Below are 50,273 nucleotides of genomic sequence, written 5' to 3' on the forward strand. Positions count from 1 at the left end.
CGCAAGCTGCTGGTCATCCTCAACGCCAAGATGCGAGATCAACTGGCGGCTGACGCCGTCGGTTGATCAAGACAGTTGCTCTCCCGTCGGGAGAGGGGTTGGGGTGAGGGTACGGAGCGAAGCGCTCGCGCAGTCAAACTACGCCAGGCTTCGCACGGACCCTCATGCGCCCCTTCGGGGCACCTTCTCCCGGCGTGAGAAGAAATTGCAACGACGCAGAGAACTCAAGGATCCAATACTTACCCGAGCAGCGTCCGCACCTTCTTCAGGGCAGCAACAAACCGCTCGATCTCGTCGTGGGTGTTGTAGAACGCCAGCGATGCGCGGCAGGTGGCGGCCACGTCGTAGTACTGCAGCAGCGGATGCGCACAGTGCTGGCCGGAGCGGATGGCCACGCCTTCCAGGTCGAGCAGGGTGGCCAGGTCGTGCGCGTGGGCGCCTTCGACCAGGAACGACACCACCGCCGCCTTGTCCGGCGTGGTGCCGAAGATGCGCAGGCCGTCGATGCGCTGCAGCTCCTCGGTGAAGTGCGCCAGCAGTTCCGCCTCGCGCGCTTCCACATGCGCAAGACCCAGGGTATCCAGATAGTCCACTGCCGCACCCAGGCCCACGAAGCCGGCGATATTCGGCGTGCCGGCTTCGAACTTGTGCGGGGCCTCGTTGAACACGGTGCCCTCGAAGCTGACTTCCTTGATCATCTCGCCGCCGCCTAAAAATGGCGGCATCGCCTGCAGGTGCTCCCGGCGTGCCCACAGTGCACCGGTGCCGGTGGGGCCGCACATCTTGTGGCCGGTGATGGCGTAGAAGTCGCAGCCGATCGCGGCCACGTCGATGCGCCGGTGCGGCGCCGCCTGCGAGCCGTCCACCACGGTGACGATGCCGCGCTTGCGCGCGTCCCGGCAGATCTCGCGCACCGGATTCACCGTGCCCAATACGTTGGACACATGGGTGACGGCCAGCAGCTTGACCTCGGGCGTCATTGCCTTGCGCAGTGCGTCCAGATCCAGCGCGCCATCGGGGGTGATCTCGGCCACGCGGATGCTGGCGCCGGTGCGCTGGGCCACCAACTGCCACGGCACGATGTTGGCGTGGTGTTCCATGCGCGAGACCAGGATCACATCGCCCGGGCCCAGCCGCGGCAGCGCCCACGAATAGGCCACCAGGTTGATCGCGAACGTGGTGCCGCTGCACAGCACCAGCTCTTCGGCGCGCACGTTGAGAAAGCGCGCCAGCTTGCTGCGTGCGCCTTCGAACGCATCGGTTGCCTCGGTTCCCAGCGCATGCACTGCACGGCTGACGTTGGCGTTCTGCCGACGATAGAACTCGTCGGTAGCCGCAATCACCTGGAGCGGCTTTTGCCCGGTGTTGGCATTGTCGAAATAGATCAGCGGCTTGCCGTGCACCTGCCGCATCAGCAACGGGAAATCGGAGCGCACGCGGTCCCAATCGGGCGCCGCGTGCTGCGGAACGGCCGGCATGTTCATGCCACGCGCGCCGAATTCAAGGCGCGGTCCAGCTGCAGCGCCAGCACCGCGGTCAGCGCGTCCGGCAGTACGCGCAACGGCTCGTGGCAGAACGCGGCGCTCAGCAAACGCTGCGCCTGCGCCTGCGGCAAGCCGCGCGAGCGCAGGTAGAACAAGGCGTTGTCGTCGAGCTGGCCGACGGTGGCGCCATGCGCGGCCTGCACTTCATCGGCGTCGATCACCAGCACCGGCTGGGTATCGATTTCTGCGTTGGACGAGAGCAGCAGGTTCTTGTTGGACAACCGCGCATCGGTGCCGTCGGCGCCGGGGCGGATGCGGATGCCGCCATGGAAGACCACGCGGCTGCGATCGGCGCCCACGCCGCGCCATAGCAGCTCACAGACGGTATCGCGGGCGATGTGTTCGATGCCCAGGCGCGTGTCGACATGACGACGGCCATTACCCAGCAGCACGCCATTGGCGGTGAGCCGGGCGTTGCTGCCTTCCAGGCGCACGTTGAGTTCGTGCCGCGACAGGCCGGCGCTCAGTTCCAGATCCACGCGCTGGTAGCGCGCATCGCGCGCGAGCACCGCATCGGTGCGCAGCAGCGAGGTGGCCTGCGCGCTGTCGGCCTGCACGCGTGCGTGCGACAACACCGCATTCTGCGCCAGGTGCACGTGCATCAGGCTGTTGGCCAGGTGCGCCGCATCGCCGACATGCAGGTGATGCTCGACCACGTTCAACGACGCGCCGGCACGCAACTCGATCAGATGACGGTGATGCCAGGCCAGATCGTGTTCGCCGGCCACGCTGACGAACACCAGGTGCAGCGGCAGCGCGACCTGCGCGCCATCCTGCACCTGTACCAGCACGCCTTCGTCGGCCAGTGCGGCATTGAGGCGGGCGAAGATCTCGTCGCTGCCGTCGAAGCGCCGGCCAAGCAGTTGCTGCGCCTGGCCGTTCTCGGCCAGGGACGCGGACAAGGTGTCCAGTTGCACACCGTCGGGCAAGCTAGACAGATCGCTCAGCGCCTGCGATGGCCGCCCGTTGACGAATACCAGGCGCGGCGACGGAATCTCGTCCAGCGCGGCGGCGTCGACCAGCGTCGGCACCAGCGGCGCGGGCTGGAAGCTGCGCCGCTCCAGCTGCCGCAGCGAGGTGTATTTCCAGGCTTCGGCACGCGGGCCGGGTAGGCCGCTGTGCAGGGCCGCATCGAGTTCGGCGCGGCGGCTGTCGTCGCCGCAGAAGCCGCGCGCCAGGGAATCGAGCAAGGCGCTCATCAGGCGGCAACCTCGGGCACCACACGATCCTTCAGGAAGTGGTAGCCGTGCTTTTCCAGCTCCAGCGCCAGCTCCGGGCCGCCGCTCTGCACGATGCGGCCTTCGGCCAGCACGTGCACCACGTCCGGCTTGATGTAATCGAGCAGGCGCTGGTAGTGGGTGATTACCAGGAACGAGCGCTCCGGCGAGCGCAAGGCGTTGACGCCATCGGCCACGCTCTTGAGCGCATCGATGTCCAGGCCCGAATCGGTCTCGTCCAGGATGGCGAGCTTGGGTTCGAGCACGGCCAGCTGGAAGATCTCGTTGCGCTTCTTTTCGCCGCCGGAGAAACCTTCGTTGACGCCACGGTGCAGCAGTTCGTCCTTCAGATGCAGCACGGCCAGCTTCTGCCGCACCAGCTTGAGGAACTGCATCGAATCCAGCTCGTCTTCGCCACGCGCCTTGCGCTGTGCATTGAGCGCGGCGCGCAGGAAATAGGTGTTGTTGACGCCGGGAATTTCTACCGGGTACTGGAAGGCCAGGAACAGGCCGGCGGCGGCGCGTTCTTCCGGCGGCAGGTCGAGCAGATCCTTGCCGTCGAACTGCACGCTGCCTTCGCCGACCTCATAACCATCGCGCCCGGCCAGCACATTGCCCAGCGTGGACTTGCCGGCACCGTTGGGGCCCATGATGGCGTGCACCTGGCCGGGCTGGATATCCAGCGACAGGCCCTTGAGGATGTCTTTGCCGGCGATGCTGGCGTGGAGGTTGGTAATCGTAAGCATGGGATTGGGGATTCGAAATTTGGGATTGGTAAAAGCGGGTCAGCCGGTCGGCATCGGTGCGGGGTTCTGCGAATCCCCAATCCCTAATGCCGACTCTCGAAGGCAGCGTCAGCCGACGCTGCCTTCCAGCGAGACTTCCAGCAGCTTCTTGGCTTCCACGGCGAACTCCATCGGCAGTTCGCGGAAGACCTGCTTGCAGAAGCCGTCGACGATCAGCGACACCGCATCTTCCTGGCTGATGCCGCGCGCGCGGCAGTAGAACAACTGGTCGTCGCTGATCTTGGAGGTGGTGGCCTCGTGCTCGACGGTGGCGCCCGGGTTCTTCACCTCGATATAGGGGAAGGTATGCGCGCCGCATTGCTTGCCGATCAACAGCGAATCGCACTGGGTGTAGTTGCGCGCGCCATCGGCATTACGGTCCACCTTGACCAGGCCGCGGTAGGTGTTCTGGCCGCGCCCGGCGCTGATGCCCTTGCTGACGATCTTGCTTTTGGTGCGCTTGCCGATGTGGATCATCTTGGTGCCGGTATCGGCCTGCTGGCGGTGGTGGGTGAGTGCCACCGAATGGAATTCGCCCACCGAATCGTCGCCGAGCAGCACGCACGAGGGATACTTCCAGGTGATCGCCGAGCCGGTTTCGACCTGGGTCCAGGTCACCTTGCTGCGCGCGCCACGGCATTCGGCGCGCTTGGTGACGAAGTTGTAGATGCCGCCGCGGCCTTCCTCGTCGCCCGGGTACCAGTTCTGCACCGTGGAGTACTTGATCTCGGCATCTTCCAGCGTCACCAGCTCCACCACCGCGGCATGCAGCTGGTTTTCATCGCGCATCGGCGCGGTGCAGCCTTCCAGGTACGACACATAGGCCTTGTCCTCGCACACGATCAAGGTGCGCTCGAACTGCCCGGTATGGCCGGCATTGATGCGGAAGTAGGTGCTCAGTTCCATCGGGCAGCGCACGCCCTTGGGGATGAACACGAAGCTGCCATCGGAGAACACCGCCGAGTTGAGCGCGGCGAAGTAGTTGTCGCCGACCGGCACCACGCTGCCCAGGTACTGCCGGACGATCTCCGGATGCTCCTTGATGGCCTCGGACATCGAGCAGAAGATCACGCCCTTTTCGGCCAGTTCCTTGCGGAAGGTGGTGCCGACCGAGACCGAATCGAACACCGCATCCACCGCCACCCCGGCCAGCTTGGCGCGCTCGTGCAGCGGCACGCCGAGCTTGTCGTAGGTGTCGAGCAGTTCCTTGGGCACCTCGTCGAGCGAAGCGTACTTCGGGCCCTTGGGCGCGGAGTAATAGCTCAGCGCCTGGAAATCGATCGGTGCGATCTGCAGCTTCGCCCACTCCGGCATCGGCATCTTCAGCCAGTGGCGGTACGCCTCCAGGCGCCAGTCGGTCATCCACTGCGGCTCGTCTTTCTTGGCCGACAGCGCACGGATGACATCTTCGTCCAGGCCGGGCGGGAGCGAATCGGATTCGATCTCGGTGACGAAGCCGGCGTCGTAACGCCGGCCCAGCCGTTCGAGGATCTGCGCATTCTGCGGAGGAGCAAGTTCGGTGGCCATCGGGCTGCCTACAGGTCAGGTGGTCGCGACACGCGCGGCGATGGAACGCCGGCGGCTGTCGCCAGGGAGGGAGAGGGGCTGCAGCATCTGCGCCAGCGTCACGCGGCGCAGGGCATCGCCCACCACGTCGTTGATCAGGCGCCAGTTGGAGCGCACGCCGCAGGTGTGGGCGATGCCGCACTGGCTGTGGTCCTGGCTGCATTCGGTGATCGCCAGCGGGCCTTCCATCGCCTCGACGATCTCCACCAGGGTGATGTCGCTGGCTGCGCGCGCGAGCCGGTAGCCGCCGTGCACGCCACGCAGGCCTTCGACCAGCCCGGCCTGCGACAGCGGCTTGAGGATCTTGCTCACGGTCGGCGCTTCCAGGCCGGCCTGCTCGGCCAGCTCGGTGGCACTGAGCACCTGTTCGCTGCGCGCGGCCAGCACGGTCAGCACCACGGTGGCGTAATCGGTGAGTTTGGTGACGCGCAACATGGGCGGGCGGGCAAATCCGAAAGCGGACCGAAATTGTACTCTTTTGGGCGCGACAGGGCCAATCGCCCGGTTCAGCCGCCGGCAAGCGCAATCCGTTGCGGACATCGGCGCGCTTGTGCTTGGCGCTTGGGCGCGCTGCAGTCACAATGAGCGGCCCCCTCACCGGACCCTTACATGTCGCGCAAAGTTGCCGCCCGCAAGTCACGTATCCACGGCAATGGCATGTTCGCCCTCGCCCCGCTCCGCAAGGGCGAGCGCATCATCCAGTACAAGGGGCGCCTGCGCACGCATGCCGAGGTGGACGCCGACGACACCGGCGATGTGGAAAGCGGGCATACCTTTCTGTTTACGCTCAGCGACGATTACGTGCTGGATGCGAACTACGAAGGCAATGTCGCGCGCTGGATCAACCACAGCTGCAATCCCAATTGCGAAGCGGTGATCGAGGAGGCCGAGGGCGATGACCGCAGCAAGGACAAGATCTTCATCGAGGCCAAGCGTGCCATCAAGCCCGGCGAAGAACTCACCTACAACTACGGCATCACCCTGAGCGAACGGCATACGCCGCGTCTGAAGAAGATCTGGGAATGCCGTTGCGGCTCGAAGAACTGCACCGGCACGATGCTGCAGCCCAAGCGCTGAGCATGTGCAGGCGCGTTGCGCGCTGACGCGACGCAGACATCGGTTCACGGATGCGCAACGCCGCGCTGCCTACGGTGCGGGCTTCTTTCAGTAAGGAGCCCCGCATGTCGTATTCGCTCTCTGGCAAGACCGTCGCCGTGCTGGCCACCGACGGCTTCGAACAATCCGAACTGCAGGAACCCAAGCGCCTGCTGGAATCCTGGGGCGCCAAGGTCGAGGTGATCGCGCCTGGCGATGCGGCCAAGATCCGCGCCTGGAATCACACCGATTGGGGTGATTCGGTGGCGGTGGACCGTCGACTGGACAAGGCGACGGCGCAGGACTACGACGCCCTGGTGCTGCCCGGCGGCGTGCTCAATCCCGATACCTTGCGCACCGACCAGCAGGCGATTGGCTTCATTCGTGCATTCGCCGCGGCAAACAAGCCGGTTGCCGCGATCTGCCACGGGCCGTGGCTGTTGCTCGAAAGCGACCTGGTTCGCGACCGCAACGTCACGTCGTGGCCGTCGGTCAAGACCGATCTGAGCAACGCCGGCGCACGTTGGCAGGACGCGGAAGTGGTGGTGGACGGCCAGCTGATCACCAGTCGCAAGCCTGACGATATTCCTGCCTTCAGTGCTGCGGTCGCAAAGGCGCTGGCAGCCTAACTGCGCATCCGATGAAAGAAGGCCCGGCGCTGTCGCGTCGGGCCTTCGTGCAGGCACTCATTGCCTCGCACCTGGGGGTCCTGCCTGATGCACCTGTGATGCGAGCGGGCTATTTTCCCGATAGCGCCGCTGCCGGCACCAGTTGCTCGATGTTCTGGTTGAAGTTGACGGCCACGCGTCCGTTCTGGATTCCTACCGACTCCACCTGCACCGCGCCCATGGCAGCAGCGATCGCCGGGTCGATGCGGTAGATCGGCTCCTTGCGCGCGTAGTCGGCCAGCCAGGTATTGAGCAACTGCCGGGTGCTGTGGTCGAGCTTTGCGCCGGCATTGGCCGGGCGGAAATCGTCGATGCTGGGTTGGTCCAGATAAAAGCCTTGCTTGGCAGTGTCGTAACGCAGCGCGCTGGTCAAGGTGACATTGCCCACTGGCGCCGGCGCAGCACCGGCGGTGGCAACCGCCAGGTCGAAGGCCATCTTCATCCGGTCGCCCGGCGGCAGCGACAGCGCCGGGTTGCTGACGGTCATTTCGATCAGGCCGCCTAGCGCGTCATGCGTCTGCGGGAAGCGGCCACCCAGGTACTGCTGCAGATCGCTGGCCTGCACGCTGATCTGGTGTCCCTGGATCTGAGGCGCCGCCCAGGCGCCGCTGGCAGGCAATGCCAAGGCGAGGGCGAGCGCGGATCCGGCAAGCGAACGCAGTTTCATCGAGTGACTCCGGCTACAGGTGACACAACCTTAGCCAGCGTCGGTGAACCACGGGTTAGCGCAATACCGGCTGCAGCGTGGCCGAGTAGATCTCCCAGGTGTCGCTGCCTGCGCGCGGCTGCAGGCGATAGGCGCCAACCAGCTGCTGCGTGCCCGATGCGCCGCGCACGATGATGCGTACCGGCACTTCGATCCGCCGCTGCGGATTGTCCGGGTCCAGCAGGACCGGTGGGTCGTTGTTGATGCGCATCGACTGGATGCCGGTCATCGCGCGCAGCACGGCGTCGTCAGGTACCGGTGGCGGACGCCCACCTGTCCACAGTGCGTCGGCATCGGCACGTGCGGCGCCGGGCAGGGCGCCCAGATAGCGTTGCACGGTGGCGCTTGCTTCGGCTAGGTCGATACGCGCTTGCGCAGCAGCGGGCGAATCGGCCGTGGCAGGCGAAGATGCGTCGCGATCGGCTGCACCAGTCGATGGTGGCGGTGCGGTGGCGGTGGACGCGGGTGTTGTCGCGTCGATCGCGCGATCTGCGGTGCGTTGACAGCTGCAACCGACCAATGCGGCCAGCGATATGGCAATGGCGATCCAGCGCATGGCACCTCTCCGTCCGCGAAGCGCGCAGTGTAACGGCGCCAGTAGCCAGCTGTGCGCTCAGGGCGCGGGATGCACGCGCTGCAGTCGCTCGAGCAGCAACTGCAGCCTGGGCCGCAAGGCGTCCAGCGCATCGCTGGGCCGTGCGCGTGGGCGTGCGGCCAGGTCTTCCAGTAATTGCGAGCCGACCGTCAGTGCGGCGCACTCGTCGCTGCTGAGGTCGCGACGCAGGTGCAGTTCTTCGAGCAGGCGCATCCAGTCGGCGCGCGAGCGCTGTTCGAACTCGATGGTGCAACGGTCGTCGCAGGGGCGGCCGTCGTTCTCGATGGGCGTGACCGTAATGCGATAGCGTTTTCGGGACATGGTGGTCGCGTCACTTCAGGATAGGGCCACCATAGGCGCAGCCTGCGACGCGCTCGATAGGGCGGGCCATGACGCAGTGTTCCAGCGTGCTCAGTCGACCGGCGAAGCCGCGCTCTTGCGTAACAACGGCAGCGGATCGTACGCACCGTTGCGCCCGTACACACCATAGTGCAGGTGCGGCGGCGTGCCGCGCGCGTTGCCGGTGGTGCCAACCATCCCCAACGGCGTGCCGGGCTCGACCACGTCACCAACGGCCAGGCCTGCCGCCCAGTCGTCCAGGTGCGCGTAATAGTGTCGCTCCATCGCCGGGCCGAGTACCCAGACCTGCTTGCCGCCCAGGCCACGATCGCGAATGGCGCTGACCACGCCGCGTGTCGATGCCACCACCGGAGTGCCACGCGGCGCGAAGATGTCGACCCCGGCATGCGTACGGTCGCGTCCCCGCGGCGCGCCGAAGGTATCGGCGATCTGCCGGGCACGCACGTTGTGCACCGGCACCCGCAACGCTTGCGGCGGCGGCATCCGTGACAACTCCCAGCTGGTGCGTAGGCGTTCGGCCATCGGCGACTGCCAGGCCCAGCGCGCTGCCACGCCCAAGGCGCACAGCAGGGCGATCGACACCAGCAGCCGGCGCACACGTCGGGCAGGGCTGCGGGGGGAGCGTGCGGTCATCGGCGACTCGGGTGCGAACTCGCTGCCATGGTAGGCAAGCGGCGATGAGTGCGATGTGGTGTGGCCAATCGCACCGCCTGCAAGACGGCAGGGAAACACAAAAAAAAGACGGCCCGCAGGCCGTCTCGATGACACCGGATGCAGGCGCGATTACAGCGCTGCGTCCTTCAGCCGCTTCATCGCGCGCACCTTGATCTTGCAGGTTGCGGGCTTGGCGGCAAAGATCTGCTCTTCCTTGGTGAAGGGGTTGATGCCCTTGCGCTTCGGCTTGGCCGGCACGTTGACCGAGGTGATCTTGAGCATGCCCGGCAGGGTGAAGCTGCCAGCGCCCTTCTTGCTCAGCGACGCATGTGCGGTGGCTTCCAGCGAGGCCAGCACGGCGCGGACGTCCTTCGGAGCCAGCTGGGTGGATTCGGCGATGTGCGCGACCAGGCCGGTCTTGCTCAGGGCTTCCTTGATCGGCTTCGGCGCGGCGGTCTTGGTAGCGGCCTTGGCCGGCTTCGCGGTCTTGGTGGCGGCGACCTTTTTCACTGCCTTCTTGGGGGCAGCCTTCTTAGCGGCGGTTTTTGCCATGGGTTATGCGTTCCGTATTCGTTGGTGGTGTTGGGTCTGCCGACCCGGTCGGCAACGCGAAATGTAGGGCAACTGCTGCGCGCCGCCAATAGGCAAACGATGAAACCGCCGAAAAAAAGCGTCTTTCGACCGGGATTCGTTCACCGGCGGCGCAGAACACGGACAAAACAGCGTGCCCAACACGTACGGCGCGCAGGTCTGCCTCGCATCTGCCGCAAAGCAGCAGGCGGGTTGCGCGAGCAGGCGCGCGCTCGCACAGATACCCGCAGCCCGTGGCGCGATGTCGGTGCACGCATTGGTGGGCGATGGCAACACCGCGCCAGGACGTTGTCGGCGCGACAGTGCCTAGCATCGATTGCACTGTCCGCATGCGAGCTTTGCATGGAGGCGCTGCAGTGCGGCGGCGGCACTGCGCCAGTGCTCTGCACCCCCGCATCGCCGCGCGGTTCTGCTTGCAGGTGCGCGCTCGACCGATGCTTGGTCCGGGACTGCGTAGTGCTGCGCGTCTGCATCGACCGGCGGCCTTGCAGCCGGTACAGCTCGCCTAATCGTTGGCAGCCGACAGGCTGCGGCCGCGTTCGGTGGCTGCGGCAATCGCCTGCGCGGTCAACGCTTCGAAACCGCCGGCCTGGAATGTCTCGATGGCCGCCTGGGTGGTGCCGTTGGGCGAGGTCACCCGATGGCGCAGCACTTCGGGCGACTCGCCCGATTCGGTGAGCATGCGCGCCGCGCCCAGCAGGGTCTGCAGCACCAGCGTGCGGGCGGTGTCGGCCGGAAGCCCTTGCGCCTGTGCCGCCGCCTCCATCGCTTCGGCCAGCAGAAACACATAGGCCGGTCCGCTGCCGGAGACGGCGGTCACCGCGTCCATCTGGGTTTCCTCCTCGATCCACACGGTGACGCCGGCACTCTGCAGCAACCGACTGGCCTGCGCGCGCTGGGTCGTGGAGACGCGCCCAGTGGCGTACAACCCGGTGACGCCGGCACCGAGCAGGGCAGGGGTATTGGGCATCGCGCGGACCACGGCCACATCGCCGCCGCACCAACGCTGCAACTGCGTTGCGGTGATGCCGGCCGCGATCGACAGCAGTAGCGGCTGCCGGGCTTGAGCGAGGTCGGCCAGCTGCGTGCACACCGCAGGCATGACCTGGGGCTTGACCGCCAGCACCCAGATGTCCGCTCCGTCGGCAGCCTGGCGCGCGTCATCCAGCGTCTCCACGCCGAAGTCGCGCGACAGTGATGCACGTAGTTCGGCCACCGGCTCGGCGACGCGGATGCCTGCAGCCGGCACGCCCTGCCGGATCAGCCCGGCGATCAGGCTGCGCGCCATGTTGCCTCCGCCGATGAAGGCGATGGATCCGGCATTGGCGGACGATGCAGACGCAGGGGGCAGGGTCATCGGTGACTCCAGTAGATAGGAATGGATAGTGCCGGCGCGCGGCGCGGATCAGGCGGATGCCTCGGGCGAGGACGTGCGCGCGCCGAACAGTGCCGTGCCCACCCGCACCATGGTGGCACCGGCCGCGATCGCTTCGGCGAAATCCGCGCTCATGCCCATCGACAAGGTGTCCACCTGCGCGAAGCGCTGCTTCAGTTGTTGGAACAGCCCCTGCATGCGGGTAAACGCTTGTGCGCGCCGCGCCGCTTCGGGAAACGGTGCAGGGATGGCCATCAGTCCGCGCAGGCGCAGCGTCGGCTGCAGCGCGATGGCGTCGGCCAGCGCGTCGATCGTCTCCGGCGCGCAACCGTGTTTGCTGTCCTCATCGTCGATATTGACCTGGATCAGCACATTCAGTGGTGCGCGATCGTTGGGGCGATGGCGCGCCAGCAACGGGATCAGTTTGGGGCGGTCCACTGTCTGCACCCAGTCGAAGCACCGGCTGGCCAGTTCGGCCTTGTTGGATTGCAGGTGGCCGATCAGGTGCCATTCCAGCTGCAGTGCGCGGAGCGCGGCGACCTTGGTCTCGGCTTCCTGTACGTAGTTTTCGCCGAATGCGCGCTGTCCCTGCGCGGCCAGCGCGGCAATGGCCTCGGCAGGCTTGGTCTTGGAGACTGCGAGCAGGCGGACCTCGCTACGGGCATGCTGGGCTGCCGCGGCCTGGATGGCATCGAGAATCTGCTGCAGCGACGAAACCGGCACGGGAATATCCAGCAAGGACGGGGACGCTAGTGTGCCGCTGCCGGTGGCTGGCTTCCAGCGCACAGCGGCAGGCGGCGTATATAGAAGGAGGCGGACGTGCACGCAGGCGTATCGGGCGGCAGGTCGGCGCGCATGTGCGGCGGTTGCCGGGCGCGGTTGGCGCTACCTGCGTCCGCATGCGGGCAGGGGCCGTGCCGCTCATGCCCGAAAAACAACGCCTTCAGTCCTGCACGGGTCTGCCGGCCTGAACCGGCGGCCGGCCGCTTCCCGCGCGCTGCCAGAACGCTATACTGCCGGCCGGGGAGTACCTTCCAATCGCAGCCTAGGGGAAAAGCAGCGCATGGATATCGCTGAACTATTGGCGTTTTCTGTCAAGAACAAGGCATCGGACCTGCACCTGTCTGCAGGGCTGCCGCCGATGATCCGTGTCGATGGCGATGTCCGTCGCATCAATATTCCGGCGCTGGACCACAAGCAGGTGCACGCGCTGGTGTACGACATCATGTCGGACAAGCAGCGCCGCGACTACGAAGAATTCCTCGAGGTCGATTTCTCGTTCGAGATTCCCTCGCTGGCACGTTTCCGCGTCAATGCATTCAACCAGAACCGCGGTGCCGGTGCGGTGTTCCGTACCATTCCCTCCGAAGTGCTGACCCTGGAGGACCTGGGCTGCCCGCCGATCTTCCGCCAGCTGATCGACCAGCCGCAGGGCCTGATCCTGGTGACCGGCCCGACCGGTTCGGGCAAGTCGACCACCCTGGCAGGCATGATCGACTACATCAACAAGAACGAATACGGCCATATCCTCACTGTCGAGGATCCGATCGAGTTCGTGCACACCTCGCAGAAGTGCCTGATCAACCAGCGCGAAGTGCACCGCGACACGCACGGCTTCAACGAAGCGCTGCGTTCGGCACTGCGCGAAGACCCGGACATCATCCTGGTCGGCGAATTGCGCGACCTGGAAACCATCCGCCTGGCGCTGACCGCCGCGGAAACCGGCCACCTGGTGTTCGGCACCCTGCATACCAGCTCGGCGGCCAAGACCATCGACCGCATCATCGACGTGTTCCCGGCCGGCGAAAAGCCGATGGTGCGCTCGATGCTGTCCGAATCGCTGCGCGCGGTGATTTCGCAGGCGCTGCTGAAAAAAGTCGGCGGCGGACGCACGGCGGCGTGGGAAATCATGGTCGGCACCCCGGCCATCCGCAACCTGATCCGCGAGGACAAGGTGGCGCAGATGTATTCGGCGATCCAGACCGGCCAGCAGTACGGCATGCAGACCCTGGACCAGCATCTGCAGGACCTGGTCAAGCGCAGCCTGATCACGCGCAACCAGGCGCGCGAATACGCCAAGGACAAGCGGATATTCGAGTAGCCGGGATTCGGGATTCGGGATTGGGGAATCGCAACGGCGACTCCCGTCCCAGACCCCGCTCTTGCCAATCCCGAATCTCCACTCCCGAATCCCTGCTCCAGAGGAGCACGCCATGAGCACCATCGACTTCACTTCCTTCCTCAAGCTGATGGCGCATCAGAAGGCGTCGGATCTGTTCATCACCTCCGGCATGCCGCCGGCGATCAAGGTGCATGGCAAGATCAGCCCGATCACGCAGACGCCGTTGACCGCGCAGCAGAGCCGCGACCTGGTGTTGAACGTGATGACGCCCTCGCAGCGCGAGGAGTTCGAAAAGACCCACGAGTGCAATTTCGCCATCGGCGTGTCCGGGGTGGGACGTTTCCGTGTCAGCTGCTTCTACCAGCGCAACCAGGTGGGCATGGTGCTGCGCCGGATCGAGACGCGCATTCCCACCGTGGAAGAGCTGAGCCTGCCGCCGGTGATCAAGACGCTGGCGATGACCAAGCGCGGCATCATCATCTTCGTCGGCGCCACCGGTACCGGTAAGTCGACCTCGCTGGCGGCGATGATCGGCTACCGCAACCAGAATTCCACCGGGCACATCATCACCATCGAGGACCCGATCGAATTCGTGCACAAGCACGAGGGCTGCATCATCACCCAGCGCGAGGTCGGCATCGACACCGACAGCTGGGAAAACGCGCTGAAGAACACCCTGCGCCAGGCGCCGGACGTGATCATGATCGGCGAGGTGCGCACCCGCGAAGGCATGGACCACGCCATCGCCTTCGCCGAAACCGGCCACCTGGTGCTGTGCACGCTGCACGCCAACAACGCCAACCAGGCGATGGACCGCATCATCAACTTCTTCCCGGAAGACCGCCGCAACCAGCTGCTGATGGATTTGTCGCTCAACCTCAAGGGCGTGGTCGCGCAGCAGCTGATTCCGACCCCGGACGGGCGCGGCCGCCGCGTGGCGATGGAGATCATGCTGGGCACGCCGCTGGTGCAGGACTACATCCGCGACGGCGAGATCCACAAGCTCAAGGAGATCATGAAGGAGTCCACCAACCTGGGCATGCGCACCTTCGATCAGAGCCTGTTCGAGCTCTACCAGGCCGGTGAAATCAGCTACGAGGACGCCTTGCGCTACGCCGATTCGCAGAACGAGGTGCGTTTGCGCATCAAGCTGTCGCAGGGCGGCGATGCCAAGACCCTGGCGCAGGGGCTGGATGGCGTGGAGATCGCCGAGGTTCGGTGAGGTCTTCGGACATGACGCAAGCCCTCGTTGCAGCCACCAGCAACGCGCACGCTGCTGCCGATCCGCTGGCGCAGCGCTGGGAGGACGAGCCGCTGGCGCTGCTATTTGCACCGTCCAACTGGAAGCTGGTTGCGATGTTTGTCAGCACCTTCGGGGCTTACGGCGGCTACTGGTTCTACCGCAACTGGATCGCACTGCGGGCGATCACCGCGCGCCCGCGAATCTCGCCGGTGTGGCGGACGGCAGGGCGCGGGTTGCCAGGTAACCGCGTTCACGGGCCTGTAGCGGATATGCTGCACCGTCGGTGGCGCGCAGTGCTCAGCGCCTGGTCGACACGGCGTGCCGGTTGTTCCGGTACCGCCTGACCCTTGCATGGCATTCGCCGTGGTTTCAGATGTAACCGGGGCGGCCGATAGTGTCTAATATCGCACCCCACTGCAGTGCCCCTACCCGTGAGCCTTCCCGATTCCGATCTGCGTCCGGAGCAAGAGCCGTTGCCCGATGATGGCGCCGTGGTCACCTCCGGCCCGTTGACGCCACCGCCGGATTCGGCCGGCACCCCGGCCGACGATCACGCGTATCACCACTCGGTGGCCGAGGATGTGCAGGGCATGGTGCTGGCCACCCTGGTGGCGTCGCTGGGTCTTGCGATCTTCGCCAAGGGTGGGTTGATGATCGGCGGCATGGCCGGTGTGGCGTTCTTGCTGCACTACGCGCTGGACTGGAATTTCGGCCTGGTGTTCGTGCTGGTCAACCTGCCGTTCTACTGGTTGAGCGTGCGCCGGATGGGCTGGGAATTCACCCTGAAGACCTTTGCGGCGGTCGCTGCCTGCGGCGCGCTGACCAATCTGCTGCCGCGCTGGGCCGATTACGCGCATATGGATACCGCGTTTTCGGCCATTGTCGGCGGCGCGCTGTCCGGCCTTGGCATCCTGTTCTTCATCCGCCACCGCGGCAGCCTGGGCGGCATCGGCATCCTGGCGGTCTACCTGCAACGCGAGCGCGGCTGGAGCGCGGGCAAGGTGCAGATGAGCTTCGATGCGATGCTGATGCTGGTGGCGTTCTTCGTATTGAAGCCGGACAAGGTGCTGTATTCGGCGATCGGCGCATTGATGCTGAGCCTGGTGCTGATGTTCAATCACCGCCCGCATCGCTACATGGGGGTGTGATCTGCGCGCGTTCGGCGCGTAGTGCGCTGATCGCTACCGCGGCCGTTGATGGCGCAGGCCGGCGCGATGACCTCTGCCAGGCCGATCAGCATCGGCCTGGCGCTGCATCCGAGCCGCGTCTGCGCCGGCTCACGCGTGCTGCATCCATGCCGGTTTCAGCCTGGCGATCTTCCTGTAGACCGGGCACTGCGCATGATGCGCGCCGGGCAGGTAGCCCAGGCTCATCAGGAATTCGCCGGTGATTTCGCCACCGGTGAAGCGGAAGGTCTTCTTGAACAGTTTGATCCAGGCCGGCTTGTCCAACATGTGATGCGCGTCCAGCCATTGCGCGAAGCTGCCGTGCGAACGGCGTAGCGTCTGGATGACCTGCGCATTGTGGATGGCCGCCAGAATCTTCAGACGATTGCGGATGATGCCGGCATCGCCCAGCAGGCGGTCGATCTCTGCATCGCCATAGGCCGCCACGGTATCCACGTCGAAGCCGTCGTAGGCCTGCCGGAAATTGGCGCGCTTGCGCAGGATGGTCTCCCAGCTCAGGCCGGCCTGGTTGATTTCCAGCACCAGGCGCTCGAACAACTCGCGTTCGTCGCGTTGCGGGAAGCCGTATTCGTGGTCGTGGTAATGGCCGTGCACCGGGTGGCCCGGGGCGATGCTGCAATAGCCGCTCATGGGGTGCGCTCCGGTCTGATGCCCTCTTCGCTTGGTTTGATGCTCATGCGCCTGTCGCCCGGCAGCACCAGGTCCGGCCAGCGGCTGGGACGTGCCTGCACCTGGCCGTCGCGCAGTGCCTCGCGTGCCAGGGTTTGGGTATCGCTGCTGCCGGAATAGAACCGGGTCGTGCCTGCCTGATACCAGCCGCCCTGGTTGCGCGCATACAGCATGCATGCGATCGAGTATTCGCCTTTGACATCGCAGAGCAGCACATCGGGCCGGCCGTCCTGGTCCAGGTCGTCGCTGCTGACGATGCAGCGGCTGTCGTTCTGCGTGCACTCTCCCCGATCCTGCAGGCGCGGCGCGGACGTCAGCAGATAGGTCCACCAATCGGCCGGCGGTTCGCTCTTGCCGGCAGCCACGGCGATCCGCTGGCGGATCTGCTCCAGGTCGGTCAGTTCCTTGTGCGTTGGCTCCTGGGGCTCTTCATCGTGGCCCCAGCGCGTGGTGCGCGCCAGCAGCCGTTCCAGCCGCTGCCTGCGCGCGGCATCGCCGGCAAATGCCGGGCTCTGGCGCAACGACTGCACGGCCAGGTAGCCGCGGCGGCCATTGTCGAAACGCAGGAACTCCAGGTTCGCCTTCTCGCTCTCGGGCGTGCCGGTCGCCAGCCGCTGGATCTGGCTGTGCACGGTGATGCGGTAAGGATCCAGCAATGGGCTGTTGATCAGGATCGCCAGGCCGATCACCACCCACGACAACAGCATGTTGCCGCTGGCCAGGTGCGTCAGCCAGTGGCCCGCACGCGGCCGCAGCACCGCGAACGCATAGGCCAGGGCGTACGCCAGCGCCAGGGTCGCCAGCACGGCTGCGCAGAAGCGCTCGCCGGTCCAGCCATGCTGCGCAATGCGCAAAACCAGGGCGTAGGCGGCCAGCGCCGCGTGCAGGGGCAGGCTGAGCAGGCCGGCCTCGACCACCCAGCGCAGCCAGCGCGTATACGGCGGCTGCACGTCGCCATCGCGATAGACCGCATTGGTGAACAGCACCAGCCCGAACACCAGGCTCAGCAGGATCGCCGCCGCCGAACGGGTCTGCCAAAGCGCCTGCAGGCCGGTGAATGGAAGCACCAGCAAGAACAGCACGCTCACCGCGGCCAGCAGCGGCAGCAGGCCCGTGCACAGCGAGAACAGGATCTGCCGCATCACCTGCACGGCGCGGTGCTGGGTGCGCCCGATCAGGATGCCCAGCCCCGTCATCACGCCCGTGGCCAGATAGATGAAGGCCTGTTCGCGGAACAGCTCGCGAAACACCATGATCCTGACCAGGGCGAACAGACTGGCCCACAACCACAGCACCATCCAGCACACCCAGACGAACAGCAGCGCCAGCGCAAGGGTCAACGCGTTCTGCCAGGCATGGTCGAACAGGGTGCGGTAGTCCGCCCGCCAGTGGCCGTGCTGCTGGCGATACTGCAACCAGGGCAGGGCGACGAACCACCCGACCGCGACGGTGAAGCCGAATGGCCACAGGACACTGGCGATCTGCAGGGCTGGTGCGCCGGTGGCGCTCCACGCCGCCCAGCTGCCCAGTGCGGCCAACACCAGCGTGGTGCCTGCCACGTGCTGCCACAGGCGGCGATCGCGCAGCTGCTGCAGGCTCAGCAGCACCATGCTGGGCACTGTCATCACCAGGGTGTACCAGCAGATGCGCACGCCCAGTTCGGTGAACGGCCGCACGCCGTGCTGCGCGCCCAGGGCCGCCAGGTACAGCAGTCCGCCCTGCAACAGCGCGACCAGCACGATCAAGGCTCGGGTCTGGCGTGGCAGGGGCATCTCGGGGCCGAGGCTGTGGGTGCTGGGGAGGGTTTGCATGTACGGTCCATGTTCGCGGCAAGGGGCCAGTATGGCAGCGGCTCTGCGCGCAGCGAAACGAACGGCTAGAATGCGGCCATGTCCGTTTTACCCACGCCGCTGGCCAACCAACTACTGATCGCGCTTCCGGCGCTGTCCGACCCCACGTTTTCCCGCAGCGTCGCGCTGATCTGCCAGCACGACGAGAACGGTGCGATGGGGGTGCTGGTGAATCGCCCGTCCGAGTACACCCTGGGCGAAGTGCTGTCGCAGATGGGGATCGAGACCGAAGACGCGCAGTTGTGCGAGCAGATCGTGCTCAGTGGCGGGCCGGTGCATCCGGAGCGCGGCTTCGTCATCCACGACGATGCGCGCGAATGGGATTCCAGCCTGGAAGTGGGGCAGGGCGTGTTCCTGACCACCTCGCGCGACATCCTCGAAGCCATGGCCGCCGGCGAAGGCCCGCGCAACGCGCTGGTGGCGCTGGGCTGTGCGGGCTGGGGAGCGGGGCAGTTGGAATTCGAGCTGGGCGAGAACAGCTGGCTGACCGCGCCTTCCGATGCCAACGTGCTGTTCGATACCGCCCTGGAAGATCGCTGGCAGGCTGCCGCCGGACGCATCGGGGTGGACCTGTTCCGGCTGACGGATTATTCCGGGCATGCCTGAGGCGGGCACCATCCGCCCCGATGGCACGGTGCTGGGCTTCGACGTGGGGTCGCGCCGGATCGGCGTGGCGGTCGGCACCGCGCTGGGTGCCGGAGCACGCGCGGTGGCGGTGGTCAACGTGCACGCCAGCGGCCCGGATTGGGTGGCGCTGGATCGCGTGCACAGGGAGTGGCGGCCCGACGGCCTGGTGGTCGGCGACCCGCTCACCCTGGACGGCAAGGACCAGCCTGCGCGCAAGCGTGCCCATGCATTCGCCCGCCAGCTGCGCGAGCGCTACGCGCTGCCGGTGGTATTGATCGATGAGCGCTCCAGTTCGGTCGAGGCCGCGCAGCGTTTCGCGCGCGAGCGCGCCGATGGGCGCAAGCGTCGCCGCGATGCCGAGGCACTGGATGCGATGGCCGCGGCCGTGATCGTCGAACGCTGGTTGGCCGCGCCCGACCAGGCCACTCCTCTTCCCTGATTCCCGACCTGCGATGACCGCCATGCAACTCGATTCGGATGGACGTTTGCGTCACCTGCTCACCCTGGAAGGATTGCCGCGCGCCACGTTGCTGCAATTGCTCGATCGCGCCGGCCAGATCCGCGATGCCGCAGTGGGCCGCGTCGGCAAGCGCAGCGTGCTGGCTGGCACCGCGGTGTGCACGCTGTTCTTCGAGCCGTCCACGCGCACGCGCAGTTCGTTCCATCTCGCCGCGCAGCGTCTGGGCGCGGATGTCCTGAATTTCGATGCGTCCACCTCATCCACCCGCAAGGGCGAGACCGCGCGCGACACCCTGAAGAATCTCGAGGCCATGGGTGTGCGCGGGTTCGTGGTGCGCCATCCCGACGACGGCGCGGTGGAAGCGCTGGCCGCCGCGGCCGGCGAGGGCACCGCGTTGATCAACGCCGGCGACGGCCGTAGCGCACATCCCACCCAGGGCCTGCTCGACATGCTCACCCTGCGCCAGGCCAAGGGCACCGATTTCTCCAGGCTCAAGGTCGTCATCGTGGGCGACGTGAAGCACTCGCGCGTGGCGCGCTCGGACCTGCATGCGCTGCGCACCCTGGGCGCTGGCGAGATCCGTGTCTGTGGCCCGGCAAGCCTGCTGCCCGATGACGACATGCTGGACGGCTGCGTGGTCGGCCAGGACTTCGACGCCATGCTGGAAGGTGCCGATGCGTTGATGATGCTGCGCCTGCAGCGCGAGCGCATGGAAGAGGGGCTGGTGCCCTCGCTGGAGCAGTACCACACCGAATACGGCCTCACCCGCGAGCGTCTGGCGCGTGCCGGACGCGATGCGGCGGTACTGCATCCGGGCCCGATCAATCGCGGCGTGGAAATCACCGACGAGGTCGCCGATGGCGCGCAATCGTGCGTGCTGCGCCAGGTCGCCAACGGCGTGGCGGTGCGCATGGCGGTGCTGGAAACCCTGCTGGGCTGATGCCGCCAGCAGAACGCCCGCGTCCGCCACCAGGCGGGCGCGGACGTGAAGCGATCCAGACAGGTCGCGCGAATCGATACAGGATGCTTGCGCGCCTGAGCGTGCGTCATCGAGCCAAGTGCGCCGTGTCACCTTCTATCAGTGCAGCTGAAATGCCTGCATTGGCAAACGAAGCGCCGCATCGCCGGCCTGCACTGTCAGCCAGGTGCAGCCACGCCGTTGCATCGCATCGACCGCATAAATCATGAAGCTCGCCATGCACGTGTGCTGCGCCAGATTTGCAGCAGTCTCTAGTGCGTCGCCGGTTGAGTGGCGAAGCAATAACGCAATAACGGCATTTCCGGATCACAGGTCTTCATGGCGTTGCCGATGGCCCAGCGCCCTGCCAATAAACCCGACCCATAGCCTGCTCTTGCGATTCCCGATTCCCGAATCCCGAATCCCAGCACCACCACGTAACACCCACTCGCCTATCGTGAGGTCCCTTTCATCGCAGGAGACCGCAATGGGTATTTCGCGTCACGCCACCGCACACTGGGAAGGCGACCTCAAGACCGGCAAGGGTCAGCTCAGCACGCCGCAGAGCGGCCTGATGGACAACACCCGCTACGCCTTCAGCAGCCGCTTCGGCGACGAGAAGGGCACCAACCCGGAAGAGCTCATTGCCGCTGCGCACGCCGGCTGCTTCACCATGGCGCTGTCGGCGCAGCTGAGCGAAGCGGGCTTCCCGCCGGCCTCGCTGGATACGCGCGCCGACGTCGACCTGTCGATGGAAGGTGGCCCGCAGTTGTCGCAGATCCGCCTCAAGCTCAAGGCCGTGGTGCCCGGTATCGACGAAGCCAAGTTTCGCGAGCTGGCCGATACCGCCAAGAAGAATTGCCCGGTGTCCAAGGCATTGAGCGCAGTGCCGATCAGTCTGGATACCGAGTTCTCCAACTGACGCCTTGCGGATGCATGGCGTTGGCGCACGCGCCGGCGCCATGCAGCTGGCGACAACCTGAATAGGACTTTTGACGGCCCGTCCGGTTCAGGGCGGTTTCACTGCCACGAGCCGAGCATCGGCAGCGTGTCCTCCCTGTGAAGCTGCCGCAATGAAAACTCTTGTGCTTGGTGCTCTGGTAATGGGTCTGGCCGTGGCGGGCAACGCAACGGCGCAGCGCTACGACAGCGGCTACCGCGACACCTATCGCGGCGGCTACGAGGACGGTCGCTACGAATACGCGCGCGTGGTACGCGTGGATCCGATCATCGTGTCGGACTCCTATAGCGAGCGCACCAACGAGCGCTGCTACAACCGTCCCTCCGATGGCTACTACACCAGTAACGACGGCTACTACCGCGACGGTGGCTATGGTGCGCCGAATGCGTCCAATCGCGGTGTCGCCAGCGTGATCGGCGGTATCGCCGGCGCGGTGCTGGGTAGCCAGGTGGGTGGCGGCAATGGACGTCTGGTCGGTACCGCGGTCGGCACCATGGCCGGCGTCGCGGCCGGTCGCTCGATCTACGAAGCCAATCACCGCACCTACCAGGGCAATGTCAGCGTCTGCGAGCCGGTGTCGTACCGCACTACGCGCGAACGCGTGGACGGCTATGACGTGACCTACGAATACGGCGGACGCATGTATCACACGCGCAGCGACTACAACCCGGGCGACCGGATCCGCGTGCGCGTGGATGTGCGCCCCGACTGATTGACGCATCTAGGCTATTTGGAAAAAAACGCTGCGGGAGGCCGCAGCGTTTTTTTGTGTTGGAAGCCATGCAGTAAGCGAGCGCTGTGCGATCGTGCCCGATGGCACGTCGCATGCGAAGGACTGCAAAAATTTCTGGATTCGATGGCCAGACGCAGGCGCGCCGCGCGTGGGATGGCGATCGGGCTGAGCTCCAGCGCAGAAGAATTTTGATCAGGTTTGCTTTTGAACCAGCCGTCTCGGATTTGGCGCAGACAGTGACGCCGCAGCCCTGCAGCCCACAGCGCTCAACTCCAGTCCAAGGTCCCGCGAATCACCGTCTGCACCTGGCCGCCGGACCACACATCGCCGCCTGCGTCGATGCGCAGCTCCAGCAAGGCATCGAAGCCGATTTCGCGGCCCTGGCTGACCACATAGCGGCGGCCGCTGCCGGGCAGCGCATGGCGGCTGTCCAGCCATGCGGCCAGCACGGCATTGGCCGCGCCGGAGGCGGCGTCCTCGAAGCGCCGTCCGTTGCCGACAAAGGCGCGCACGGCCAGGTCGTAACTGCCTGCGGTCGCGGCGCGCGCATAGGCGAACACGCCCATGCTGCCGGTGGATTCCGCCAATGCGGCGATTGCGTCCCAATCCGGTTGCAGGCTGCGCAAGGCAGCTTCGCTGGCCAGTTCCACTACCCACCAGGTGCGGCCGCCGTCCATCAGCGCGGGTGGCAGGCTGCCTAGCGGCCAGCCATGCAGCACGGCGTGCAGACGTGGGTCGTCGGCGGCGACCTGTTCGGCGATGCGGGCACGCGGCGTACGGATGGCGATGCTGCGGTGGCCATCGATCTGCTCCACCCGCAGCGGCAACTGCCCGGCGATGCCGTCCTGCACCAGCAGACCGTCGTCCGGCGCGGCCAGCCCGGCGTCGAGCACTGCATGCGCCGTGCCCACGCTGGGGTGGCCGGCGAACGGGACTTCTTTTTGCGGCGAGAACATGCGCAACCGGTAACTGCTGTGCGCATCGGCCGCAGGGAACACGAAGGTGGTCTCCGGCAGCTTGGTCCAGCGCGCGATCGCCTGCATCGCCGCATCGTCCAGCCCCTGCGCATCCAGCACCACTGCCAGCGGGTTGCCGCTGCCGGGGCGGGCGGAGAACACATCCAGTTGCAGGAAACGGCGGGTGGTCATGAGGGGCGGTCCGCGGGCAGGGCGCGGCAGCTTACCAATCGATGCGGCCGTCGATCACCTGCAGCGTCGTTCCGCCGATCCAAACCTCGCCCTGCGCGTCCAGCTCGACCTGGATGCGTCCATCGCGGCCGACCTCACGGCCCTGGCTGGCGACATAGCGCGAACCCTCGCCCGGCAGGCGTCCCTCGCCGTGCAGGCGTGCGGCGATGCAGGCATTGGCGCTGCCGGTGACCGGGTCTTCCGGGATGCCATCGCCGGGGCAGAACGCGCGCACGACCAGGTCTTCGTCGCCGCCATCGACGGGCGCGTAGATGGCCAACCCGGTGGCCGCACTGGCCTGGGTCAGACGCGTGATGGCGGCAAGATCGGGCAGTGCCCGACGCACCGCGTCGGCATCGGCCAGTTCCAGCAGCCACCAGTTGGGGCCGTTGTTCCACAGCGCCGCCCGATGCGGGGCCGTGCGCAACCCGGCGCAGGCGGCCTGCACGGCCGCCGCGTGGTGATCCCAGGTTGCCACCAGGCGCGCGCGCGGGGCGCGCAGCCGGACCTGCAATGCGCCGTGCCGGTCGAACACCTCCACCGGCAGCACGCCGGCCGCGCATTGCTGGCGCAGGCGGCCGTCGGCCTTGAAGCTGGTTAACCCGTGGGTCGTCGCTGCCCACGCCGCACCCACGCTGGGGTGGCCGGCAAACGGCAGCTCCGCGCGCGGGGTGAAGATGCGGATGTGGTAATCGGCGTCCGGCACGCTGACCGGCAGGAAAAAGATCGTCTCCGACAGATTCAGCCATGCGGCGATCTGCTGCATCTGTTCGCTCGACAGCGCACCCGCGTCGAACACCACGCCCAGCGGATTGCCGGAGCCGGTGCGGCTGGCGAAGACGTCCAGTTGCAGGTAGCGGTGCTTGCTCATCTGTGTGCGGTCTCGGGTCAGGCGTTCATGCGGATGGTTGCAGCGCAAACCGTTGCGGTGCGGCGCTATCACACCGGGGACTGCGACCACTGACGAGGTCATGCAAGGGATATTGGCAGTAGAATCGGGGGTTCCGCCCGGCATACCGGCTTTTCCCCCAATCTAAACGCCTATTCCATGTCAGCTTCCCACTCTACCGATCGTTGGATCGTCCTCAAGTTCGGCGGCACTTCGGTGTCGCGTCGTCATCGCTGGGACACGATTGGAAAACTGGCGGGCAAACGGGCGAACGACACCGGCGGCCGCGTGCTGGTGGTGGTGTCTGCATTGTCGGGCGTGACCAACGAGCTCACTGCCATTGCCGATGGTGCCGCCGACAGCGCGCAGCGCGTGGCCGCGCTGGAACAGCGTCATCGCGAGTTCGTTGCCGAGCTCGAGCTCGATGCAGACGCGGTGCTGGGCGAGCGGCTGGCCGCGCTGCACGCCTTGCTTGCCGATGCGCGTGCCGCAACGCGCACGCTCGATTGGCAGGCCGAGGTGCTGGGGCAGGGCGAGTTGCTGTCCTCCACCATCGGTGCGGCGTATCTGCATGCCAATGGCCTGGACATGGGCTGGCTGGACGCGCGGCAGTGGCTGTCGGCGTTGCCGCCGCAGCCCAATCAGAGCGAATGGTCCAAGCGCCTGTCGGTGTCCTGCCAGTGGCAAGCGGATGCGGACTGGCGCGCGCGTTTCGATGCGCAGCCCACGCGCCTGCTGATCACGCAAGGCTTCATCGCGCGGCACGCCGACGGCGGCACCGCGATCCTGGGCCGTGGCGGTTCGGACACCTCGGCGGCGTACTTCGGCGCACTGCTCGGCGCCAGCCGCGTGGAAATCTGGACCGACGTGCCCGGCATGTTCAGCGCCAATCCGAAGGACGTGCCGGACGCGCGCCTGCTGACCCGGCTGGACTATTACGAAGCGCAGGAAATCGCCACCACTGGCGCCAAGGTGTTGCATCCGCGCTCGATCAAGCCGTGCCGCGATTCCGGCGTGCCGATGGCGATCCTGGATACCGAACGCCCCGATCTGCCCGGCACCAGCATCGACGGCAGCGCCGAGCCGGTGCCCGGGGTCAAGGCGATCAGCCGGCGCAACGGCATCGTGCTGGTGTCGATGGAAGGCATCGGCATGTGGCAGCAGGTGGGCTTCCTGGCCGATGTGTTTGCGCTGTTCAAGAAGCACGGGCTGTCGGTGGACCTGATCGGCTCGGCCGAAACCAATGTCACCGTATCGCTGGATCCCTCGGAAAACCTGGTCAATACCGACGTGCTGGCGGCGCTGTCGGCGGATCTGTCGCAGATCTGCAAGGTCAAGATCATCGTTCCCTGCGCGGCCATCACCCTGGTCGGGCGCGGCATGCGCTCGCTGCTGCATAAGCTCTCCGACGTGTGGGCCACGTTCGGGCAGGAACGCGTGCACATGATTTCGCAGTCGTCCAACGACTTGAACCTGACCTTCGTCATCGATGAAGCCGATGCCGATGGCCTGCTGCCGATCCTGCATGCGGCGCTGATCGACAGCGGTGCGATGCCGGTCAGCGAAGGCGAGGTGTTCGGCCCGCGCTGGCGGCAGATCATCGGCTCGGTGCGTGCGCGCCCGACCCCGTGGTGGCATGCCGAGCGCAGCCATCTGCTGTCGCTGGCCAAGGCCGGCACCCCGCGCTACGTCTATCACCTGCCGACGGTGCGCGCGCGTGCGCACGCGCTGGGCCAGATCGCGGCGGTGGACCAGCGCTATTACGCGATCAAGGCCAATGCGCATCCGGCAATCCTGATGGCGCTGGAGCAGGCCGGCTTCGGGCTGGAATGCGTCTCGCACGGCGAACTGCGTCGCGTCTTCCAGACGCTGCCGGAGTTGTCGCCGCGCCGCGTGCTGTTCACGCCGAGCTTTGCGCCCAGGGCCGAGTACGAAGCGGCGTTCGCGCTGGGAGTGACCGTCACCGTGGACAACGTCGAAGCGCTGCGCAACTGGCCGGAGGTCTTCCGCGGCCGCAACGTATGGCTGCGTATCGACCTGGGCCATGGCGATGGCCACCACGAGAAGGTCAACACCGGCGGCAAGGCGTCCAAGTTCGGCTTGTCGTCCACGCGCGTGGACGAGTTCGTGGAGGCCGCGCGCCTGCTCGATGTCACCATCACCGGCGTGCATGCGCACCTGGGCAGCGGCGTGGAGACCGGCGAGCACTGGCGGATGATGTACGACGAACTGGCCGGCTTCGCGCGCCGCATCGGCACGGTGGAGACCATCGATATCGGCGGCGGCCTGCCGATTCCCTATAGCGCCGAAGACGAGCCGTTCAATCTGGAGGTGTGGGCCAAGGGCCTGGCCGAGGTCAAGGCCGTGCACCCCGGCTACCGCCTGGCGATCGAACCGGGCCGCTATCTGGTGGCCGAGGCCGGCGTGCTGCTGACGCAGGTCACCCAGGTGATCGAAAAAGACGGCGTGCAGCGCGTCGGGCTGGATGCGGGCATGAATACCCTGATCCGCCCGGCGCTGTACGACGCCTGGCACGACATCGAAAATCTCAGCCGGCTCGATGCGCCGGCCGATGGCAGCTTCGATATCGTCGGGCCGATCTGCGAATCCTCGGACGTGTTCGGCAAGCGTCGCCGGCTGCCGGCCACCACCGCACCGGGCGATGTGATGCTGGTCGCCGATGCCGGCGCATACGGCTATTCGATGGCCAGCACCTACAACCAGCGCGAGTTGCCGCGCGAAGAGGTCATCGATGCGGCCGCTGGCTGAGTTCGTGGCGCTCAGCACGCTGGCCGGCGCTGCGTCGATGATGATGTCCACGGCCATCGACATGGCCGGCCTGCGCATGCCCTGGACCGACAGCCTGAAGTGGGTGCTGCCCGCAGTGCTTGCCGCCGGTACCGGCGCGTGGTGGTCAGGCCGCTGGCAGCAGCGCCGCCAGGCGCGCGCCCTGGCACGGCAGGCCGGCGGCATGGCGGTGCGCACGGTGCTGTTGAGCGGCCTCGGCTATCTGCCTGCGCTGCTGGTGTACCTGTTGGTGGCGCTGGCGGTGAGCGGCGATGCCAAGGTGATCGGCTCGCAGCTCATGCTGTTGTTGTTCGCGGTCGGCTGCCTGCCGCTGCTGTGGGCCGCGGTGCCGTTTTCCATGATTGAATATGTCCTGTGCCGACGTTATCTGCGTCGTTTGCACGTTCCTGCAGGTAGTCCATGAGCGCTTTCGACAAACACCAGATCTCCACTTTCCATTTCGTGCGCTGCGCGCTCGACGCGCAGACCGGCGTGGCGACGCTGGTGTATGCCTTAGACCAGGGCCCGGAACTGGTGGAAACCGTCGCCATACCGGGCGCACCGTTCGTGCTGGAGGGCGCGCACGCCGCGGCCGTGCAACAGGCCCTGCGCCTGCTGCACCTGATCGCCGGCGTGAGTTACTACAAGGCCGCGGTGCCGCCGACCATCGCCATCGACAGCTACGGCATCGATGCGGACACCGCCGCCCTGGTGGAAAGCGTGTATCTGCACGGCCTGGGCGAATTCGCCTACCGCAATGGCTTGAACCTGCACGGCAAGATCACCTTTCCGGTGACTGCGCAGGCCGCTGCCGACGCGTCGGCGTTGGGCTTGCGCGAGCATGCATTGGTCGCCATCGGCGGCGGCAAGGATTCGCTGGTCAGCATCGAGGCACTGCGCCAGGCCGGCGTCGACCAGACCGTGAGCTGGATCGGCGGCTCGCAGCTCATCCGCGCCTGCGCCGAGCGCACCGGCCTGCCGATGCTCAACATCGGCCGTGTGCTGGCGCCGGAGCTGTTCGAACTCAATCGCCAGGGCGCCTGGAATGGGCATATCCCGGTGACTGCGGTGAACTCGGCCATCCTGGTGCTGTCGGCGCTGCTGACCGGCGTGGACCAGGTGGTGTTCTCCAACGAGCGCTCGGCCAGCTACGGCAGCCAGATTCCGGGGACCGGCGAGGTCAATCACCAGTGGTCCAAGGGCTGGGCGTTCGAACACGCCTTCGGCGAGTACGTGCAGCGGCACGTGGCGGCCGATCTGCGCTACTACTCGTTGCTGCGGCCGTTGTCGGAGCTGGCGGTGGCGCGGCAGTTCGCCAAAACCGATCACTACGACGCGCATTTTTCCAGCTGCAACCGCAACTTCCACATCATGGGCGAGCGCCCGGTGCACCGCTGGTGCGGGGTGTGCCCGAAGTGCCACTTCGTGTTCCTGGCGCTGGCCCCGTTCATGCCGAAGACGCGGCTGGTGGGGATCTTCGGGCGCAATCTGCTCGACGATGCCGCGCAAGCCGGCGGCTACGACGCACTGCTGGAATTCCAGGACCACAAGCCGTTCGAATGCGTGGGTGAAGGCCGTGAGTCGCGCGCGGCGATGGCGCTGCTGGCAACGCGTGCGGAGTGGAAGGAAGACGCGCTGGTGATGCGTTTCATCCGGCAGATCCAACCGCAACTGGACCCGCAGGAGTTGCAGCTGGAGCCGTTGCTGGCTCTCGATGGCGAGCATCGCATCCCGGCGGCGCTGTGGGAGCGCGTGCGTGCGAATTTCGCAGCTTGAGGGCAGGGCGGTTGCGTTGTGGGGGTGGGGGCGCGAGGGGCGCGCGGCGTACCGCGCGTTGCGCACCGCGCTGCCTGCCCAGCCACTGACGGTGTTCTGCAATGCCGAGGAGGCGCGCGAGGTCGCGGCGCTGGACGATGCGGCGTTACAGGTGGAGACCGACGCCACCGCGCAGGCGCTGGGCCGGTTCGAGATCGTGCTGAAATCGCCGGGCATCAGCCCGTATCGTGCCGAGGCGCTGGCCGCCGCCGCGCAGGGCACGCAGTTCATCGGCGGCACCGCGCTGTGGTTCGCCGAGCATGCGCAGGCCGATGGCGATGTGCCCGGTGCGATCTGCATCACCGGTACCAAGGGCAAGAGCACCACCACCGCGCTGTTGGCGCACCTGCTGCGCAGCGCAGGGCAGCGGACCGCGCTGGTCGGCAATATTGGCCAGCCCCTGCTGGAAGTGCTGGCACCACAGCCGCCACCGGCCTACTGGGCGATCGAGTTGTCCAGCTACCAGACCGGTGAGGTAGCGCGCAGCGGTGCGCGCCCGCAACTGGCGCTGGTGCTGAACCTGTTTCCCGAACATCTGGACTGGCACGGCGATGAGGCGCGCTACGTGCGCGACAAGTTGTCGCTTGTCACCGAAGGCCGCCCGCGGATTGCCCTGCTCAACGCGGCAGACCCGCTGTTGCGCGACCTGCAGCTGCCCGATAGCGACGTGCGCTGGTTCAATCATCCCGACGGCTGGCATATGCGCGGCGAGGTGGTGTATCGCGGCGAGCAGGCCATCTTCGATACCGCCCACGTGCCGCTGCCCGGTGAGCACAACCGCCGCAATCTGTGCGCGGTGCTGGCCGCAGTGGAAGCGCTGGGGCTGGATGCCGCGGCACTCGCGCCGGCCGCGTCGAGTTTCCGCCCCTTGCCCAATCGGCTGCAGTGGCTGGGCAGCGTGGACGGCATCAGCTACGTCAACGATTCGATCAGCACCACACCGCATGCCTCGCTGGCCGCGCTGGCCTGCTTCGCGCAGCAGCGCGTGGCCTTGCTGGTCGGGGGGCATGACCGCGGGCTGGATTGGCAGGATTTCGCCGAGCACATGACGCAGCAGGCACCGCTGGAGATCGTCACGATGGGCGCCAATGGCCCGCGCATCCACGCCTTGCTGGCACCGCTGGCCGCGTCAGGGCGTTTCGGCCTGCATGCGGCCAACGATCTGCAGCACGCGATGCAGCTTGCACGCGACGCGCTGGGCGAACAGGGCGGCGTGGTGCTGCTGTCGCCGGGCGCGCCCAGCTTTGGCGCCTATAGCGACTACGTGGCACGCGGCCGGCATTTCGCCCAGCTGGCCGGGTTCGACCCGGCGGCGATCAGCGCGATTCCGGGCTTGGGCGTGCAGTAGTCAGGCGTTGCCGGCCGCACTGCGACGGCAATCGGCTGCTGGCAACGGTGGGAGGTGCGAGTCGATCTTACGCAGTTGGACGCGTTCGGTCTGGCTGCTGTCGATGGAACTCCTCGACAGGTGCGCGATAAGAGGTTTTGCAAGAGACCGGCGCTGGATGAGGATGCCCGTGCTTGCCTTCTCCCACCGGGACATTGTCCTCCTTCATGGAAGAGAAAGTGGCGCGCAGCGCCGGATGAGGGTGCCTCAAGCATCTGACAACGCCCCCAATGACAAACGCGTCGCTACGCGCCTTCAAAGGTGAGGCTTCGACTGCTTCGTCCGTACCCCAACCCCGACCCCCTTTCCGGCGTGAGAGCAACTGTGCCTGCGCGAACGCTGCCAGCCGATGGTCTGGCTGCTGGTTCTGCCCCTGTGCGCATCGCGACCGGTTCTGCACGCCGGCTCGGCCTACACTGCGCGCACATCCCCCGGGAGCAAGCGCATGCACAAGCAATGGTCGTGGAGCGGTGTGGGTCTGGTCGGCGTCCTGGCGTCGCTGGCGTTTCCGGCAATGGCCGCGATGCAGGCCAAGCCACTGGAATGGAAGGTCGGCAAGGACACCTACAGCGGCGTGCTGGTCTACGACGATGCCGGCGATGCCAGGCGGCCCGGCCTAGTGATGGTGCCCAACTGGCGCGGGGTCAACGATTCTGCGGTGGAAAAAGCCAAGCAGCTGGCCGGCGACGATTACGTGGTGCTGGTGGCGGACGTGTACGGCAAGGGCAAGCGCCCGGTCAACGACAGCGAGGCCGGGCAGTTCGCCGGTGCCCTGAAGAAGGATCCGCCGACGTTGCGCGCTCGCGCGCTGAAAGCGGTGGACGTGCTCAAGGCGCAAGCCGGCAAGACGCCGCTGGACGCGACGCGGATCGGTGCGGTGGGCTTCTGCTTTGGCGGCACCACGGTGCTGGAACTGGTGCGCGGCGGCGCGCAGCTGGCCGGTGTGGTCAGCCTGCATGGCGGCATCGCCACGCCCAGCCCGGCGTCAGCCGGCTCGGCAAGGACACCGGTGCTGGTGCTCAACGGCGCCGACGACAAGAGCGTGAGCAAGGCCGACATCGCCGCGTTCGAAACCGAAATGAATGCCGCTGGCGCGGATTGGCAATTCGTCAACTTCAGCGGCGCGGTGCACTGCTTCGCCGAAGCCGATGCGAACAGCCCGCCCGGTTGCGTGTACAACCCGCGTGCCGCCAAGCGTGCCTATCGCATGTTGGGTGACTTTTTCGACGAGCGCTTTGGTTTGTAGCCGGGATTGGTGATTCGGGATTCGGGATTCGCAAAAGCGTGGTCCCGTCCTCCGGATCCTTCGTGAGTTTGTGCTCATGGATTTGCACTGGCCCTATCGCCGGGCGATCGAATGCCGGGATGCGTAGGAGCACAGCCAAGCCGCTTTTACAAATCCCCAATCTCCAATCCCAAATCCCGTCCGGCGCGCACAGCGCGCCGGATCAATGCGTGCGTTCCACCGCGTAACGCGCCAGGCCGCGCAGTGCGGCTACCGCCGGGCTGTCGGGAAGGGTTGCCAGCGCCTGCTCGGCGGCAGCGGCGTATTCGGCGGCGCGCTGGCGGCTGTAGTCCAGCCCGCCGGTCGCGTGGATGGCGGCCAGCACTTCCGGCATCGCCGCCGCATCGCCCTGTTCGACGATGGCGCGCAGGCGCTCCCGGGTGGCCTCGTCCGAATGCGCCATGGCGTGGATCAACGGCAAGGTGGCCTTGCCTTCGGCCAGGTCGTCGCCCAGGTTCTTGCCCAGGTCCTCGGCCTCTGCAGCGTAGTCGAGCACGTCGTCGGCGATCTGGAAGGCGAAGCCCAGCTGCATGCCGTAGTCGTAGAGCTGCTGCTGCACCTGCGCATCCGCACCCGAGGCCAGCGCGCCCAGGCGGGTGCCGGCGGCGAACAGTACCGCGGTCTTGCGTTCGATGACGCGCAGGTAGGCGGCTTCGTCGGTGTCGGGGTTGTGCACGTGCAACAGCTGCAGCACTTCGCCTTCGGCGATGCGGTTGGTGGTATCGGCCAGGATCTGCATGACTTCCATGCGGTCGAGCTCGACCATCAGCTGGAAGCTGCGCGAGTACAGGAAATCGCCGACCAGCACGCTGGGCGCATTGCCCCACAGCGCGTTGGCGGTGCTGCGCCCGCGGCGCAGGTCCGACTCGTCCACCACGTCGTCGTGCAGCAGGGTCGAGGTGTGGATGAATTCGATGATCGCCGCCAGCTGGTGGTGCTCCGGGCCGGAGCCGCCAGCCGCGTGGCCGGCTAGCATCACCAGCATCGGCCGCAGGCGTTTGCCGCCGGCGGAGATGATGTGATCGGCGATCTGGTTGATCAGCACGACGTCCGACGCCAAGCGACGGCGGATCAGCGCATCCACCGCGGCCATGTCGGGCGCGGCGAGGGACTGGATCTGGGACAGGCCCAGGACGGTGGGGAGGTCTTCGGCGATGGTCATGCGCAGGCGTTCGTGATGTGCATCGATTATAGGTGCCCGGGCCGGATCCGTCCCGCCGCGTGTGCCGCGGCCGCCGGGGCAGGGTGGAAACCGTTGCGGGGCCTGACATGCAGGGCCGCCAGCCGATGCCGATTCCCACCTGTCGGCGCGGGATTTCCCGGCCCGGCGGCGGGCCGTGCGGGGGCACCGGGGTCGGGCAGGTGCGGTAACATTGGCCCCAAGACATTCACCGCCGCGCCCCTTCGGCGCTGGCGCACCATCGGAAGCATTTATGGCCCGCGGCATCAACAAAGTCATCCTCGTCGGCAACCTCGGCAACGATCCCGACACCAAGTACACCCAGGCCGGCATGGCGATCACCCGCGTGAGCCTGGCCACCACCAGCGTGCGCAAGGACCGCGACGGCAACAACCAGGAGCGCACCGAGTGGCACCGCGTGGTGTTCTTCGGCAAGTTGGGCGAAATCGCCGGCGAATACCTGCGCAAGGGCTCGCAGGTCTACGTCGAAGGCGAGCTGCGCTACGACAAGTACACCGGCCAGGATGGGGTGGAGAAGTACAGCACCGACATCGTCGCCAACGAAATGCAGATGCTCGGCGGCCGTGGTGAAGGCGGTGGCGGCATGGGCGGCGACCGTCCGCAGCGCTCGCAGGCCCCGCGCCAGCAGCAAGGTGGTGGCGGTCAGGGCGGCGGCGGATACGGCGGCGGTGGCCAGGACTATGCCCCGCGTCGTCAGCAGCCGGCCCAGCAGCAGTCGGCTCCGCCGATGGACGATTTCGCGGATGACGATATTCCGTTCTAACCCGCACCTGGTTGCAAGTGTCGATAAAAGTCTAGGAAAGCCCTTTTTAAGGGGCTTTTCTTTTGCTCGACGGTGCTGATCCGCATACCTGCCGTCGTTCTTGTCGCAGTATGGCTGGGGATGAAGACGACAGATGCCGCTTCGGCGGGATGGAGCAATGCGGCTGTCGGTCGCGGCGCCGACATGAGATGTCGATCAGGTGATGATCCCGACCTGTTCGTTGCGGCCGCCGACACCGTTGATTACAACCCACGTTTCAACCTTGTTGCGATCGAGACAAGTCAGTGCGGAAGGCCTCGATCCGGTGGGATTTGCTGGCACTGCTCGCGTTTCAGAAAGATCACGAGCGGTCGGCTCGAGCAACGATTTGGCGCGTTCTTTCGTGCAGAGTCCATGCTGTCGCTCACGGGTGCGGCCCAGCCGGGTCGCTACGGGCCCAGAGCGGTGAATACGCGTAGCCGGCATGGCGAACAGGCCTGACGCTGGTCGTCGAACCGGCTTGTCATCCGGACGATCACCGCCATCGCCTCATAGAGAAATGACGGTTGCCCCGGTGGCTCGTCATCCATCACCGACCATGCTGCACGCCGGGTAGCCCAACTCCCCGCGTCGCCCGATCTTCCTTCACCCTATGCAGCGGGTGCGGTGGCCCGCGGGATAAGTTTCGTGCACTGCGTCTTGCAAAAACGCGATTGCCTACTCTATGGTGCAATCGATGGTGCAATCGATTGAATGGCCGCGAATTTTCAGCATTTGAGACTGGTCGGGAGGCCGGAGAACGGATGTCTATCAGATCGAGCGGGCCGGCACCGGCCACGGGGTTCACGAGACGAGACGCGCTGCGCGTTGCTGTTGCCGGGAGCCTGGGCCTTGGCGCTGCGAGCGCGCTGCCGGCGTTCGCCGCTGTCGCGCCGCGCGAAGGCAAGCTGAAGCATTCGGTAGCGCGCTGGACGTTTCCGCAGCAGTCGGTCGCCCAGCTGTGCCAGACGGTCAAGCGCATCGGGTTCGCTGCCATCGATCTGGTCGGCCCGGCGGATTGGCCCACGCTCAAGGCCAATGGTGTGTACAGCTCGATGTGCAACGGCGCGGAGATGGGCCTGGACAAGGGCTTTGCCGGTCGCCAGTTCCACGACCAGCTGGTCGAGCGCTACACGCGGCACATCGATCTGGTGGCCGATGCCGGCTATCGCAACCTCATCTGTTTTTCCGGCAATCGGAATGGCATGGATCCGCAGGACGGAATGGCCCATGCCGAAGCGGGACTCAAGCGCATCCTCGGACATGCCGAGAAACGCGGCGTCGTGCTGGTGATGGAATTGCTGAACTCCAAGGTCGATCACCCCGACTATCTTTGCGACCACTCGGCATGGGGCGTGGAGCTGTGCCGGCGGATTGGCTCTGAGCATTTCGGCCTGCTGTACGACATCTACCACATGCAGATCATGGAGGGCGACATCATCGCCACCATCGGCAAGCATCACGCGTGCTTCAAGCATTACCACACCGCGGGCGTGCCTGGTCGGCACGAGATTGGAGACGCTCAGGAACTCCACTATCCCGCCATTTGTCGCGCGATCCGCGCTACCGGTTTCGACGGCTATCTGGCGCAGGAATTCATTCCTACCGCGCCGGATCCCGTCGGCTCGCTGCGCGAGGCGATCCGCCTGTGCGACGTCTGAAACGCTCTCTACCCAGGTGAAGCAGAATCCATGGCAGACAATCACTACGACGCGATCGTCGTCGGTTCGGGAATCAGTGGCGGCTGGGCGGCGAAGGAGCTGACCGAGAAAGGCCTCAAGGTCCTGATGCTGGAACGCGGGCGCAACATCGAGCACGTCAAGGACTACGTCAACGCGATGAAGGAAGTGTGGGATTTCCCGCACTACAACCGGCCGACCCAGGCGATGAAGGCCGATTATCCGGTGTTGAAGCGCGACTACGCCCTGGTCGAAAACCTGCAGGGCATGTGGGCCAACGAAAAGGAATCGCCCTACACCGAGATCAAGCGATTCGACTGGTTCCGTGGCTATCACGTGGGCGGTCGCTCGCTGCTGTGGGGGCGGCAGAGCTATCGTCTGTCGGACCTGGATTTCCAGGCGAACCTCAAGGACGGCATCGCCACCGATTGGCCGATCCGCTACGCCGACATCGCACCCTGGTACGACTACGTGGAAAAGTTCGCCGGCATCGCCGGCACGCGCGAGGGCCTGGACGTGTTGCCCGATGGCCAGTTCCTGCCGCCGATCCCGTTGAACATCGTCGAGAAGGACGTGGCTGCGCGGATCAAGAAGGCCTTTGGCGGAACCAGGCACCTGATCCACTCGCGCACCGCCAACATCACTCAGCCGATGCCCGAGCAGGGCCGCGTCAACTGCCAGTATCGCAACAAGTGCATCCTGGGCTGTCCGTTCGGCGCCTACTTCTCGACCCAGGCGGCGACGCTGCCGGCGGCGATGAAGACCGGCAACCTGACCTTGCGGCCGTTCTCCATCGTCAAGGAAGTGCTCTACGACAAGGACCGCAAGCGCGCGCGCGGCGTGGAGATCATTGATGCCGAGAGCGGGCAGACCTACGAGTACACGGCCAAGGTCGTCTTCCTCAACGCGTCCTCCTTCAACTCGACCTGGCTGCTGATGAACTCGGCCACCGATGTCTGGGAAGGCGGGCTGGGATCTTCGTCCGGCGAGCTTGGGCACAACGTGATGGACCATCATTTCGGCGCGGGCGCCTCCGGCCGGGTCGAGGGCTACGAGGACAAGTATTACTTCGGCCGTCGTCCGTGCGGCTTCTACATCCCACGTTTCCGCAACGTGGCGCAGGACAAGCGCGGCTATCTGCGCGGATTCGGCTACCAGGGCGGCGCCAGCCGCACCGGCTGGTCGCGCGAGATCGCCGAGTTGAACATCGGCGCCGACCTGAAGGATGCGCTGACCCAGCCGGGCGATTGGCGCATCGGCATGACCGGATTCGGCGAAATGCTGCCGCATCACGACAATACGATTCGCCTGGATCCGCAGCGCAAGGACAAATGGGGCTTGCCGGTACTGGCGATGGATGTGTCGCTGCGCGCGAACGAAAAGGCCATGCGCAAGGACATGGCGGCCGATGCCGCCGAGATGTTCGAGGCCGCCGGCGTCAAGGATGTGCAGATGCACGACGACGACTACGCCCCGGGCAAGGGTATCCATGAAATGGGCACCGCGCGCATGGGCCGCGACCGCAAGAATTCCGTACTGAACCAGCACAACCAGGTCTGGGACGCGCCGAACGTCTACGTGACCGACGGCGCCTGCATGACCTCCAGCGCCTGCGTGAATCCCTCGCTGACTTACATGGCGCTGACGGCGCGGGCTGCCGACCATGCCGTGCGCGAGCTGAAAGCGGGGAACCTGTGATGGACCGTCGCGAACTGCTGAAGATGATCGTCGCCGCCACGGGCGCGGCCATGGTCGGCCTGCCTGCGCTCGCCCATGCACAGGCACCTGCCGCGGGGGCGAAGACGCTCTTCTCCGCCGCCGATGTCGCCACGCTGGACGAGATCGCAGACACCATCCTGCCGCGGACCGCAACGCCGGGGGCCAAGGAGGCCGGCGTTGGCCCGTTCATGGCGCGATTCGTCACCGACTGCTACACCGCCCGGCAGCAGGCGACGTTCCGCGCCGGCCTGCGCGAGATCGACAAGCGCGCCGGCGGCCGATTCGTGTCGCTGACGCCGCAGGCGCGCACCGAGCTGCTGCGCGGCCTGGATGCAGAGGCCAGGAAACAGCTCGTCGAAACGACCGATATCGGCACCGCCGAAAGTGCGGCAGCGATGCCGCATTACTTCACGATGATCAAGCAGCTCACTCTCTTCAGCTTTTTCACCTCGAAAGTCGCCGCGACCGACGTGCTGCGCTACGTCGCCGTGCCGGGACGCTACGACGGCGACATGGCCTATGTTCCCGGCACGCCCGCCTGGGCGACGAACTGATGGACCGCAGCGAGTCGCCCATGCACCCAGTCCCCGGGACCAAGATGACCAGACCCTTCCTGACCGCGGCCTGCCTGTTGGCCGCGGCGCCTGCGTTCGCGCAGACCAGCGGCGATGCGTCGCGCAACCCGGCCACGACCGAGGCGTGGACGCCCGTGCCCGCGATCGTGGCCACGCCTGCGGGCCGCGCGCCCTCCGATGCGATCGTGTTGTTCGACGGCAAGGATCTCTCCGCCTGGGAGTCGGAGCAGGGCGGGCCGGTGCCCTGGCGCGTGGCCGACGGCGCGCTGACCGTGGTCCCGGGGAGCAAGGGCATCCGCACCAGGCAACGCTTCTGCGACATCCAGCTGCATGTGGAGTGGCGTACGCCCACCGCGACCCGCGGGTTTGAGGGCCAGCAGCGAGGCAACAGCGGCATCTTCCTGCAGGAGCTGTATGAGCTGCAGGTGCTCGACAGCGACAACAACCCGACCTATGCCAATGGCCAGGCCGGCGCGATCTACAAGCAGGCGATTCCGCTGGTGAACGCTGCGCGTGCGCCGGGGCAATGGCAGGCCTACGACATCATCTGGAAGGCGCCACGCTTCTCGAAGGGGGGAGGGCTCATCGCAGCTGCGCGCATGACCGTCCTCCACAACGGCGTGCTGGTGCAGGACGACACCGTGCTGTCGGGCAAGACCGAATACATCGGCGCGCCGTCGTATTCGCCACATGGATGCGCGCCGATCCTGCTGCAGGAGCACGATTCCAAGGTCAGCTACCGCAACATCTGGGTGCGCCCGCTGTAGCGCCGGCGCAACTGTGCCGCCGGCATCTTGGGGCGTGTCATCAATCCCCGGGCAGATCGCGCCGCTCTTGCGCATGCATGCAGGCAAGAAACGCGCGCATGTGTGGCGGATGCGGTTGGGGCGATGGCGTGGCGCCAGGCGCGCAAGCGCTGACCTGCGGTTTGGGCCTGTCAGGCCGCCAGCCGGTGTCGCGCGGCGTGGCCTGACTGGCAATCCGACACACCCAACGCGAGTTGCTCGGGCATCGATGGCACGCCCTATTGCGCCAGGAAGCTGGCGATATCGTCGAGCTGCTGTTGCGACAGCTGGGGAAAGGGCGGCATCAACCCGCCGCCCTTGCCGATCTTCTCCTTGATCTGCGCGGGCTGCAGTCGCTTGCCCACGTCGGTGAGCGCAGGAAACGTGGGCGGCATGCCCGCGCGATTGGCGCCGTGGCAGGCCGTGCAGTGTTGCGCGTAGAGCGCCGCGCCGGCTGCCGGGTCGTCCTTGGACCACGCCGTGGTCGCAAGCGTCGCCCCCAGCAGCGCCACGGCCAGTGTCAGGATGATCTTCAAGCGGGGCTCCTTGGCGCGTTAGCGCTGCGCGCTGGCGGACGGGCTGACGGGCAGGTGTTCGCGCAGGTAGTCGGCACCGATGCGGACCACCTTGGCCGGATCGCGTGGCTGGTCGTGCTCGATGATGTACCAGCGCACGCCGACACCCGCCGCGGCCGGCAGGATCGCGTTCCAGTCCAGCACGCCCTGGCCCAGGGCGGCGAAGCCACCCTCGTCCTCGGCCTGGCCTTTCGGGGCATTGTCCTTGGCATGCACCGCGAACATGCGGCCCTTGAACTTGCCCAGCATCGTCGCCGGGTCGTAGCCCGCGCGCGCAACCCAGGCCAGGTCCAACTCGGTCTTGAGATCGGGGCCGGCCGCTGCGAACAGCAACTCAAGCCCGGTCTTGCCGTCGAAGTCGACCAGTTCGAAGTCGTGGTTGTGGTAGGCCAGCTGCATGCCCTTGGCCCGCGTGCGCTTCGCGATCCGGCCCAGTTCCTGGCCCAGGGCGGTCCAGCCCGCGGCATCGGTTGGCCGATCCTTCTGGTCCAGGTACGGCACCACCAGGGTCGTGTTGCCGATCGAGCGGTTGAACGCCATCACGCCGTCCAGGTCCTTGCGCAGCTCGGCCAGTTGCACGTGCGAGGAGATCGCCTTGATCGCATACCTGTCCAGCAGCTGCTTGAGTTCGGCCGCGCTGACGTTCTGGGTGCCGACCGTTTCCACCGCGCCCACGCCGGCATCGTGGACGATCTTCAGCTGTTGATCGAGCGAGCCGGCGTTGCGCAGCGTGTACATCTGCACCGCGATGGGTTTGTGCGGAGCGGCGGCGTCGCGAGCGAAGACGGGCAGGGCGACGAGCAGCAGCAGGGCGAGGGCCGCGGCCCTACGTGTAGATGTGTGCATCGGGAAGTCCTCCGGGATTCAATCGATGGGTGTCCAGCCGCGCGTTCTGGCCGAGGTGATGACGCGATCGACGATCAGCGCCGAGCGCAGTCCGTCTTCGAAGGTCGGCAGGCCCTCCGGCCGCGCGCGGTCGATGGCGCGATAGGTGTCGGCGACGAACGCCTCGAAGCAATCGCCATAGCCCTGCGCATGTCCGGCCGGCAACGTCGACAGCCGGCGTTGTTCGCCGCTGCCGGCACCGGGCCCGCGAACGAAGATTTCCTCGCGCTGGTCGGGCAGGCCGATCCACAGCCGTTCGGCGTCCTCCTGGTCGAACGCCACGCTGGCCCTGGCGCCGTCGATCTCGAACCAGAGGCGATTGCGGCGCCCGGCCGAGACCTGGCTCACCGTCAACGAGGCCAGCGTGCCCGCGCCGGTCCTGAACATCGCCGCGGCCACGTCCTCGCTCGACACCGCCTGGGTTGCGCCGCCCGCCGTCGGCGTGCTGAAGCTCTGCCCGGTGACGGCGCCGCGTTCGGCGATCACGGTCGCGAACGCCGCACTGACCTCGACGAAACGTTCGCCGCCGACCCATTCCACCAGGTCGCACCAGTGCGAGCCGATGTCGGCGAACACGCGCGATGCGCCGCCCAGGGCCGGGTCCACGCGCCAGTTGTTGCTGGCAGGATCCAGCAGCCAATCCTGCAGATAGCTGCCGTGGATCAGGCGCAGCGGCCCCAGTTCGCCCTGCGCGATGCGTGCGCGCGCCTCGCGCACCACCGGGTGGTAGCGGTAGACGAAGGGGACCGTGGCCACCAGCCCGGTGGAGGCGGCCAGTGCCGCCAGTGCCTGGGCGTCTTGCAAGGTCGTGGCCAGGGGCTTTTCGCAGATCACGTGCTTGCCGGCTTCCAGCGCCGCCTGCGCCATGGCGCGGTGCAGATGGTTGGGCGTGCACACGTGCACAACCTGTACCTGCGGATCGGCGACTACCTCTTCAATGTCGCGATAGGCGCGCGGCGCATCCCAGGCCTGTGCCACCTCGTGGGCGCGTTGCGGGGACGAGGCGGCGACGCCGCGGATCTGCGCACCGGCCAGCAGCGCCGCGCGACGATGCACGGCGCCGATCATGCCCGTGCCGACAATGGCGATTCCAAGCTTGCTCATCGAACCGGGCCTCAATGCGTGGAGGAAGCGGCGACGACGGCCGGCCGCTCGCGGAACAGCAACAGGAAGGCGACCAGCACCACCAGCGCCACGCCTGCCGGGAACAGCCAGATCTGCTGCCAGTCCGGACCGGCCGCGGTGGTGTAGTGCTCGACGACCGCGCCGGACAGGAACGTGCCGATCAGCATGCCCACGCCGTAGGTGGCCAGGGTGATGAACCCCTGCGCGCTGCTGCGCGCGGCGGGACCGGCATGCGCATCGGTGTAGATCTGGCCGGTGACGAAGAAGAAGTCGTAGCAGATGCCATGCAGCACGATGCCGATCACCAGCAGGGAGAAGCCGCCGCCCGCATCGCCAAAGGCGAACATCACGTAGCGCAGCACCCACGCCGCCATCCCCAGCGCCAGCATCGTCTTGACCCCCAGCCTCACGAACAGCAACGGCATGGCCAGCATCAGCAGCACTTCGGACACCTGGCCCAGCGATTGCAGGCCGGCTGCGCCGCGCACGCCCAGGGCGTTGAGATACGGGTTGGTGAAGTTGTAGTAGAACGCCAGCGGGATGCAGATGGCGATGGACGCAAGGAAGAACACCAGATAGTAGCGCGACTTCAGCAGCCGCAGCGAGTCCAGTCCCAGCACCTGCCCCAGCCCGGCATCGCGCTGCCGCGCCAGCGGCGGTGTGTGCGGCAGGGTGAAGGCATACAGGCCCAGCGCCAGCGATGCCATCGCCGCCATCCGAAACGTCAGTTCGAGCCGGTGCGCCTGTTCCCAGCCCAGCCAGCCGATCAGCACGCCCGCCACGATCCAGCCGACGCTGCCGGCCACCCGCACGGGCGGGAACTGCTTTTCAGGCGATGGCATGTGCCGCATCGCCACGCTGTTGGCCAGCGCCAGCGTCGGCATGAACAGCAGCATGTACACCATGACGCAGGCGGAGAACATGCCGAAGCTCGTCGCCGTGGACGCAAGCCACAGGAGCACCGCGCCGGCGATGTGCAGCACCGCCAGGATGCGCTGCGCCGCGAAGTAGCGATCCGCCACCAGGCCCACCAGGAATGGCGCCAGGATGGCGCCGATGGACTGGCTGAGGAAGGCGGTCGCCACCTGGCTCGCGCTGGCCTGCAGGGGCCCCTGCACCAGGTAGGTGCCCAGGGTCACGAACCACGCCCCCCAGATGAAGAACTGCAGAAACATCATCGCGCCCAGGCGCGACATGGTGTGCGTCATGGCTTGCCCTCCCGGGGCGGTAGTGGCTCAGATCCCCAGCACGCGGCGCAGCGATGCCGGGTCGGCGCCGCTGTCGGCGAAGTCGTCGAAGGCGCGTTCGGTCACACGGATGATGTGGTCGCGGATGAACGCGGCACCCTCGCGTGCGCCGTCTTCCGGATGCTTCAGGCAGCACTCCCACTCCAGCACCGCCCAGCCCGGAAAATCGTACTGCGCAAACTTGGAGAAGATCGCCTTGAAGTCGATCTGGCCGTCGCCCAGCGAACGGAACCGCCCCGGACGATCGATCCAGTCCTGATAGCCGCCATAGACGCCGCTGCGCGCACTCGGGAGATATTCCGCGTCCTTGACGTGGAAAATGCCGATGCGCGCGTGGTACCGGTCGATGAAGCCCAGATAGTCCATCTGCTGCAGCAGCAGGTGACTGGGGTCGTACAGGATCTTGGCGCGCGGGTGGTGCTCCACGACATCGAGGAAGCGCTCGAAGGTCGCGCCGTCGTGCAGGTCCTCGCCCGGATGGATCTCGAAGCACAGGTCCACGCCACAGGCGTCGAAGGCATCCAGGATCGGGCGCCAGCGGCGGCCGAGTTCGGCGAACGCGGCATCCACCAGCCCGGGCGGGCGTTGCGGCCAGGGATAGAAATACGGCCAGGCCAGCGCGCCGGAGAACGTGGCATGCGCGGTCAGGCCCAGGCGCTGGCTGGCCTTGGCGGCCAGCAGCAACTGCTCCACCGCCCAGGCCTGGCGGGCGGCAGGATCGCCGCGCTTGTCCGCCGGTGCGAATCCATCGAACAGGTGGTCGTAGGCGGGGTGGACGGCCACCAGTTGCCCCTGCAGATGGGTGGACAGTTCGGTGATCCGCAGGCCATGCGCGGCCAGCATGCCGGCGATGTCGTCGCAGTAGGCCTGGCTCTGCGCGGCTTGGGCCAGGTCGAACAGGTGGGGCGCGCTGGTGGGAACTTGCACGCCGCAGTAACCCAGGCCCGCGGCCCAACCGGCCAGTGTGTCCAAGCGATCGAAGGGAGGTGTGTCGCCAATGAACTGCGCGAGGAACAGCGCTGGACCTTTGAGCGTCTTCAACGTGATTCGCCCTGATTCAATCGATTGAATTATCCTAGCATGGACTTCCTGCAAGACCTGTTGTGCACTGCACAGCGGAAACAAGAACCAAGCCATGGCAACCACCATCTACGACATCGCAAAACACGTTGGCGTCACCGCCGGCACCGTGTCGCGTGCGCTTTCCCGGCCGGACAAAGTCCTGCCGGCCACGCGTGCGCGCATCGAGCAGGCTGCCGCGGCGCTGGGCTATGTCCCCAATACGGTGGCCAGGACGCTCAAGACCCACCGCAGCGGCAAGCTGCTGGTCACCGTTCCGGATATCGCCAATCCCTTCTTCGCCCAGATCCTGCAGGGCGCGGAGGACGCCGCGCAGGCTGCCGGCTACGCGGTGCTGCTCGGCGATACCCAGCACCAGGCCGATCGCGAGGAGCGCTATGCGCAGATGCTCCGGCGCAACGAGGCCGATGGCCTGATCGTGCTGGGGCATCGCCTCCCGCCCACGGCGCGTCAGATCGTCAAGCAGCTGGGCGCCGCCGCGCCGGTGGTCAACGGCTGCGAATTCGACCCGGCACTGGGCATCCCCAGCGTCCATATCGACAACGCGGCCGCCGCGCGCGCGGTGATGGAACACCTGTACGGATTGGGGCACGAGCGGATCGCCGTGGTGGGCGGCCCATCCGACAACCCGCTGCACCGGCAACGACTGGAAGGGGTGCGGGCTGCCGGCAAGGCGCGCGGCCGTGTGCGCAAGCTGACCCTCGTGCCAGGCGATTTCTCCGTGGAATCCGGCCATGCGGCCGCGATGGCGCTGTTGGCTCGTGCGCCGGCGCCGACGGCGATCTTCTGCTTCAGCGATCAGATGGCGCTGGGCGCCCTGGCGGCCTGCCGGGACCTGGGCATCCGCGTGCCGGATGCGCTGTCCATCGTCGGCTTCGACGATCTGGCGTCGTCCAGCTACCTCACTCCTCCATTGACGACCGTCAGGCAACCCATGCGAGAGATCGGTGTCCGTGCGGTCAATCTGCTGCTTGCCATCATCGAAAGAGTGGATGTGCCGCTTCAGCAGACGCTGGATTTCAGCTTGATGTTGCGGGGTTCCACTGCTGCGCCGCGGGGGTGATGACGTCAGTGTTGGACAAGGCGCCCCCGGCCTCAAGCTAGGTGCTCAGTCCCGGCATTAGATGGATCGGATCGACCTTGAACCGCTCAGCACCGAGCTGACCCTGAAAGCGCCATGACGCTCGATGTCATGGTCCACAACTGGGCAGCACTGAAACCTTGATCGCTACCCTGCTGCCGAAGCTTCCTCAGGATAGAGCCGCTCTGCCTTCGGCCCGAGGATGAAGTCGTGCGGACCCAGGAAGAGCAGGGCTGCCGGTTTGGCGGGCAAGCTGCTGGGCGATAACGGTATGGCGAGTTAGTGGCATGCCTTGCATCACAGCAAAGCTCATTTCGACTTGTTCGTGACTACCAGCTTGAGAGCGATCCGCTGGTCACTGACCCTGAGCTCGGCAAGTGGCCCTTTCAATGCTCCAAGCTGCAAGACACCGGATTCCGTAATGGTTAACGAACTCAACCTGGACGAATGCTTGGCGTTTCGGTCGTAAGCAATGGCAATGAGGCCGTGAGCATTGAATACCAAAGCGCTGGCTCCAATAGCCATGCAGCCAGCGGAAGCCCTCTTCGCACCGGCGTCCACCATGACGAAGCGAAATCCTTGGAACGTCATGTCCGCGCTGACGTGCCAGCCCGCTTTAGTAGCTGCCTTGGCCTCAGGGGATGGGTTGGACAGCGACGACAGAGGGCATCGCTCGTCGGCCTGCAGGGGTTGCTTTACCGGCGGCAGCTGAGTGGTGGGCACCAGCCTTAGGGAACCGACGCGCTCGGTCGAAAAAGCAGGGGTTCCTGAATTCAACGGGGGCGTCACTGATGAGTTCGCTGCTGTTTCTACTGTCGTCTTATCTGGTGCGCTCTCTACATCAGCAGTGCGAAGCGCTAGCGCTACCGTCATGGTCAAGATAATCACTGCAGAAACAGCTAAGGGAGCCCAATCCGCAGGTTTTTGCGGTGCCCAAGCTGGCAATGAGGTAGGGGTAGGGCAAGTCACCATGGCCCATCATAGATTGGGTTGATTGGCGGAGCTATGATGGCGCTTGAAACCAATGGACAGGGAGATCCAGCGTAATGAACGATTTTGAACAGGTGCCTTTTGGCGCCAGCGATTTTGCGGAGAACCCAGAGAACCGGTGCGCCTGCCTGCTGCTGCTGGACACCTCAGGTTCCATGAGCGGCAAGCCCATCGAGCAGCTCAACGCTGGCCTGCTGCAGTTTCAGGAAGAACTGAACTCGGACTCGCTCGCTGCCAAGCGGGTGGAGGTCGCCATTGTCACCTTCGGTCCGGTCGAGACCGTGATGGACTTTGTCACGGCAGACAGCTTTTATCCTCCCGTGCTGTCGTGCACTGGGGACACCCCGATGGGCGCAGCGATTGAGCAAGGCTTGGAGATGGTTCGGCAACGCAAGGAGATCTACAAGGCCAACGGCGTTTCCTACTACCGACCTTGGGTGTTTCTCATCACCGATGGTTCGCCGACCGACGCATGGCAACGCGCTGCAGCTTTGGTCCGGGAAGGGGAAGCAACGAAGAACTTCCAGTTTTTCGCGGTTGGCGTGCAGGGGGCAGACATGGACATCCTTGGCCAAATCTCGACGCGCGCACCGCTGCATCTGAAGGGGCTCCAGTTCAAGGAACTCTTCAAGTGGCTGTCTAACTCCATGAGCGCGGTGTCCCGTTCGACCCCTGGAGATAATGTGCCCCTGGTCAACCCCGCAGCCCCAGACGGCTGGGCCAGCGTGTAATGGATCTCCAGGATTGGCGCGTCGTTGCGGCCTCATCCATTGGCACATCCCACATCAAGTTTGGAACGGACTGCCAGGACGCCTATGAACAGGAATTCTTTCCAGAGCACGGCACCGTGCTTTTGGTGGCGTCGGATGGTGCGGGAAGTGCATCTCAATCAGAGACCGGTGCGAAGCTAGCGACGTCTGAGATTCGGGACTGTGTGCGCAACCACTTTGAAGACGGCCATGGCGTTGAAGAGATAACGCGGGACGTGGTCTTGAACTGGCTCGCCGGCGTTACGACCCGTATTGCGCACAGGGCTGCGGCCGACGGGTTGGACGTCAGAGAGTATGCTTGCACGTTGGTGGCGGCTATCGTCTCCCCGACGCATACATGCTTCTTCCAGGTGGGCGACGGGGCCATTGTTATTCGCCCTCGCGGCGATGATTGGGCCTATGTGTTTTGGCCCCAGCACGGGGAATACATCAACACGACCGTTTTCGTTACCGATCCGGCTGCCGTGTTGAACGCGGAGTTTTCCTGCAATGTGGGCGCGGTGGATGAGGTCGCGGTGTTCACCGATGGCATCGAAGCCTTGGTACTCCACCAGGCCACGCAGAGCGTTCATTCGCCCTTCTTCGACAAGATATTCGCGCCGGTCCGTGCCTTAGAGGGGGCAGGCTACAGCGAAGATTTGTCCTCTAAGCTGGAGGCCTATCTTGCCTCGCCAGTGATCTGCGAGCGGACGGACGACGACAAGACACTCCTGCTTGCCAGTCGGCTGACGAAGCTGCCAGACTCACCGGCGCCAGTAGAGGACGCCTAAGTGGTTTCACCTGCTCTGGTTGGTAAATCCGGACCGGTCCGGCTGGGAAAGCAACTGGGCAAGGGGGGAGAGGGAACGGTCTTCGAGATCGAGGGGAGGCCGGACTCGGCTGCCAAGATCTATTTGGCTGCGGTAAGCAGTGAGAGAGCCGACAAGCTGGTGGCTATGGCTGCACTCCGGACCAAAGCGCTGGATCAGCTTACCGCCTGGCCCACTGACGTCTTAAGGCAATCCGATGGCAAGGTTTGTGGCTTTGTCATGGCCAACCTTCGCGCATCGAAGGACATTCATAAGCTCTACAGCCCCAAAAGCCGCTTGGCGGACTTTCCCCAGGCCGACTGGAGGCTAGTGGTTCGTGCCGCCTTGAACACGGCGCGAGCATTCTCGGTTATCCACCAAGCAGGTCACTTGGTTGGGGACGTGAATCACGGCGGTGTGCGGGTGTCACCGGATGCGACCGTGAAGCTGATTGACACAGACAGCTTCCAGATTTCGCATCAAGGGCGCACCTTCCTCTGTGAGGTCGGCGTCCAGGACTTCACACCGTCCGAGCTCCACGGAAAGGCCTTCAAACAAGTTACACGCACCGCCAACCACGACAACTTCGGCCTGGCCGTCCTGATTTTTCAGATGCTCATGAATGGTCGGCATCCCTTTGCCGGCCGATACAGTGGGCCGGGCGATATGCCTATCGAAAAGGCGATTCCGGAGTTCCGTTACGCATACGGCAAAGACACTGCTCGGACACGTATGAGTCCTCCGCCGCTCAGTGCGTCGCCGGCCGCAGCGTCGCCTTGGGTTGCAGGTCTCTGGGAAAAGGCCTTTGGCTTCGACGGGGCGAAGCCTAGTGGGAGGCCGAAGGCAGAAGACTGGGTCCAGGCCCTGACGAAGTTGGAGCAGCACTTCAAACGGTGTTCTTCCAGGCCCTCCCATTTCTATTTCGACGGGCTTACTGCGTGTCCGTGGTGCCCGATTGAACGTGCAGGTATTGCGCTCTTTGGCGGTGCAGCGGTCGTCATCCCCAAGCTAGCCTCGGGCCCCTTCAATCTGGATGCGATCTGGCGAGATATCACGACAGCAGTATTGCCACCCATGCACGCGCTGCCTCAGGTGAAGACAGTGCTTGCCACTCCCCAGATTCAAGCATTGGGAACTCGGCGTAACTTTTGGAAGACGACGGGGTGGTTGGTGGGGCTGCTAATTACGGTGCTTGGTATTGCGCTTTCTGCAGTGTGGGCCCTGGTTTGGGCGTGCCTGGGGTGGGCAATGGGCGCATGGGTCAATAGCCGTGGCCGCGCGGATCTAGCGCCACTGACGTCCGGCTATCAGCAAGCGAGGGCCCAGTACGACGGTCTCGTGGCTCGATGGAAGCAAGAGCAAGCGGACACTCAGCTCCAAGCGAAGCAGAATCAGCTTCGTCCGCTGCGGGATGAGCATGCCGGTCTGCTTGCGGAACGAGAAAGGCGTTATCGAGCGCTGTCCAACAATCGCGAACAGATCGCACTCAAACAGTTCTTGGATCAGTTCGAGATTGAGCGAGCCACCATCCCGGGCATCGGGGCGGCGAAGAAAGTCATGCTGGAATCGTTTGGCATCGAGACGGCAGCAGATGTGAATCGCAATGCGGTTCTAAACGTTCCGGGGTTTGGGCCCGCGCTGACCGACCGCCTTATGAAGTGGCGGTACGAAAAAGAGGCACGATTCCACTTCAACCCGAACTCGGCAGTCGACCCCAGGCAAGTCGCGGATCTGGATCGAACCATTCAAGCAAGGAGGGCTCAAATCGAGGCAGACCTAGTGGCCGGCCGCAGTGCCATTCTCCAGATGCGACAGGCCGCGATGGTTCGTCGCAGGTCTTTGGAGGAAGCCATGAGTGCCGCGGTGGAAGATTTTTCACAGAGGACAGCGGACGCTAGGGCTGCCGGGGTTCTTTAAAAGGCATTGCTGACAGAGGGCACCGCTAGGGCAGCTCCCTGGGCATGACTCGGGATAGGCCCGCAACGGCTGAGGCGAACCCAGCGGCTGATCCCAGACGAGAAATCTGTATTAGCTCGTTGAGGCCGGTGTCGCTGCGCAGGGCGACCTCTTCGTATTGGCATACCGGTAGCTCCCGATTGTCTTTGAAGCGGCGGTCGGGGCCTCCTTTCTTGTTGACGTAACGCCATGTCCGATCGACAACCGTTGCATCGCGCGGAACGCTGCCATCCTCAATAAAGCGAGTGGATGACACCAGCACCTGTAGCTCTTTGTAGCCTACCGCACCAACACCATTCGCGTCGTAGATCAGAACGCGGTCCGGGAAAAAATGGAGTACCTGGGTTCCGACATTGACGGCGATGGTCTTGATGTTCGTCTTGACAAATGGGGGCGGCGCTGAGGCAAAGCACGTCGGCTTGCGCTTAACAAGGGTTCCAGCCCCAGCGTGGTATTTCCGATCGAATACCTTCGCGCGGGAGGATACGTGCCACGTGGCATAAGCAGAGGCTATGGTGTGGGCTCCTGCGTGGAGTGCTTCTAATGCTTTCTCCATCGGTTCGTCCAGCTCATACATCAGAACTACCGTCTTCCGGAGTTGGTCCTTCAAATACGCTGCGATGATGGCTCCTACGCTGGAGAAAGCCAGCATAACCAGCGCCCAGTCCGGGGCTTCGTTGCCTGCCGCAATCAAAAGCACCAGCGCCGAAACCATAGCGACGCCTGGCCACATGCGCCATCTTTTCTTCTTTGCATTGAGCTCTTCCAGCAATGCCTGCGAGGACGAGTCCACAATCGTGGTCGCGTCGGCCGAATCTATGTCGACCATCGGGCCATGTGCGCGCGAAATCTCAGGCCATTGTGGGGGTGAAGACGGGGAGTGCTGGGCGCCTGGCACTGGACGAACGGGGCCACGAGGTGTCAGTGTGCGAGGACGTGGTGGTCCTGAGGGTATGGTTGCGCGGTAGTAAATGCCGCGTGCACCCATATGCACGTAGTTACCACGCGGACCAGTTCCGACCCGGAGCCCTTTGATTCCGGCCGAGACGCCGACCCCGCCCTTCGATAAATTGAATCGCAGAGGTCCAACCCTCACGCTCTTGCGCAGATAAAGTCCCATGATCAGGCCCCCAAGGCCTCCGTGCCAGATGCTTATATAGCACGTGGCTCCGCTGTAGCAGCTGGTTCGGGGCGCCTCGATGGTTCCGCTAGACGTCAGCGTTTGGCTTCAGTAGCTTCTGGACGTGCGCAGCACGCACCTTGAGCTCCAACTTACATAGCGCCACCAAGACCTTTGCCAGTTGCTCTTGCTGACCATGGCTCTGCTCCCCTAGAGCGTGTTATGAACTTGAGGCTTTCGCGGCTATCGTAAGCGGATGAAGCCACCACACCCTTATCCGACCGACGTCTCCGATGAAGAATGGGCCTTCGCTGCCCCCTACTTGACGCTGATGGATCCACAGGCACCGCAGCGCAAGTATGACCTGCGCTTGATGTTCAACGCGTTGCGCTGGATGGCGCGTGCTGGAGCGCCCTGGCGCTTGATTCCCCACGAGTTTCCGCCGTGGGAGGCGGTCTACCAGCAAACCCAACGGTGGTTGCAGGCTGGCTGCTTTGAGGCCATGGTCAACGACTTGCGTTCGATCTTGCGAGTGGCGCAAGGCAAGCAGGGGCAGCCCAGTGCTGTGATCCTGGATGGCCGAACGCTGCAATCCACATG

The 50,273-nt window shown here is 65.5% G+C and carries 50 protein-coding genes and 1 pseudogene; 26 read left to right on the top strand and 25 right to left on the bottom strand.

What is annotated here, in order from left to right; genetic code table 11:
* Positions 1-239 precede the first annotated feature (239 nt).
* The 5 genes from XcodCFBP4690_RS19115 to XcodCFBP4690_RS19135 form a co-directional block, all read right to left on the bottom strand.
* A complete protein-coding gene (locus tag XcodCFBP4690_RS19115; protein ID WP_104543487.1) occupies positions 240-1,484 on the bottom strand; it encodes a cysteine desulfurase in 1,245 nt (414 codons plus the stop codon).
* On the bottom strand, positions 1,481-2,743 hold the full coding sequence (gene sufD, locus XcodCFBP4690_RS19120; RefSeq protein ID WP_104543490.1) for a Fe-S cluster assembly protein SufD: 1,263 nt from the start codon (positions 2,741-2,743) through the stop codon (positions 1,481-1,483). Before sufD ends, XcodCFBP4690_RS19115 begins: the two co-directional genes overlap by 4 nt.
* Entirely contained in the window at positions 2,743-3,507 is a 765-nt protein-coding gene (sufC, locus tag XcodCFBP4690_RS19125) for a Fe-S cluster assembly ATPase SufC (protein ID WP_104543492.1), read from the bottom strand. The genes sufD and sufC overlap by 1 nt, the downstream gene beginning before the upstream one ends.
* 108 nt (positions 3,508-3,615) lie before the next feature.
* Positions 3,616-5,073: a Fe-S cluster assembly protein SufB gene (sufB, locus tag XcodCFBP4690_RS19130; RefSeq protein WP_104543494.1), complete on the bottom strand. Its 1,458-nt coding sequence runs from the start codon at positions 5,071-5,073 to the stop codon at positions 3,616-3,618.
* Positions 5,074-5,088: 15 nt separating this feature from the next.
* Positions 5,089-5,547: an SUF system Fe-S cluster assembly regulator gene (locus XcodCFBP4690_RS19135; RefSeq protein WP_104543496.1), complete on the bottom strand. Its 459-nt coding sequence runs from the start codon at positions 5,545-5,547 to the stop codon at positions 5,089-5,091.
* 174 nt (positions 5,548-5,721) lie between these two features.
* Between XcodCFBP4690_RS19135 and XcodCFBP4690_RS19140 the strand changes: the two genes are divergently transcribed.
* Both XcodCFBP4690_RS19140 and XcodCFBP4690_RS19145 read left to right on the top strand, forming a co-directional pair.
* Entirely contained in the window at positions 5,722-6,189 is a 468-nt protein-coding gene (locus XcodCFBP4690_RS19140) for an SET domain-containing protein (protein ID WP_104543498.1), read from the top strand.
* Positions 6,190-6,293: 104 nt separating this feature from the next.
* Positions 6,294-6,836: a type 1 glutamine amidotransferase domain-containing protein gene (locus tag XcodCFBP4690_RS19145; RefSeq protein ID WP_104543500.1), complete on the top strand. Its 543-nt coding sequence runs from the start codon at positions 6,294-6,296 to the stop codon at positions 6,834-6,836.
* Between the two features lie 109 nt (positions 6,837-6,945).
* Here the strand turns inward: XcodCFBP4690_RS19145 and XcodCFBP4690_RS19150 are convergent, their stop codons facing one another.
* From XcodCFBP4690_RS19150 to XcodCFBP4690_RS19180, 7 genes are all read right to left on the bottom strand, one after another.
* Positions 6,946-7,542, bottom strand: a complete 597-nt coding sequence (locus tag XcodCFBP4690_RS19150; protein ID WP_104543502.1) for a DUF1439 domain-containing protein — start codon at positions 7,540-7,542, stop codon at positions 6,946-6,948.
* Positions 7,543-7,597: 55 nt separating this feature from the next.
* Entirely contained in the window at positions 7,598-7,945 is a 348-nt protein-coding gene (locus tag XcodCFBP4690_RS22930) for a hypothetical protein (protein WP_104543573.1), read from the bottom strand.
* A gap of 249 nt (positions 7,946-8,194) precedes the next feature.
* Positions 8,195-8,497 (bottom strand): DUF3861 family protein, encoded by a 303-nt coding sequence (locus XcodCFBP4690_RS19160; protein WP_104543504.1) that lies wholly within the window; start codon positions 8,495-8,497, stop codon positions 8,195-8,197.
* 90 nt (positions 8,498-8,587) lie between these two features.
* A complete protein-coding gene (locus XcodCFBP4690_RS19165; RefSeq protein ID WP_104543506.1) occupies positions 8,588-9,169 on the bottom strand; it encodes a M23 family metallopeptidase in 582 nt (193 codons plus the stop codon).
* A 150-nt stretch (positions 9,170-9,319) separates the two neighbouring features.
* Entirely contained in the window at positions 9,320-9,742 is a 423-nt protein-coding gene (locus tag XcodCFBP4690_RS19170) for an HU family DNA-binding protein (RefSeq protein WP_104543508.1), read from the bottom strand.
* Positions 9,743-10,286: 544 nt separating this feature from the next.
* On the bottom strand, positions 10,287-11,138 hold the full coding sequence (gene proC / locus XcodCFBP4690_RS19175) for a pyrroline-5-carboxylate reductase (protein ID WP_104543510.1): 852 nt from the start codon (positions 11,136-11,138) through the stop codon (positions 10,287-10,289).
* A gap of 48 nt (positions 11,139-11,186) precedes the next feature.
* Positions 11,187-11,879 (bottom strand): YggS family pyridoxal phosphate-dependent enzyme, encoded by a 693-nt coding sequence (locus XcodCFBP4690_RS19180; RefSeq protein ID WP_104543575.1) that lies wholly within the window; start codon positions 11,877-11,879, stop codon positions 11,187-11,189.
* A gap of 340 nt (positions 11,880-12,219) precedes the next feature.
* On the opposite strand from XcodCFBP4690_RS19180, the gene XcodCFBP4690_RS19185 reads away from it, so the two are divergent.
* The 4 genes from XcodCFBP4690_RS19185 (at position 12,220) to XcodCFBP4690_RS19200 (ending at position 15,669) form a co-directional block, all read left to right on the top strand.
* Positions 12,220-13,257 carry a type IV pilus twitching motility protein PilT gene (locus tag XcodCFBP4690_RS19185; RefSeq protein ID WP_104543511.1) on the top strand — a complete coding sequence of 346 codons (1,038 nt, stop codon included), beginning with the start codon at positions 12,220-12,222 and terminating at the stop codon, positions 13,255-13,257.
* A gap of 112 nt (positions 13,258-13,369) precedes the next feature.
* Complete coding sequence (locus XcodCFBP4690_RS19190) at positions 13,370-14,500, top strand: PilT/PilU family type 4a pilus ATPase (RefSeq protein WP_029218821.1); 1,131 nt, start codon at positions 13,370-13,372, stop codon at positions 14,498-14,500.
* A gap of 11 nt (positions 14,501-14,511) precedes the next feature.
* Positions 14,512-14,865, top strand: coding sequence for a hypothetical protein (locus XcodCFBP4690_RS19195; RefSeq protein WP_104543513.1), 354 nt, complete (start codon positions 14,512-14,514; stop codon positions 14,863-14,865).
* A gap of 129 nt (positions 14,866-14,994) precedes the next feature.
* Positions 14,995-15,669: a YitT family protein gene (locus tag XcodCFBP4690_RS19200; RefSeq protein ID WP_167394715.1), complete on the top strand. Its 675-nt coding sequence runs from the start codon at positions 14,995-14,997 to the stop codon at positions 15,667-15,669.
* A gap of 129 nt (positions 15,670-15,798) precedes the next feature.
* On the opposite strand, the gene XcodCFBP4690_RS19205 is transcribed toward XcodCFBP4690_RS19200, so the two are convergent.
* Together XcodCFBP4690_RS19205 and XcodCFBP4690_RS19210 are read right to left on the bottom strand one after the other, a co-directional pair.
* Positions 15,799-16,338 carry a DNA-3-methyladenine glycosylase I gene (locus XcodCFBP4690_RS19205; protein WP_104543515.1) on the bottom strand — a complete coding sequence of 180 codons (540 nt, stop codon included), beginning with the start codon at positions 16,336-16,338 and terminating at the stop codon, positions 15,799-15,801.
* On the bottom strand, positions 16,335-18,188 hold the full coding sequence (locus tag XcodCFBP4690_RS19210; protein WP_104543517.1) for a DUF4153 domain-containing protein: 1,854 nt from the start codon (positions 18,186-18,188) through the stop codon (positions 16,335-16,337). Before XcodCFBP4690_RS19210 ends, XcodCFBP4690_RS19205 begins: the two co-directional genes overlap by 4 nt.
* A gap of 78 nt (positions 18,189-18,266) precedes the next feature.
* Between XcodCFBP4690_RS19210 and XcodCFBP4690_RS19215 the strand changes: the two genes are divergently transcribed.
* The 5 genes from XcodCFBP4690_RS19215 (at position 18,267) to XcodCFBP4690_RS19235 (ending at position 21,945) form a co-directional block, all read left to right on the top strand.
* Positions 18,267-18,833, top strand: coding sequence for a YqgE/AlgH family protein (locus tag XcodCFBP4690_RS19215; RefSeq protein WP_104543519.1), 567 nt, complete (start codon positions 18,267-18,269; stop codon positions 18,831-18,833).
* A complete protein-coding gene (gene ruvX / locus XcodCFBP4690_RS19220; RefSeq protein ID WP_104543521.1) occupies positions 18,826-19,293 on the top strand; it encodes a Holliday junction resolvase RuvX in 468 nt (155 codons plus the stop codon). The genes XcodCFBP4690_RS19215 and ruvX overlap by 8 nt, the downstream gene beginning before the upstream one ends.
* 13 nt (positions 19,294-19,306) lie before the next feature.
* Complete coding sequence (locus XcodCFBP4690_RS19225) at positions 19,307-20,254, top strand: aspartate carbamoyltransferase catalytic subunit (protein ID WP_104543523.1); 948 nt, start codon at positions 19,307-19,309, stop codon at positions 20,252-20,254.
* 505 nt (positions 20,255-20,759) lie between these two features.
* On the top strand, positions 20,760-21,194 hold the full coding sequence (locus XcodCFBP4690_RS19230; protein WP_064507262.1) for an OsmC family protein: 435 nt from the start codon (positions 20,760-20,762) through the stop codon (positions 21,192-21,194).
* Positions 21,195-21,345: 151 nt separating this feature from the next.
* A complete protein-coding gene (locus tag XcodCFBP4690_RS19235) occupies positions 21,346-21,945 on the top strand; it encodes a glycine zipper 2TM domain-containing protein (RefSeq protein ID WP_167394712.1) in 600 nt (199 codons plus the stop codon).
* A 287-nt stretch (positions 21,946-22,232) separates the two neighbouring features.
* Here XcodCFBP4690_RS19235 and XcodCFBP4690_RS19240 read toward each other — a convergent pair whose 3' ends face one another.
* Together XcodCFBP4690_RS19240 and XcodCFBP4690_RS19245 are read right to left on the bottom strand one after the other, a co-directional pair.
* Positions 22,233-23,114 (bottom strand): PhzF family phenazine biosynthesis protein, encoded by an 882-nt coding sequence (locus tag XcodCFBP4690_RS19240; RefSeq protein ID WP_104543527.1) that lies wholly within the window; start codon positions 23,112-23,114, stop codon positions 22,233-22,235.
* Positions 23,115-23,145: 31 nt separating this feature from the next.
* Complete coding sequence (locus XcodCFBP4690_RS19245; protein WP_104543529.1) at positions 23,146-24,024, bottom strand: PhzF family phenazine biosynthesis protein; 879 nt, start codon at positions 24,022-24,024, stop codon at positions 23,146-23,148.
* Between the two features lie 177 nt (positions 24,025-24,201).
* Here XcodCFBP4690_RS19245 and XcodCFBP4690_RS19250 point away from each other — a divergent pair, with 177 nt between their 5' ends.
* The 5 genes from XcodCFBP4690_RS19250 to XcodCFBP4690_RS19270 all read left to right on the top strand — a co-directional run bounded on the left by XcodCFBP4690_RS19250 (position 24,202) and on the right by XcodCFBP4690_RS19270 (position 31,277).
* Positions 24,202-26,811 carry a bifunctional aspartate kinase/diaminopimelate decarboxylase gene (locus XcodCFBP4690_RS19250; protein WP_104543531.1) on the top strand — a complete coding sequence of 870 codons (2,610 nt, stop codon included), beginning with the start codon at positions 24,202-24,204 and terminating at the stop codon, positions 26,809-26,811.
* On the top strand, positions 26,795-27,253 hold the full coding sequence (locus tag XcodCFBP4690_RS19255; protein ID WP_104543533.1) for a hypothetical protein: 459 nt from the start codon (positions 26,795-26,797) through the stop codon (positions 27,251-27,253). Before XcodCFBP4690_RS19250 ends, XcodCFBP4690_RS19255 begins: the two co-directional genes overlap by 17 nt.
* Positions 27,250-28,605, top strand: a complete 1,356-nt coding sequence (murL, locus tag XcodCFBP4690_RS19260; RefSeq protein WP_104543535.1) for a UDP-N-acetyl-alpha-D-muramoyl-L-alanyl-L-glutamate epimerase — start codon at positions 27,250-27,252, stop codon at positions 28,603-28,605. Before XcodCFBP4690_RS19255 ends, murL begins: the two co-directional genes overlap by 4 nt.
* Positions 28,586-29,992: a UDP-N-acetylmuramoyl-L-alanine--D-glutamate ligase gene (murD, locus tag XcodCFBP4690_RS19265; protein ID WP_104543537.1), complete on the top strand. Its 1,407-nt coding sequence runs from the start codon at positions 28,586-28,588 to the stop codon at positions 29,990-29,992. Before murL ends, murD begins: the two co-directional genes overlap by 20 nt.
* Positions 29,993-30,476: 484 nt before the next feature.
* Positions 30,477-31,277: a dienelactone hydrolase family protein gene (locus tag XcodCFBP4690_RS19270; RefSeq protein WP_146091972.1), complete on the top strand. Its 801-nt coding sequence runs from the start codon at positions 30,477-30,479 to the stop codon at positions 31,275-31,277.
* A gap of 202 nt (positions 31,278-31,479) precedes the next feature.
* On the opposite strand, the gene XcodCFBP4690_RS19275 is transcribed toward XcodCFBP4690_RS19270, so the two are convergent.
* Positions 31,480-32,478 (bottom strand): polyprenyl synthetase family protein, encoded by a 999-nt coding sequence (locus tag XcodCFBP4690_RS19275; protein ID WP_104543539.1) that lies wholly within the window; start codon positions 32,476-32,478, stop codon positions 31,480-31,482.
* 271 nt (positions 32,479-32,749) lie between these two features.
* On the opposite strand from XcodCFBP4690_RS19275, the gene XcodCFBP4690_RS19280 reads away from it, so the two are divergent.
* The 5 genes from XcodCFBP4690_RS19280 to XcodCFBP4690_RS19300 all read left to right on the top strand — a co-directional run bounded on the left by XcodCFBP4690_RS19280 (position 32,750) and on the right by XcodCFBP4690_RS19300 (position 38,038).
* Positions 32,750-33,280, top strand: coding sequence for a single-stranded DNA-binding protein (locus XcodCFBP4690_RS19280; protein WP_104543541.1), 531 nt, complete (start codon positions 32,750-32,752; stop codon positions 33,278-33,280).
* Positions 33,281-34,062: 782 nt separating this feature from the next.
* The gene (locus XcodCFBP4690_RS19285) at positions 34,063-34,959 is read left to right on the top strand and encodes a hydroxypyruvate isomerase family protein (RefSeq protein ID WP_104543543.1); all 897 of its coding nucleotides are present in this window, start codon (positions 34,063-34,065) and stop codon (positions 34,957-34,959) included.
* Between the two features lie 30 nt (positions 34,960-34,989).
* Positions 34,990-36,675: a GMC oxidoreductase gene (locus XcodCFBP4690_RS19290; protein WP_104543545.1), complete on the top strand. Its 1,686-nt coding sequence runs from the start codon at positions 34,990-34,992 to the stop codon at positions 36,673-36,675.
* On the top strand, positions 36,675-37,250 hold the full coding sequence (locus XcodCFBP4690_RS19295) for a gluconate 2-dehydrogenase subunit 3 family protein (protein ID WP_104543549.1): 576 nt from the start codon (positions 36,675-36,677) through the stop codon (positions 37,248-37,250). Before XcodCFBP4690_RS19290 ends, XcodCFBP4690_RS19295 begins: the two co-directional genes overlap by 1 nt.
* Before the next feature lie 44 nt (positions 37,251-37,294).
* Positions 37,295-38,038 carry a 3-keto-disaccharide hydrolase gene (locus XcodCFBP4690_RS19300; RefSeq protein ID WP_104543551.1) on the top strand — a complete coding sequence of 248 codons (744 nt, stop codon included), beginning with the start codon at positions 37,295-37,297 and terminating at the stop codon, positions 38,036-38,038.
* A 257-nt stretch (positions 38,039-38,295) separates the two neighbouring features.
* Here the strand turns inward: XcodCFBP4690_RS19300 and XcodCFBP4690_RS19305 are convergent, their stop codons facing one another.
* Genes XcodCFBP4690_RS19305 through XcodCFBP4690_RS19325 form a run of 5 tightly spaced genes read right to left on the bottom strand, consistent with a single transcriptional unit; the run spans position 38,296 to position 42,929 of the window.
* The gene (locus XcodCFBP4690_RS19305; protein ID WP_208622771.1) at positions 38,296-38,592 is read right to left on the bottom strand and encodes a c-type cytochrome; all 297 of its coding nucleotides are present in this window, start codon (positions 38,590-38,592) and stop codon (positions 38,296-38,298) included.
* 18 nt (positions 38,593-38,610) lie between these two features.
* The gene (locus XcodCFBP4690_RS19310) at positions 38,611-39,477 is read right to left on the bottom strand and encodes a sugar phosphate isomerase/epimerase family protein (protein ID WP_104543553.1); all 867 of its coding nucleotides are present in this window, start codon (positions 39,475-39,477) and stop codon (positions 38,611-38,613) included.
* An 18-nt stretch (positions 39,478-39,495) separates the two neighbouring features.
* On the bottom strand, positions 39,496-40,620 hold the full coding sequence (locus XcodCFBP4690_RS19315; RefSeq protein ID WP_104543555.1) for a Gfo/Idh/MocA family protein: 1,125 nt from the start codon (positions 40,618-40,620) through the stop codon (positions 39,496-39,498).
* An 11-nt stretch (positions 40,621-40,631) separates the two neighbouring features.
* Positions 40,632-41,849, bottom strand: a complete 1,218-nt coding sequence (locus XcodCFBP4690_RS19320) for a nucleoside permease (RefSeq protein ID WP_104543557.1) — start codon at positions 41,847-41,849, stop codon at positions 40,632-40,634.
* Positions 41,850-41,876: 27 nt separating this feature from the next.
* Positions 41,877-42,929: a sugar phosphate isomerase/epimerase family protein gene (locus tag XcodCFBP4690_RS19325; RefSeq protein WP_104543559.1), complete on the bottom strand. Its 1,053-nt coding sequence runs from the start codon at positions 42,927-42,929 to the stop codon at positions 41,877-41,879.
* 94 nt (positions 42,930-43,023) lie between these two features.
* Here XcodCFBP4690_RS19325 and XcodCFBP4690_RS19330 point away from each other — a divergent pair, with 94 nt between their 5' ends.
* Entirely contained in the window at positions 43,024-44,031 is a 1,008-nt protein-coding gene (locus tag XcodCFBP4690_RS19330) for a LacI family DNA-binding transcriptional regulator (protein WP_104543561.1), read from the top strand.
* A 327-nt stretch (positions 44,032-44,358) separates the two neighbouring features.
* Here the strand turns inward: XcodCFBP4690_RS19330 and XcodCFBP4690_RS22555 are convergent, their stop codons facing one another.
* A complete protein-coding gene (locus XcodCFBP4690_RS22555; protein ID WP_146091973.1) occupies positions 44,359-44,937 on the bottom strand; it encodes a hypothetical protein in 579 nt (192 codons plus the stop codon).
* 158 nt (positions 44,938-45,095) lie between these two features.
* On the opposite strand from XcodCFBP4690_RS22555, the gene XcodCFBP4690_RS19340 reads away from it, so the two are divergent.
* Genes XcodCFBP4690_RS19340 through XcodCFBP4690_RS19350 form a run of 3 tightly spaced genes read left to right on the top strand, consistent with a single transcriptional unit; the run spans position 45,096 to position 48,514 of the window.
* Positions 45,096-45,770 carry a vWA domain-containing protein gene (locus tag XcodCFBP4690_RS19340; protein ID WP_104543565.1) on the top strand — a complete coding sequence of 225 codons (675 nt, stop codon included), beginning with the start codon at positions 45,096-45,098 and terminating at the stop codon, positions 45,768-45,770.
* On the top strand, positions 45,770-46,579 hold the full coding sequence (locus tag XcodCFBP4690_RS19345) for a PP2C family serine/threonine-protein phosphatase (protein ID WP_104543567.1): 810 nt from the start codon (positions 45,770-45,772) through the stop codon (positions 46,577-46,579). Before XcodCFBP4690_RS19340 ends, XcodCFBP4690_RS19345 begins: the two co-directional genes overlap by 1 nt.
* Positions 46,580-48,514, top strand: a complete 1,935-nt coding sequence (locus tag XcodCFBP4690_RS19350; RefSeq protein ID WP_104543569.1) for a helix-hairpin-helix domain-containing protein — start codon at positions 46,580-46,582, stop codon at positions 48,512-48,514. It begins immediately after the preceding gene.
* A gap of 25 nt (positions 48,515-48,539) precedes the next feature.
* Here the strand turns inward: XcodCFBP4690_RS19350 and XcodCFBP4690_RS19355 are convergent, their stop codons facing one another.
* Both XcodCFBP4690_RS19355 and XcodCFBP4690_RS23180 read right to left on the bottom strand, forming a co-directional pair.
* Positions 48,540-49,382, bottom strand: coding sequence for a hypothetical protein (locus tag XcodCFBP4690_RS19355; RefSeq protein ID WP_244183727.1), 843 nt, complete (start codon positions 49,380-49,382; stop codon positions 48,540-48,542).
* Between the two features lie 144 nt (positions 49,383-49,526).
* Positions 49,527-49,673: pseudogene (locus XcodCFBP4690_RS23180) on the bottom strand (DUF4236 domain-containing protein); the annotation flags it as partial.
* Between the two features lie 256 nt (positions 49,674-49,929).
* Here XcodCFBP4690_RS23180 and XcodCFBP4690_RS19365 point away from each other — a divergent pair.
* Positions 49,930-50,273: transposase (locus XcodCFBP4690_RS19365; RefSeq protein WP_146091975.1), on the top strand; the 344-nt coding region annotated here is incomplete at its 3' end.

The sequence above is a fragment of the Xanthomonas codiaei genome (assembly GCF_002939785.1).
In the GTDB taxonomy this organism is placed as follows: Bacteria; Pseudomonadota; Gammaproteobacteria; order Xanthomonadales; family Xanthomonadaceae; genus Xanthomonas; species Xanthomonas codiaei.

Coding starts and splice junctions, on each gene's coding strand:
- XcodCFBP4690_RS19165 (WP_104543506.1), bottom strand. CDS start 9,169: ATGACCGCACGCTCCCCCCGCAGCCCTGCCCGACGTGTGCGCCGGCTG.
- XcodCFBP4690_RS19310 (WP_104543553.1), bottom strand. CDS start 39,477: ATGCACACATCTACACGTAGGGCCGCGGCCCTCGCCCTGCTGCTGCTC.
- ruvX (WP_104543521.1), top strand. CDS start 18,826: ATGCCTGAGGCGGGCACCATCCGCCCCGATGGCACGGTGCTGGGCTTC.
- XcodCFBP4690_RS19240 (WP_104543527.1), bottom strand. CDS start 23,114: ATGACCACCCGCCGTTTCCTGCAACTGGATGTGTTCTCCGCCCGCCCC.
- XcodCFBP4690_RS19140 (WP_104543498.1), top strand. CDS start 5,722: ATGTCGCGCAAAGTTGCCGCCCGCAAGTCACGTATCCACGGCAATGGC.
- XcodCFBP4690_RS19245 (WP_104543529.1), bottom strand. CDS start 24,024: ATGAGCAAGCACCGCTACCTGCAACTGGACGTCTTCGCCAGCCGCACC.
- XcodCFBP4690_RS19215 (WP_104543519.1), top strand. CDS start 18,267: ATGTCCGTTTTACCCACGCCGCTGGCCAACCAACTACTGATCGCGCTT.
- XcodCFBP4690_RS19225 (WP_104543523.1), top strand. CDS start 19,307: ATGACCGCCATGCAACTCGATTCGGATGGACGTTTGCGTCACCTGCTC.
- murL (WP_104543535.1), top strand. CDS start 27,250: ATGAGCGCTTTCGACAAACACCAGATCTCCACTTTCCATTTCGTGCGC.
- XcodCFBP4690_RS19210 (WP_104543517.1), bottom strand. CDS start 18,188: ATGCAAACCCTCCCCAGCACCCACAGCCTCGGCCCCGAGATGCCCCTG.
- XcodCFBP4690_RS19115 (WP_104543487.1), bottom strand. CDS start 1,484: ATGAACATGCCGGCCGTTCCGCAGCACGCGGCGCCCGATTGGGACCGC.
- XcodCFBP4690_RS19285 (WP_104543543.1), top strand. CDS start 34,063: ATGTCTATCAGATCGAGCGGGCCGGCACCGGCCACGGGGTTCACGAGA.
- XcodCFBP4690_RS19330 (WP_104543561.1), top strand. CDS start 43,024: ATGGCAACCACCATCTACGACATCGCAAAACACGTTGGCGTCACCGCC.
- XcodCFBP4690_RS19355 (WP_244183727.1), bottom strand. CDS start 49,382: ATGGTCGACATAGATTCGGCCGACGCGACCACGATTGTGGACTCGTCC.
- XcodCFBP4690_RS19340 (WP_104543565.1), top strand. CDS start 45,096: ATGAACGATTTTGAACAGGTGCCTTTTGGCGCCAGCGATTTTGCGGAG.
- sufC (WP_104543492.1), bottom strand. CDS start 3,507: ATGCTTACGATTACCAACCTCCACGCCAGCATCGCCGGCAAAGACATC.
- XcodCFBP4690_RS19185 (WP_104543511.1), top strand. CDS start 12,220: ATGGATATCGCTGAACTATTGGCGTTTTCTGTCAAGAACAAGGCATCG.
- XcodCFBP4690_RS19150 (WP_104543502.1), bottom strand. CDS start 7,542: ATGAAACTGCGTTCGCTTGCCGGATCCGCGCTCGCCCTCGCCTTGGCA.
- sufB (WP_104543494.1), bottom strand. CDS start 5,073: ATGGCCACCGAACTTGCTCCTCCGCAGAATGCGCAGATCCTCGAACGG.
- XcodCFBP4690_RS19345 (WP_104543567.1), top strand. CDS start 45,770: ATGGATCTCCAGGATTGGCGCGTCGTTGCGGCCTCATCCATTGGCACA.
- XcodCFBP4690_RS19230 (WP_064507262.1), top strand. CDS start 20,760: ATGGGTATTTCGCGTCACGCCACCGCACACTGGGAAGGCGACCTCAAG.
- XcodCFBP4690_RS19320 (WP_104543557.1), bottom strand. CDS start 41,849: ATGACGCACACCATGTCGCGCCTGGGCGCGATGATGTTTCTGCAGTTC.
- XcodCFBP4690_RS19235 (WP_167394712.1), top strand. CDS start 21,346: ATGAAAACTCTTGTGCTTGGTGCTCTGGTAATGGGTCTGGCCGTGGCG.
- XcodCFBP4690_RS19135 (WP_104543496.1), bottom strand. CDS start 5,547: ATGTTGCGCGTCACCAAACTCACCGATTACGCCACCGTGGTGCTGACC.
- XcodCFBP4690_RS19205 (WP_104543515.1), bottom strand. CDS start 16,338: ATGAGCGGCTATTGCAGCATCGCCCCGGGCCACCCGGTGCACGGCCAT.
- XcodCFBP4690_RS19315 (WP_104543555.1), bottom strand. CDS start 40,620: ATGAGCAAGCTTGGAATCGCCATTGTCGGCACGGGCATGATCGGCGCC.
- XcodCFBP4690_RS19160 (WP_104543504.1), bottom strand. CDS start 8,497: ATGTCCCGAAAACGCTATCGCATTACGGTCACGCCCATCGAGAACGAC.
- XcodCFBP4690_RS19300 (WP_104543551.1), top strand. CDS start 37,295: ATGACCAGACCCTTCCTGACCGCGGCCTGCCTGTTGGCCGCGGCGCCT.
- XcodCFBP4690_RS19145 (WP_104543500.1), top strand. CDS start 6,294: ATGTCGTATTCGCTCTCTGGCAAGACCGTCGCCGTGCTGGCCACCGAC.
- XcodCFBP4690_RS19270 (WP_146091972.1), top strand. CDS start 30,477: ATGCACAAGCAATGGTCGTGGAGCGGTGTGGGTCTGGTCGGCGTCCTG.
- XcodCFBP4690_RS19295 (WP_104543549.1), top strand. CDS start 36,675: ATGGACCGTCGCGAACTGCTGAAGATGATCGTCGCCGCCACGGGCGCG.
- XcodCFBP4690_RS19255 (WP_104543533.1), top strand. CDS start 26,795: ATGCGGCCGCTGGCTGAGTTCGTGGCGCTCAGCACGCTGGCCGGCGCT.
- XcodCFBP4690_RS19190 (WP_029218821.1), top strand. CDS start 13,370: ATGAGCACCATCGACTTCACTTCCTTCCTCAAGCTGATGGCGCATCAG.
- XcodCFBP4690_RS19290 (WP_104543545.1), top strand. CDS start 34,990: ATGGCAGACAATCACTACGACGCGATCGTCGTCGGTTCGGGAATCAGT.
- XcodCFBP4690_RS19170 (WP_104543508.1), bottom strand. CDS start 9,742: ATGGCAAAAACCGCCGCTAAGAAGGCTGCCCCCAAGAAGGCAGTGAAA.
- XcodCFBP4690_RS19195 (WP_104543513.1), top strand. CDS start 14,512: ATGACGCAAGCCCTCGTTGCAGCCACCAGCAACGCGCACGCTGCTGCC.
- sufD (WP_104543490.1), bottom strand. CDS start 2,743: ATGAGCGCCTTGCTCGATTCCCTGGCGCGCGGCTTCTGCGGCGACGAC.
- proC (WP_104543510.1), bottom strand. CDS start 11,138: ATGACCCTGCCCCCTGCGTCTGCATCGTCCGCCAATGCCGGATCCATC.
- XcodCFBP4690_RS19250 (WP_104543531.1), top strand. CDS start 24,202: ATGTCAGCTTCCCACTCTACCGATCGTTGGATCGTCCTCAAGTTCGGC.
- XcodCFBP4690_RS19275 (WP_104543539.1), bottom strand. CDS start 32,478: ATGACCATCGCCGAAGACCTCCCCACCGTCCTGGGCCTGTCCCAGATC.
- XcodCFBP4690_RS19280 (WP_104543541.1), top strand. CDS start 32,750: ATGGCCCGCGGCATCAACAAAGTCATCCTCGTCGGCAACCTCGGCAAC.